This is a genomic window from uncultured Imperialibacter sp., assembly GCF_963974565.1.
GTDB classification, from domain to species: domain Bacteria; phylum Bacteroidota; class Bacteroidia; order Cytophagales; family Cyclobacteriaceae; genus Imperialibacter; species Imperialibacter roseus.
This window is the reverse complement of sequence record NZ_CAXBCJ010000031.1, coordinates 1-48,565: the sequence shown is the minus strand read 5'-3', so window position 1 is coordinate 48,565 and position 48,565 is coordinate 1. Positions and strand designations below refer to the sequence as shown.

44 protein-coding genes are annotated in these 48,565 nt (G+C 47.5%); 22 read left to right on the top strand and 22 right to left on the bottom strand.

Features of this window, described 5'->3' with window-relative positions:
• Positions 1-411: 411 nt before the first annotated feature.
• Together AAC052_RS26720 and AAC052_RS26715 are read right to left on the bottom strand one after the other, a co-directional pair.
• Positions 412-1,380 carry a kelch repeat-containing protein gene (locus tag AAC052_RS26720; RefSeq protein WP_339816195.1) on the bottom strand — a complete coding sequence of 323 codons (969 nt, stop codon included), beginning with the start codon at positions 1,378-1,380 and terminating at the stop codon, positions 412-414.
• Between the two features lie 191 nt (positions 1,381-1,571).
• Positions 1,572-2,453, bottom strand: a complete 882-nt coding sequence (locus AAC052_RS26715) for a hypothetical protein (RefSeq protein ID WP_339816194.1) — start codon at positions 2,451-2,453, stop codon at positions 1,572-1,574.
• A 111-nt stretch (positions 2,454-2,564) separates the two neighbouring features.
• Here AAC052_RS26715 and msrB point away from each other — a divergent pair, with 111 nt between their 5' ends.
• From msrB to AAC052_RS26695, 4 genes are all read left to right on the top strand, one after another.
• Positions 2,565-3,014 (top strand): peptide-methionine (R)-S-oxide reductase MsrB, encoded by a 450-nt coding sequence (msrB, locus tag AAC052_RS26710; protein ID WP_339816193.1) that lies wholly within the window; start codon positions 2,565-2,567, stop codon positions 3,012-3,014.
• 214 nt (positions 3,015-3,228) lie between these two features.
• Positions 3,229-3,624 carry an RNA-binding protein gene (locus AAC052_RS26705; RefSeq protein ID WP_317489836.1) on the top strand — a complete coding sequence of 132 codons (396 nt, stop codon included), beginning with the start codon at positions 3,229-3,231 and terminating at the stop codon, positions 3,622-3,624.
• A gap of 142 nt (positions 3,625-3,766) precedes the next feature.
• Positions 3,767-4,684 carry a methyltransferase domain-containing protein gene (locus AAC052_RS26700; protein WP_339816192.1) on the top strand — a complete coding sequence of 306 codons (918 nt, stop codon included), beginning with the start codon at positions 3,767-3,769 and terminating at the stop codon, positions 4,682-4,684.
• A 51-nt stretch (positions 4,685-4,735) separates the two neighbouring features.
• Positions 4,736-5,206, top strand: a complete 471-nt coding sequence (locus tag AAC052_RS26695; RefSeq protein WP_339816191.1) for a hypothetical protein — start codon at positions 4,736-4,738, stop codon at positions 5,204-5,206.
• Positions 5,207-5,212: 6 nt separating this feature from the next.
• Here AAC052_RS26695 and AAC052_RS26690 read toward each other — a convergent pair whose 3' ends face one another.
• The 7 genes from AAC052_RS26690 to AAC052_RS26660 form a co-directional block, all read right to left on the bottom strand.
• Positions 5,213-7,606 (bottom strand): ABC transporter permease, encoded by a 2,394-nt coding sequence (locus AAC052_RS26690; RefSeq protein ID WP_339816190.1) that lies wholly within the window; start codon positions 7,604-7,606, stop codon positions 5,213-5,215.
• Positions 7,607-7,678: 72 nt separating this feature from the next.
• On the bottom strand, positions 7,679-9,031 hold the full coding sequence (locus tag AAC052_RS26685; protein ID WP_339816189.1) for a glucoamylase family protein: 1,353 nt from the start codon (positions 9,029-9,031) through the stop codon (positions 7,679-7,681).
• Positions 9,032-9,037: 6 nt separating this feature from the next.
• A complete protein-coding gene (locus tag AAC052_RS26680; RefSeq protein ID WP_339816188.1) occupies positions 9,038-11,035 on the bottom strand; it encodes a glucoamylase family protein in 1,998 nt (665 codons plus the stop codon).
• A 71-nt stretch (positions 11,036-11,106) separates the two neighbouring features.
• Positions 11,107-12,378: an Ig-like domain-containing protein gene (locus tag AAC052_RS26675; protein WP_317489830.1), complete on the bottom strand. Its 1,272-nt coding sequence runs from the start codon at positions 12,376-12,378 to the stop codon at positions 11,107-11,109.
• A gap of 43 nt (positions 12,379-12,421) precedes the next feature.
• The gene (locus AAC052_RS26670; RefSeq protein ID WP_339816187.1) at positions 12,422-13,924 is read right to left on the bottom strand and encodes a RagB/SusD family nutrient uptake outer membrane protein; all 1,503 of its coding nucleotides are present in this window, start codon (positions 13,922-13,924) and stop codon (positions 12,422-12,424) included.
• Positions 13,925-13,935: 11 nt separating this feature from the next.
• Positions 13,936-16,974 (bottom strand): TonB-dependent receptor, encoded by a 3,039-nt coding sequence (locus AAC052_RS26665; protein ID WP_339816186.1) that lies wholly within the window; start codon positions 16,972-16,974, stop codon positions 13,936-13,938.
• Positions 16,975-17,214: 240 nt separating this feature from the next.
• Positions 17,215-19,047, bottom strand: a complete 1,833-nt coding sequence (locus tag AAC052_RS26660) for a 7TM diverse intracellular signaling domain-containing protein (protein ID WP_339816185.1) — start codon at positions 19,045-19,047, stop codon at positions 17,215-17,217.
• Between the two features lie 111 nt (positions 19,048-19,158).
• Between AAC052_RS26660 and AAC052_RS26655 the strand changes: the two genes are divergently transcribed.
• Entirely contained in the window at positions 19,159-19,446 is a 288-nt protein-coding gene (locus tag AAC052_RS26655; RefSeq protein WP_317489826.1) for a YciI family protein, read from the top strand.
• A gap of 1 nt (position 19,447) precedes the next feature.
• Here AAC052_RS26655 and AAC052_RS26650 read toward each other — a convergent pair whose 3' ends face one another.
• Positions 19,448-20,371: a trypsin-like peptidase domain-containing protein gene (locus tag AAC052_RS26650; RefSeq protein ID WP_317489825.1), complete on the bottom strand. Its 924-nt coding sequence runs from the start codon at positions 20,369-20,371 to the stop codon at positions 19,448-19,450.
• A gap of 117 nt (positions 20,372-20,488) precedes the next feature.
• Positions 20,489-20,689: a hypothetical protein gene (locus AAC052_RS26645; RefSeq protein WP_339816184.1), complete on the bottom strand. Its 201-nt coding sequence runs from the start codon at positions 20,687-20,689 to the stop codon at positions 20,489-20,491.
• Between the two features lie 167 nt (positions 20,690-20,856).
• On the opposite strand from AAC052_RS26645, the gene AAC052_RS26640 reads away from it, so the two are divergent.
• The 5 genes from AAC052_RS26640 (at position 20,857) to AAC052_RS26620 (ending at position 29,226) form a co-directional block, all read left to right on the top strand.
• Positions 20,857-21,768 carry a hypothetical protein gene (locus AAC052_RS26640; RefSeq protein ID WP_317489823.1) on the top strand — a complete coding sequence of 304 codons (912 nt, stop codon included), beginning with the start codon at positions 20,857-20,859 and terminating at the stop codon, positions 21,766-21,768.
• A 104-nt stretch (positions 21,769-21,872) separates the two neighbouring features.
• Complete coding sequence (locus AAC052_RS26635) at positions 21,873-24,911, top strand: ATP-binding cassette domain-containing protein (protein ID WP_339816183.1); 3,039 nt, start codon at positions 21,873-21,875, stop codon at positions 24,909-24,911.
• The gene (locus AAC052_RS26630; RefSeq protein ID WP_339816182.1) at positions 24,908-27,706 is read left to right on the top strand and encodes a prolyl oligopeptidase family serine peptidase; all 2,799 of its coding nucleotides are present in this window, start codon (positions 24,908-24,910) and stop codon (positions 27,704-27,706) included. Before AAC052_RS26635 ends, AAC052_RS26630 begins: the two co-directional genes overlap by 4 nt.
• Positions 27,707-27,710: 4 nt before the next feature.
• Positions 27,711-28,478, top strand: coding sequence for a YdcF family protein (locus AAC052_RS26625; protein WP_339816181.1), 768 nt, complete (start codon positions 27,711-27,713; stop codon positions 28,476-28,478).
• A gap of 349 nt (positions 28,479-28,827) precedes the next feature.
• Complete coding sequence (locus AAC052_RS26620) at positions 28,828-29,226, top strand: response regulator (RefSeq protein WP_317489819.1); 399 nt, start codon at positions 28,828-28,830, stop codon at positions 29,224-29,226.
• 29 nt (positions 29,227-29,255) lie between these two features.
• Here AAC052_RS26620 and AAC052_RS26615 read toward each other — a convergent pair whose 3' ends face one another.
• The 4 genes from AAC052_RS26615 to AAC052_RS26600 form a co-directional block, all read right to left on the bottom strand.
• Positions 29,256-29,666, bottom strand: a complete 411-nt coding sequence (locus AAC052_RS26615) for a DUF6691 family protein (RefSeq protein WP_317489818.1) — start codon at positions 29,664-29,666, stop codon at positions 29,256-29,258.
• A gap of 9 nt (positions 29,667-29,675) precedes the next feature.
• The gene (locus AAC052_RS26610; RefSeq protein WP_317489817.1) at positions 29,676-30,233 is read right to left on the bottom strand and encodes a YeeE/YedE thiosulfate transporter family protein; all 558 of its coding nucleotides are present in this window, start codon (positions 30,231-30,233) and stop codon (positions 29,676-29,678) included.
• Between the two features lie 132 nt (positions 30,234-30,365).
• The gene (locus AAC052_RS26605; RefSeq protein WP_339816180.1) at positions 30,366-31,160 is read right to left on the bottom strand and encodes a sulfite exporter TauE/SafE family protein; all 795 of its coding nucleotides are present in this window, start codon (positions 31,158-31,160) and stop codon (positions 30,366-30,368) included.
• 213 nt (positions 31,161-31,373) lie between these two features.
• Positions 31,374-31,922: a DUF255 domain-containing protein gene (locus AAC052_RS26600; RefSeq protein ID WP_339816179.1), complete on the bottom strand. Its 549-nt coding sequence runs from the start codon at positions 31,920-31,922 to the stop codon at positions 31,374-31,376.
• A 302-nt stretch (positions 31,923-32,224) separates the two neighbouring features.
• On the opposite strand from AAC052_RS26600, the gene AAC052_RS26595 reads away from it, so the two are divergent.
• The gene (locus tag AAC052_RS26595; protein ID WP_339816178.1) at positions 32,225-33,127 is read left to right on the top strand and encodes a nuclear transport factor 2 family protein; all 903 of its coding nucleotides are present in this window, start codon (positions 32,225-32,227) and stop codon (positions 33,125-33,127) included.
• A gap of 80 nt (positions 33,128-33,207) precedes the next feature.
• Here the strand turns inward: AAC052_RS26595 and AAC052_RS26590 are convergent, their stop codons facing one another.
• From AAC052_RS26590 to AAC052_RS26575, 4 genes are all read right to left on the bottom strand, one after another.
• Positions 33,208-33,711, bottom strand: coding sequence for a hypothetical protein (locus AAC052_RS26590; RefSeq protein ID WP_339816177.1), 504 nt, complete (start codon positions 33,709-33,711; stop codon positions 33,208-33,210).
• A gap of 82 nt (positions 33,712-33,793) precedes the next feature.
• Positions 33,794-35,071: an amidohydrolase family protein gene (locus AAC052_RS26585; RefSeq protein ID WP_339816196.1), complete on the bottom strand. Its 1,278-nt coding sequence runs from the start codon at positions 35,069-35,071 to the stop codon at positions 33,794-33,796.
• A gap of 218 nt (positions 35,072-35,289) precedes the next feature.
• Entirely contained in the window at positions 35,290-35,787 is a 498-nt protein-coding gene (locus AAC052_RS26580) for a hypothetical protein (protein ID WP_339816176.1), read from the bottom strand.
• A gap of 85 nt (positions 35,788-35,872) precedes the next feature.
• The gene (locus AAC052_RS26575; protein ID WP_339816175.1) at positions 35,873-36,217 is read right to left on the bottom strand and encodes a hypothetical protein; all 345 of its coding nucleotides are present in this window, start codon (positions 36,215-36,217) and stop codon (positions 35,873-35,875) included.
• Positions 36,218-36,715: 498 nt separating this feature from the next.
• On the opposite strand from AAC052_RS26575, the gene AAC052_RS26570 reads away from it, so the two are divergent.
• From AAC052_RS26570 to AAC052_RS26560, 3 genes are all read left to right on the top strand, one after another.
• Positions 36,716-37,480, top strand: a complete 765-nt coding sequence (locus AAC052_RS26570; RefSeq protein WP_339816174.1) for an SDR family oxidoreductase — start codon at positions 36,716-36,718, stop codon at positions 37,478-37,480.
• A gap of 176 nt (positions 37,481-37,656) precedes the next feature.
• Positions 37,657-38,451 carry a cupin domain-containing protein gene (locus AAC052_RS26565; RefSeq protein ID WP_339816173.1) on the top strand — a complete coding sequence of 265 codons (795 nt, stop codon included), beginning with the start codon at positions 37,657-37,659 and terminating at the stop codon, positions 38,449-38,451.
• A 51-nt stretch (positions 38,452-38,502) separates the two neighbouring features.
• Positions 38,503-38,838, top strand: a complete 336-nt coding sequence (locus AAC052_RS26560; protein WP_317489808.1) for a cupin domain-containing protein — start codon at positions 38,503-38,505, stop codon at positions 38,836-38,838.
• A gap of 143 nt (positions 38,839-38,981) precedes the next feature.
• Here AAC052_RS26560 and AAC052_RS26555 read toward each other — a convergent pair whose 3' ends face one another.
• Together AAC052_RS26555 and AAC052_RS26550 are read right to left on the bottom strand one after the other, a co-directional pair.
• The gene (locus AAC052_RS26555; RefSeq protein ID WP_339816171.1) at positions 38,982-40,679 is read right to left on the bottom strand and encodes a M56 family metallopeptidase; all 1,698 of its coding nucleotides are present in this window, start codon (positions 40,677-40,679) and stop codon (positions 38,982-38,984) included.
• On the bottom strand, positions 40,672-41,046 hold the full coding sequence (locus AAC052_RS26550) for a BlaI/MecI/CopY family transcriptional regulator (protein ID WP_317489806.1): 375 nt from the start codon (positions 41,044-41,046) through the stop codon (positions 40,672-40,674). The genes AAC052_RS26555 and AAC052_RS26550 overlap by 8 nt, the downstream gene beginning before the upstream one ends.
• Positions 41,047-41,335: 289 nt before the next feature.
• Here AAC052_RS26550 and AAC052_RS26545 point away from each other — a divergent pair, with 289 nt between their 5' ends.
• The 8 genes from AAC052_RS26545 (at position 41,336) to AAC052_RS26510 (ending at position 47,049) form a co-directional block, all read left to right on the top strand.
• Positions 41,336-42,301 (top strand): NAD(P)-dependent alcohol dehydrogenase, encoded by a 966-nt coding sequence (locus AAC052_RS26545; protein WP_339816170.1) that lies wholly within the window; start codon positions 41,336-41,338, stop codon positions 42,299-42,301.
• The gene (locus tag AAC052_RS26540) at positions 42,298-43,269 is read left to right on the top strand and encodes an NAD(P)-dependent alcohol dehydrogenase (protein WP_339816169.1); all 972 of its coding nucleotides are present in this window, start codon (positions 42,298-42,300) and stop codon (positions 43,267-43,269) included. Before AAC052_RS26545 ends, AAC052_RS26540 begins: the two co-directional genes overlap by 4 nt.
• A gap of 129 nt (positions 43,270-43,398) precedes the next feature.
• Positions 43,399-43,935: a MepB family protein gene (locus tag AAC052_RS26535; protein WP_317489803.1), complete on the top strand. Its 537-nt coding sequence runs from the start codon at positions 43,399-43,401 to the stop codon at positions 43,933-43,935.
• A 51-nt stretch (positions 43,936-43,986) separates the two neighbouring features.
• A complete protein-coding gene (locus AAC052_RS26530) occupies positions 43,987-44,466 on the top strand; it encodes a GNAT family N-acetyltransferase (RefSeq protein WP_317489802.1) in 480 nt (159 codons plus the stop codon).
• Positions 44,467-44,584: 118 nt separating this feature from the next.
• Entirely contained in the window at positions 44,585-45,157 is a 573-nt protein-coding gene (locus AAC052_RS26525) for a pentapeptide repeat-containing protein (protein WP_317489801.1), read from the top strand.
• A 56-nt stretch (positions 45,158-45,213) separates the two neighbouring features.
• Positions 45,214-46,314: a serine hydrolase gene (locus AAC052_RS26520; RefSeq protein ID WP_317489800.1), complete on the top strand. Its 1,101-nt coding sequence runs from the start codon at positions 45,214-45,216 to the stop codon at positions 46,312-46,314.
• A gap of 145 nt (positions 46,315-46,459) precedes the next feature.
• Positions 46,460-46,642, top strand: a complete 183-nt coding sequence (locus AAC052_RS26515; RefSeq protein ID WP_317489799.1) for a hypothetical protein — start codon at positions 46,460-46,462, stop codon at positions 46,640-46,642.
• A gap of 47 nt (positions 46,643-46,689) precedes the next feature.
• Positions 46,690-47,049: a DUF4180 domain-containing protein gene (locus AAC052_RS26510; protein WP_339816168.1), complete on the top strand. Its 360-nt coding sequence runs from the start codon at positions 46,690-46,692 to the stop codon at positions 47,047-47,049.
• A 16-nt stretch (positions 47,050-47,065) separates the two neighbouring features.
• Here AAC052_RS26510 and AAC052_RS26505 read toward each other — a convergent pair whose 3' ends face one another.
• A complete protein-coding gene (locus tag AAC052_RS26505) occupies positions 47,066-48,517 on the bottom strand; it encodes an amidohydrolase family protein (protein WP_339816167.1) in 1,452 nt (483 codons plus the stop codon).
• Positions 48,518-48,565: the final 48 nt, after the last annotated feature.

Below are 48,565 nucleotides of genomic sequence, written 5' to 3'. Positions count from 1 at the left end.
TGGGGCAGAGTAACCTCTTTAATTGTAACGGCTGGAACTAAAGAGGTTACTCTCTACGTCCCTGCAGTTGTAACCTCTTTAGTCAGTAACAAATCGTTCTTAAAGATTAAAGAGGTTACACTTTCTCTGGGGCAGAGTAACCTCTTTAATTGTAACGGCTGGAACTAAAGAGGTTACTCTCTCCTCCCCTGCCGATGTAACCTCTTTAGTCAGTAACAAATCGTTCTTAAAGATTAAAGAGGTTACGATTTTCTCTGGGGCAGAGTAACCTCTTTAATTGTAACGGCTGGAACTAAAGAGGTTACTCTCTACGTCCCTGCAGTTGTAACCTCTTTAGTCAGTAACCAATCGTTCTTAAAGATTAAAGAGGTTACCACTTTCTCTGAGGCTAGAGTAACCTCTTTAATCTTTCTACTCAAAAACCTCAATACTATTCAGCTCGGGCCCACCTCCACGGTTGCCGGAGCCGGCCACGGTGTAGACCTTGCCTTTTACGTTCACAGCGCCAGTGCCATGGCGACCCTTGTTGAGCATCGGCAGGATCTCCCACTGCATGGTTTGCGTGTTGAAAGCCTCCACGTTTGCATGCGACTCTTCCTGGGCATCGCTTTCGCCACCCATGATCAATACCTTTTTTCCCAACACCACCGAAGAAGCACCTGCCCTTTTTGTCGGCAGGTTCTGCGCCTCACTCAACGTCGACCACTGGCCTGTTTTAAAGTCATACACATCCACTGCTGGTTCCGTGAGGTTCAGCACCTGCTGGATTTTAGCTGTCGAACGACGGCCCCCGGCCAGGTAGAGCTTGTCGCCTACCACAGACGCACCCACATGGTCACGGATATGAGGCGCATCGGCCAGCCTCCTCCATCTGTCGGTCTTTGGGTCATACTCATCAAACCAGGCGTTGGTGCCGTCCCAGTGGCCATCTGTTTCTCCGCAAATAATGTAAATCTTGTTTTTGTACACGAAAGCCCCCGCTGCACCCCGGCGACGGTCTTCGGGGATCGACGGACCTTTGCGCCATTCATTCTTTTCGATGTTAAAAATATACACATCGGGAATGGGCACCTCGTGTGGGTAGCCGCCTGTAAACGCTCCTATTACCCACATTTCGCCTTTGTAGTTGATGGCCTGAAAATGGCTCATCTCCAGGGGCGTCTCCACATGTTTTGTCCACGTGTTGGTTTTTATATCAAAAGACTCCACGGGCTTCACGCCCCTGCCTCCTACCAGCACCAGCTTGTTGCCAATGGCGGTGAGTGAGTTCTCGTGGCGGTTGGTACACTCATTGGCGGGTGTCACTTTTTGCCAGCTTTGCGCCAGTGCGCAGGTGATTGAAAGTGCTACTATTACTACAAAGGCAAGGGTCTTTTTCATAACCAGGGAAATTTTTGTTTAGCGTTTCAGACAACGGTTCAAAAGTAAATATACAAGTTTGGGTATATGCTTTGCCAGAGAAAAAGAGAAAGAAGGGTAAGATTCTCGAGTTAGCAGCCTGGGCCTGTCTCCTGAAAGCGCTCGGAGAAGGGCTGTCAGGGGACAGCCCTTGGGATTGAAGCAAGATTTTTTTATAACTGAGATTTACTTCTGACCAAAAAAGTCTCCAAAATATCGAAATACACTTTTCTGCCTCCTGGCTGCGCAGCCAAATGGTAATGCTCGCTTGCCTGCTCCATCAGTCTGTGTCTTTCATAACCCACAGCAAGCTTCAGATGGTCTATCGGCGCAACTGCTGTGCATGGGCTACGCAGCCCTCCATGATCTTTAAATTTTATACCTAAAGGTGTGGCTGATTTTTCCTTATCGCCAAATTCCCACAACTCGATGACCAGCAATTCCGACGATCGCTTCTTGCCAGTCTCGGCCTCAGGCAACTGCGTCTCATTTCCCAGGACAACCTTTTCCAAAAGCAGGGAATCAAAGATATCCATAACCCTTAGCTTATAAGAAATTGACTTCATTTCCGGGTTTGGACTTTCCCATCGCAAACAAACAGGCTCATCGGCAGCTGAAATTGGTTGATTCTCAAAAGGAAAGGTGTATTTAATGTAACTAGAATGAAGCACCAAATATTTATAGTCAACATAATAGTCAACCTTTTTTGTTGAATCGATCAAATAACGCATGCTTACGTAGGTTGCGTCGTCCGAAGGGTTCATCGCTTCATTAAGGGCTGCAATTGAAACCACCGTATCTCCTTCAATTTCTACAAGGGCCCCAGTGTAGTGGGCGAGCAACGCATGACCGGATTCGATAAAAAGAGAATCGTCCCTGCTAAATAGTTCCCATCCTGAGATTTCCGACCCGTCTGATCCTTTGCATGATTCACAGCTTAGAGAAACAAAAGGCGTTACAATCAGATTCTGACTATCAGCAACCACTGCATTGGAATACTGCAGGGTAGTACACGACTGTAGAAAAATCAAAAAAATGGGCATCAATCTGGACATTCGAAGGCAATTTACTTTTTCGGTTTTACGGATACCATATTCCATACCTTGAATTTCGAAAACTATTCCTGTGCGATTACTGTTAACTTGCCATCAAAAAAGAACCCTCATATGCTCAAGTGGACAGACATAACAAGTTTTGCCAAAAATGGCAACCCCACACCTGACAGAAAAGTAACACTAACCGAAGCCGAATGGAAGGCAAAGCTTACCCCTGAGGAATACCAGGTAACACGGCTGAAAGGAACAGAGCGGGCATTTAGCTCCGACATGTGCAGCCTTTTTGAGCCGGGCCAATACGGCTGCGTTTGCTGCGGCAGGTTGCTGTTCGATGCGGCTGAGAAGTTTGAGTCGGGCACGGGCTGGCCGTCTTTTACTCAGCCTGTGAAAGAAAACAGCATCGCCTATATCGCCGATAAGAGCCACGGGATGTACCGCATCGAAACTGTTTGCAACACCTGCGACGCTCACCTCGGCCATGTGTTTCCTGACGGCCCTGCCCCTTCAGGCCTGAGGTATTGCATGAATGCCGTTGCTTTAAAAAAACTAAAGGAAGCCTGAAAAACCCCTGATTTCCGGTTTTTGGGAGACCTTAAAGCTAAGGTGAATCAACTCCTGCCGGTGGCAACAAGGCCGTAACATATTGTTGATTTTGTAGCCTATTTTCCTCTAAGTGAATTTTTTCAAAATACATGCACTTAGATTAAGTTTTCAAAAAACTAGTATTTCGTTTTAAATCCGCTACATTTATAAAAATTTATTTAACTAATAAGGCATGAATATTTTCGTTGGCAGTCTCCCTTACAGTATTGAAGAGGCTGAATTAAAAGGTTATTTCGAAGACTACGGTGAGGTTTCTTCTGTAAAGATTATCACAGACAAATTCACGGGTAGAAGCAAAGGGTTTGGTTTTGTTGAGATGCCGGATGATGAGGCTGCTCAGAAAGCGATCAAAGAATTAAATGGCGCCGAAGTAAAAGGAAGAGCTATAGTGGTGAATAAGTCAGAGCCGAAACCAGAAGGCGAAAGAAGAAGCGGCGGTGGCGGCGGATTCAATCGTGGTGGTGGCGGAGGCGGAGGCTACAACCGTGGTGGCGGTGGTGGCGGAGGCTTCAACCGTGGTGGTGGCGGAGGCGGCTATGGCCGTGGCAACCGTGACTCTGATTACTGAGAACTATTAATCGCCTAAAGAAATTAACAAAGTGGTTCAGACAATGAACCACTTTTTTTATTGTCTGTTGTTAAGAAAGTCTGGCAAGGTTGGTCTGCCATCTTGTTTAATAGTTATCAGTCTTTAAAGATTATCGTTGAAAATGCCTGAGTCCTCGATTAAAACTCCTCATTCAGAAAACCAATTTGCAGACTACCGGAATTTCTGGTGGAACAAGGGCTTTATCGATTTGATGGCCAAGAGAATCAAGCTGAGCAAACACACCTCCATGCTTGATGTGGGCTGTGGCCAGTGCCACTGGAGCAAGATTCTTACCCCTTACCTCGGCAAGCCTGCCTATGTGGTGGGAGTGGACAAAGACCCAACCTGGGCAAAAGGATCGGCGGAGCTCAAGCGGTTTTTTAAAGACCAGGCCGCCTGGTTCGAACTCTATCAGGGCGATGCCATGAACCTTCCGTTTGAGGATGCGTCCTTTGATATTGTCACCTGCCAAACGGTGCTGATCCACGTTGGCAACCCCACAAAAGCGGTAGAGGAAATGAAGCGGGTATTGAAGCCCGGAGGCACGATTCTGTGCGTGGAGCCTAACAACAGAATTCAAAGCCTGCTGAGAACTTCCGAGTCGGAAAACACCTCTATCGACGAGATGGTTGACCATGTGAAGTACGCCCTGATTGTGGAGCAGGGAAAGAAAAGACTGGGCTTTGGCGACAACTCCCTTGGTGACCTGCTGCCCGGCACGCTGTCGAAGCAGGGCTTTGAAAAGATAGACGTTCGCTTGTCCGACAAAGCCATTGTGATGGTGCCGCCCTACGACACGCAGGAGCAGATGGCCACTACCAAGCATTGGAAAAAAGGCAACGCCGGCGACGCCATGAACAATTCGGATCTCTTTTACTTTGAGGCGTTCGGTGATAAATACCTGTCCTTTTACGACGAGTACCATCAAAAATACGAAGGCCACTCAGAAAGGATCTTTGAAGCCCTCAAAAACAACGACTTCCATTCTGCAGGCGGAGCGCTGATGTATTTGGTTTCTGGGAAAAAGCCCAACCACTGAGTTACAACTTTCTCTGGTGTTCGGGGGTCTTCTATCCAAACAGTCAAACTTATGAGAGCCATTCTGCTTTTTGTTACAGCTGCTATTATTCTGGGAGCCTGCGGTAGTGAGGACGAAGAACTTCTTTCCGTGAAGCTAAAGTCGGAAAGTGAGTACATTAAAACAGGCATTTCGTGTGGGCTTTGTGCGGGCGTATGTTTGGACTCCCTGGCTGTAACACCCAATAAGCTCATCTACAAGAGAACCACCTGGGGAGCTGGCGATCCAAAAACAGAAATCATTGAACAGGCGTTTACCCAAAAGGGCTGGGAAAACCTGATCGGGCTCGTGCCTCTACAGGAATTCGCTGTGCTGGAGCTGGAATCCTGCGCCCGCTGCTACGATGGTTGCGACTACTGGCTGGGCATCAAATCGGGGGGCATTGAAAATTCCATCTCTTTTGTCTGGAACGAGTTCCCGCCTCAGGTAGACTCCCTCACCAAAGCGTTGAATTCCATCAAGGCGCAGTTCAACGACAACTAAGCGCTTTTATTCTTCCCGCAGCACTTCCGCCGGATTGGTAGCTGCGGCTTTGTTTACCTGCCGATATACTGATGTTGCCATAAGTGCACCGATCAATATCGTAGCTGCTGGCACATACCACCAGGAGGCGCTTACATGAAAGGCAAATGAGTTGAGCCAGTTGCCCAAAAAATAATACGAAACAGGGGCACCCACCATAAGGCCAACGGCCAATACCCCGGCAAACGGACGCCCCATTTGGGCCATGATGTGCCACAAATCTGCCCCGAGTAGCTTTCGGATACCCATTTCCTTCCTCCTTGTTTCCAAAATAAACGCTGCCAGCCCAAAAACTCCCAGCAAAGCAATAAGCACAATGACACCAGCTGAGACACGGATGAAAAAAGAGAGTCGGTCGTCTTCTCTGTAGGCCATGTCGAGGGCGTCAGTGAGCGAGGTGAATTCGATCTCCTGCGTAACACCAAGGTCACTCAACACGGCTCTTAGCTTTTTCTTTTGCTCCTCCACATCGCCATTTTCCAGCTTCACGGCAAGCAAGTTGCGGGAAGATGCAGGCACAATTTGCCAAATCATAGGCTCCAGCTCCTGGTAAAGCGACTGAAAGTGATAGTCTTCCATTACCCCTATGATGGTGCCTGTGTTCAGAGAGTCAGCAAGCACTTTGGAGAGTGTTTGGCCAACGGCAGCCTGGGGAGACTGAAAACCGAACGCCTCAACGGCTTTTTTGTTGAGCACAAACGCCCGGCCGATGTCAGAGGCGAACTCTTTGGAGAAAAACCGCCCGGCCACGAGCTTTACCTCATACACCTCGTCAAAATCCACATCAACATAGTTGGCATTCATCATAGGGGTGGCTCCGGTGCTATCTGCTCCAAGCCTGAACTGCGCCCGCACATGGTCGCCGGTAATGGGAGTGAGCGATATAGAAGCTGCGCTAACATACGACTGCTGCAGAAAAGCCTGCTTGATGGCGTCGGCCTTCGCATTTACCTGAGGATCGGTGATGCTCATCGTTACCACCTGTTCTTTGTCGAAACCAAGGTCTTTATTTTTGATGAAACGCAATTGTTCATCCATGCCAAGGGCAATCACTGCAAAAAGTACAGAAACGATCAGTTGAAGCCCCAGGAGACCATAACGAAGACTCAATTTTGAGCGACCAGCTGCTGCTCCCTTCAGGTTGGTGACAGAAATTGTGCTGGACACTAGCCAAAACGGAACAATGCTCGAAACACCTGCCACGGCGAGACCAAAAAAGAAAGTGAACAGGTAGTAGCTGACGCCTGTGAAGAGTCCGGTTCTCAAAGTGATGTTGAGCATGGCTTCAATTTCAGGCACCAGAAAGAACGTGAGGATATTGATCAAAAGGATGACCAGCGACAGCATGCAAACAGATTCTACAAGCAGCTGACCATACTGCTGACCAACAGGCTCCCCCATGATTTTGCGAATGGCCAGCTCTTTGGATCGCCTCATCAGCAAGGCTGTGGCCAGGTTCACATAGTTGGCAATGCTCACCAGCAATAGAAAGGCAGCCAGCACGCCCAGGGCCAGGTCGTTGAGCTTGCTCCCTTTTCTTCCAGAGTCGAACTGGTTCCCATTGGCATAATGAACCTCTGTGAGCGCCACAGGAAGCAGGCTCAACACATCTCTCATGCCTTCAGGAAAGTGTTCTTTGGTTATCCGGGTAAATTCTGTCTCAAGCTTCATCTGATCTGCCTTGTCTCTTAGAAGGAGATAGGTGAAATGGCCGGGCACGAGGGCTCCAAGGTTATCTCTCATGGCATTTTCGACATGCGAATATGGAGCTACTATGTCAAAACTAAATGAAACATTCTCAGGATAATCCTTAATCACAGCTTTTACCTGTCCCGAAAAACTACCTGCCGGAGCTTCCAGGGCAACTGTTTTTCCAATTGGGTCGTCGTTACCAAAAAATCTTTCGGCAGTCGTCTCACTGATGACAAGCCCATCCGGTGTTCTCATAGCATCAGCCAGGTTGCCGCTTAGCACCTCAGATGAAAACGCTTCAAAAAAACCCGGATCGGCAAAAAGCGTCAGAGTTTGGCCGAGCTCTTTGCCGTCAGCACTGACAGAAACGGTCGAATACCTGTACCTGACCACCTCTTCCACATCGGCCATTTGCTCTTTCAACAGCGGCGCCAGCGACTTGGAAGTGGCGGCATAAATCGAGGTTGATTCCGGCAGGCTCACTTTGGTGCTTACCCTGACAATCCTCTCGGCCTTGTCGTGAAACTTATCAAAGCGCATATGGTAGTACAATACCATCAGCACGGGTATCAGGGCACCCAGGCCAACTACAAAACCAAGGATTTGCAGAAAAGCAGTGGAGCGAAACCTCCAAAGGCTGCGAAGCGAGAATAAAAGATGATGACGCATAGTAAACTAATTTATTAGTCAATAAACTAATAAATTAGTTTTAATGCAAGAGACTCCTTGTTTTGTTACAGACTAATAAGTAAATCCTAGTTTGTCCAGACCACTCTGCACTTCAGGTGCTGACATGAACAAGTCCCACAAAAGGCCCGATCTGTAATTTTCGATCATTACCACTTCGGGGCCCTGGTCGATGGCCAGGTACCACTTCACATACCAGTCCTTTTGTTCGCTGAAAGCATCGTAAAAGCCATACTCCCCCCACACCTTGTCGCCCAGGTCGAAATAAAGGTGCTTCATTACTTTCATGCTTTCTTCGGGCGTGTAAGGGAATGAGGAAAGCGCCGCCGTGGGAGTAATAACCCCGAGGTCTTCATCCATGGGCCGGTGGGCCGCATAAAATCCTGTTGAGTAGCTAGCTGTAAGGCCCCAGCAGTTTTCGCCGTACCCTTTGTACCCCTTCGGATTTTCGATGCACCACTGCCGGTTGATCAGGGTATGGTTCCTGTTTTCCTGCCAGTAGTCGGCATACCTGTCTTTGAGATTGCGGGGATCCAGCCCGACAAATGAATAATGAGCCCAGAAAAGTGGGCCACCATATTGCTGCGCAAAATTATGCTTCAGGTTCAGGTGGTAACCGTATTGAGAATGGGTAGAATCGTTGAGAATAGCGCCATCTCTGGCCCAGCCATTGTGATACACCTCGGCCGGGATGCCATGCGTGGGTGACGATGCCGCCAGCACATACATGATCAGGCACTCGTTCCACCCTTCGACCGGGAAGTTCATTTTCCACCCCTTGTCGGGCGACCAGTGCCAATACAGCACATCCTGGTCACCGTTGCGGTACCAGTCCCACTCTACTTCTTTCCAAAGCGTATCGATGCGGTTGGCCAGGGCCCGCTCCTCGTCGGTGCCTTCGTTGAAGAATTGACGCACTGCCAAAAGCCCCTGCACCAGGTAGGCCGTTTCCACAAGATCGCCCCCGTTATCGTTCTCACCAAAGGGCTTTACCTTGCCCGTTTCACCGTTGATCCAGTGCGACCAAGCTCCGTGAAAGCGGTCGGCAGTTTCCAGGAAACCCACAATTCTGGTCATGCGCTCCAGGCCCTGCTCCCGGGTGATGAAGCCCCTTTTGATCCCCACCAGAATAGCCATCACCCCAAAGCCGCTGCCGCCGGAGGTAACGATGTGCTTGTCGTTGTCAGGGTAGTTGCCATCGGTATGGAACCGCTCCCTGGCCATGCCAGAGTTGGGCTCGGCCCCATCCCAGAAGTACTGGAAAGTGCGGTATTCAACCAGCGTCATGAGGGAATCGTCGCTGATGGTAGCCTCATCTGTAGCGGTATCCGCTGCAGGTTTACTTGGCGAGCAGGCGCTTAGCCCTAAGACTGCCAGCACGATAAGAATGGAAAGGTTGTTCTTCATAGTCGTTTATCTTTCGGAGGTAAAGCCAAGTTTATCAAGCCCGGGCTGCACTTCGGGCGCACTCATGAAAAGATCCCATAGCAGCCCAGTTCTATAATTTTCTATCATCACAACGATTGGCCCCTGGTCGATGGCCAGGTAGGAGTTGGCCGTCCAGCCCTGAGTGATATTGAAAGCGTCGTAAAAGCCATTTTCGCCCAGCAGTTTATCACCTAAGGTGTAGTAAAAAAACTTAAGTGCCTTCATCGACTCCACGGGGGTGTAGGGGAATGAAGACAGGGCCGCAGTGGGTGTAATCACGCCGAGGTCGTTTGTAGGAGCATGGGCCGAGTAGCCATTATGGTTGTCGCTGGCAGTGAGGCCCCAGCAAAGTTCGCTATATCCCACAAAGGCTTTGGGGTTGGCTACGCAGTAGGCCTGGTTGATACGGCTGTGGGCAACGTTCTGCTCCCAATAGTCGCCATAAGTGTCGCTCAATCCAGTCGGATCCAAACCAAGGAAGGAATAGTGCGCAAAAAAAAGCGGGCCACCGTAGTCGTAACCCAAAGGAAGTTCAATGTCGTAGAACTTGCGGCCGTTTTTGATCGAGCCATTGCCTGCCCAGCCGTTATGATAAACGTCGGCACTTACGGCATGCGTTGGTGAGGCGGCAGCAAGAAAATAGGTAATGAGCGCCTCGTTGTAGCCACGGATCTGGTGGTTCATTTCCCATCCGAAGTTGGGCGACCAGTGCCAGTAGAGCACCTTCTCTCCACCCTTGGTGTGCCAGTCCCACTCTACTTCCTCCCACATCGTGTTGATGCTGCTAATCAGGTCAGCTTCGGCAGCATTGTCGGCGTTGAGGTATTGGCGAACTGTGAGCAGCCCCTGTACGAGGAAGGAGGTTTCTACCAGATCGCCGCCGTTGTCTTTGGCGCTGAAAGGCTGCACGGCACCGGTGTCGCCATTGAGCCAGTGGGGCCAAACCCCGTGAAAGCGGTCGGCGGTTTCAAGAAAGCCGATGACTTTAGCAAAATGATCGATGCCTTGCTGCCGGGTGATAAAACCCCGTTCCATGCCCACAATAATGGCCATCAGGCCAAACCCAGTGCCGCCAGTAGTAACTGTGCTGCCAGATGAGTTTCTTTCCCGGGCCATGCCACTGGCCGGGTGGGCATCGTCGTAGAAGTACCTGAACGTCTTCTGCTGGACCAGAGTAAGCAGCGCTTCGTCGCTTATTTCCGGAAACACCGGAGTGGGGTCGTAGGTGGTGTAAAAGTCTTTTTTGAAAAAATTGAATATTTCCCCCTCCTCGCCTTTTATGGTTTCGTAGAGCCAAATCTGGGTTTTCTGAAGACCTTTCAAAGCAGTGGAGGGCACAATGGTTAAGGTAGTTTTATCTTCAGAAAGCGTGATGGCGGAGGACAATAATCCGCTGGAAGAAAAAATGCGGACGTTGGCATCTGTGATCGTGGACGCATCTACCGGAGAAGAGAAGGTAATTTCAAAAGAGGGCGTTAAGCCGATATCAACGATCCGCTCTGCTGAGAAGTAGTCCACTCCATCGATGAGTAGCTGGGTGACGTTAATTTCTTTAGGAACGGTTTGGAATGAAACGGTTAGCCCGCCAAATTTTTCATTGCTGGTTCCTCTTAGCGTGTTTTTTATCTCCAGGGTATAGTTTTCATTGCCCTCGAGGCCATTTTCGGTGGAGGCAGAAAAAGTTTTGTCGTCATCGAGGAAGGAAAAATCGAGGGTGACGACTACGCCCTCACTGTCTTTGAGCTCCACTGACGACGCCACGGTGGACTGTTCCAGGGGAGAGGTGAATGTAAAAACCAGGGGTTTATCAATTGGGGCATCGATGTTTTCGTCCGAATTGTTCAGGTTCAACGAGTACGTACCAATATTACCTTTGGAGAGCTGCAAGACAAGATCGGGAGTCGTTCCATCATCGTCCTCCCCTCCGCAGGAAGTCAGGAGTAAACTGAGTACTAAAAAGAAGGGAGTAAGTTTATTGTGCATCAAAATTTTGGGGAAAATGAGAGGGTTCCTAAACAGGAACCCTCATTTACTAAACCAATTCAATCTAACTACTAAGGCTTTTCTGAATCGTACATTTTCTTGATTTCTTCAGCAGTAACAGCTACAGAGAAGATCCTTACATCATCAAGCTTTCCTTTGAAGTGCTGCGATGTTGGTAAATTGTAGTTGCCCCAAGGCTCATTGCTCCAGAGCGTTCCGCCTCTTGATTGCACAAAGCCAAAAGCCAAAACATTTTCAACTTCAGCACTATTATCAAATTTGAGGCCCACTGCCGTCGGTTCCTTGTATTCTGAACCCCACAACTCAAATTCCTGCCTCTTCTTTAAGTCCCCATTAATATAAAGTTCCCGATACTTCTCAGTTCCGCTAAAAACAAAGGTTACATGAACCCATTTATCTTTCAAAGAAGCAGTCAAATCTCCATCAGCTTTGCTAAATACCGTTCCTTTCCAACCTTCATTATCCTTTGTTTTACCATCACCGTTCCACACAAGATCTCCACCAGTCCCTGTGGTTCCATCACCATATTCCATCGTAGAAGCGACTTTAAAGTCACGATAGCTACCAGTTATTTCTGTCTGAAACCCGTGAAATGCACCCAAGCCCATCACGAAATGTCCAGTTGGATCTCCAGTTTCATTGACGTGTCCCTCAGAGTTGGTTTTCGCCCAATAGCTTAGGGTAAAATCCGCTCTGTTCATCAGCTCCGCTGCGCCAGGTACTTCAATGATACTTACGTCGCCATCAAACGTAGCCGCCTTACCTGCCGCCGCATTCCTTGAATCAGTGTAAGTGATAGCAATTTCAGCATCAGCGTCAAAGTCACCCACCTGATCATCAGCATTGTCTTCAAATGTCCAGTGGGCAATTACATTTTGGGGGGTAAAAGACCCTACAGTGGTGAAGGTTCTTGTGATGTCTGCTCCTAAAGTTTTTCCTTTGGTCGAACTTAGGCCAGCCTTCAGTGTCAAAACATAGAGCGAGCCACCAAAAAGGGGCTCTGCTGGGGTGATTGTTAAAGCTCTTCCACTGGCCACAACATTGATATCCACTTCACTATCGTCGAAGTCATTAACCAAAGTTATATTTGACGCAGCAGATGCAGGGTCAAGGTCTGTTGAGAAAATGCCTGAAATTACTGAGGATACAGATACACCATCCGGGCTCGTGGCACCATTCAGGTCATCATCTCCAGCGTTCAGACTCACTATTGTGAGCTCAACAGCCGCTTCTTCATCGCCTCCGCAGCTTATCAGAAAAGAAACCGTAGCCACCATAGCCAGTGCCCACAGCGAGTTGAAAATTAATTTTGCCTTCTTCATAATGATGTAGTTAATAATTATTGAGGTTTAAAATTTAAATTCTTTAGTATTCGGGGTTCTGCCCCAGTGTTCCTTCCGACAGGTCTACTTCGGTTTGAGGAATAGGGAGCAGCTCGTGTTTTCCAGCCACAAAACCCAGGGGACCAAGCACTTCAGGTGCCTTGCCCGTTCTTACCAGGTCCCAAAACCGATGCCCTTCCATGGCCAGCTCATGTCTTCTTTCTTCGATAATGAGCTCCCTGAGTTGATTCTTGTCTGTAACGGTAATGTCGGGTAAAATAGAGGCATTGCCTCCCCTGGCCCGGGCTCTTACCATGTTCAGATAGGTTAATGCTTGTGCCGACTTGTTGTTTTCGTTCAGCGCTTCAGCAGCCATGAGCAGCACATCAGCATACCGCACAATGCGTCGGTTGTGCCCCCATGAGGTGATGGTGTTGCTGCCCTCGGTCCACACTTTTTGATTATAGGTTTCTATCTCAATCAGGTTTCCATTAGCATCACGGGTTTCGTCGGGTGTGGTGCCATCGCCGATCGTTACCACGCCACCCAGCACATCACCCAGGAAAATGATGGTTGCGTCCATGCGTGGGTCGTTGTTTTCGAAAGAGTTCATCAGGTCTATGGAGGGGCGATTGAATCCCCAGCCTCTGTTGGGAGATCCTCTGATGCCCTGCACGTTGGAGTATTGGTTACCGCCGTTGTTGGTTCCCTCATTGCGGCGGGCACCAATTTCGAAGACTGATTCCACGCCATGTTCTCCGGCTTCGCCAAAGGCATCGTTAAAATCAGGTTCCAGGTCATATTGGCCAGAGTTGATTACCTCAAGTGCATAGGATTCAGCCTTAACGAAATCGCCCTGAAACAAGTAAACCCTGGCCAACAGCGCCTTGGCGGCACCTTTGGTTGCCCTGCCGAGGTCTTCGGTGGCTACTTCACTTTTCTCAGGCAGAATACCCGCAGCAAAAGAAAGATCACCTTCTATCAGAGAATAAACATCCGCCTTGCTCGCCCGTGCAGCCCTTAAAGGAGGGGTTAGCGTTGTAATGAGAGGCACACCACCCCAGGCACGCACAAGGTCGAAGTAGAACAGCCCACGCAGAAAACGGGCTTCAGCCACGTATAAATCAATTTTCGCCTGCTCCATCGCTATTTCAGGTACTTTTTCAATGACGACGTTGGCTCTTTTCACTCCTTCGTAAAGCGCAGCCCACCAGCGATCCAGGCCATCGGCTGTGGTGTTAAAAGTAAAAGTATCGAAAGGGCCGAGCGTTGGGAGCTGATCGTTGGGATTGCTGCCTTTGCGGGCATCGTCCGACATGATATCCAGTATTGGATAGCCACCCGAATGATAGGACCAGTTGCGAAGGGTGCTGTAGGCGGCATTGGTAGCCAGCAGTGCATCAGCGGCCGACTGTGGAAAAGACGCCTGCGTGAGGTCACCCTGGGGACTAATATCAAGAAAGTCCTGACAAGCAAAAAGAACCAGTACAAGCAGCACCAATGCTCCTTTTTTTACTATTTGGCGTATATGTTGTGGAAAATTCATTTTGTAACTCATTAAAAGGAAATGTTTAAACCGGCTGAATAAATGGCCGACACAGGGTAAGCTCCTCTGTCGATGTTGCTGCTCAACACATCTTCACTACCGAACTCTGGCGAATAGCCTGTGAATTTGGTAGCAGTGAATAAGTTGGTGCCTCGCACATACACCCTTACCTGGTTCATGTTGATCCGCTCAAGCGCTGCTTCAGGGATAGTGTAGCCAACGGTCATGTTACGAAAGCGAAGGAAGGAGCCGTCCTGAATGAATCTGGTAGACGGTGCGAAGTTGATTCCTCCAAAGCTCGCTCGGGGTTCAGAGGTGCTTGTGCCTTCTCCCGTCCAGCGGTTAATCACATGCCTTTCAAAATTGTAAGGATCAGGCCTTACCACTTCTTTACCATTGAAGATTTTGTTGCCCATTTGCCCCTGAAAATCGACATTGATATCAAACCCCTTGTAGGAAGCCTCCAGGCTAAACCCGTAAATGAATGTGGGGATGGGTGAGCCCATGTAGGTGCGGTCGCCGAGGCTAATTTTACCGTCTCCGTTCACGTCCCTTATGATGAGGTCTCCCGGCCGGGCCTGAGAATCGTGCGGGTAGGCATCCAACTCAGCCTGGTTTTGGAAAACACCGTCAATCTGATAGCCATAGAAAGCGCCGATAGGTAGCCCCTCCCTGCTCAATGTCACCGGACGGCCGTCGCCAAGGTAACCACCTACCAGCGTAGAGTCGACACCGCTATTACCGCCTACGCTTAGCACTTCGTTGTGCACAGTAGACCCCAGGGCACCAATACGGTACTTTACTCCCTGAATTTCGTCGGACCAGCCTAAGTTAAACTCGAAGCCGCTGTTCAAAACGGAACCTGCATTGTAAGTGACTCTTTGCCCCTGCCCGTTGCCCAAGTGCCCGGGAGTAAGCAGGTCCACCAAAATATCCTGTGTCTCCCTCCGGTAGTAGTCAAGTTCACCCGTTAACCGCTGGTTAAGCAGGCCAAATTCAAGGCCCAGGTCAGTTTGATACGTAGTTTCCCATTTCAGGTCGGGGTTGCCGGTTACGCCGTAGCTTGCACCCGGGTTCAGGGCCTCTTCCACACCAAACACTGGATTCAGTTCATTCTGCACCAAAGAAAACTGGCGGTTGTACCGTATTTTTTCGTTTCCGATAGCGCCCCAGCTGGCCCTCACCTTCAGGTTGGTTAAAGCGGTGATGTTTTGCATGAAGCTTTCATTGATCACATTCCAGCCTAGTGCCAGCGACGGGAAGCTAGCATACTTGTTGCTATCAGTAAACTTCGAAGAACCATCTCGTCTGAACGTGCCGGTAAACAGGAAGCGCTCGTCGTAGGTGTAGTTGACACGGAAAAGAACAGAAGCCATTGAGTAGTACTGCCCGGCGTCTACGCCATTGGCAATGCTGTTCAGTGTGTTGATGTTATTGCTTTCGTCCACAATATAGCTGGGCCTGAGGTACCAGAAGTCCTGTCCGTCTCTGAGGATGTTTTCACCCCTGATGCTCAGGTATTCGGAAGTAGTTTTCTGGCTGGTGAAACCAGCAAGTCCCTCTACCCGGTGTTTGCCGAACTCTTTGTTGTAGGTCAGGGTATTTTCCCACAACCAGGTAAAGTTCTCTCTATTCTCTTTGCTCAGGTCGCTGTACAAATTCTGCTGCTGCGAGGCAGTGCCGTCAGCATTGTAAACCGTGTAGGCAGGCGTAAAGCTCTTGTTTTTGTTGTAGGCCATGTCTACCCCAAAGCTCGACCGGAAGGTAAAATCCTTGAACAGCTTGATGTCGGTAAACACATTGCCCACAGTTCGCAAGCCTTTGTTGAAGTTGTTGGAATTCTCCAGATCGGCGAGCGGGTTGCCCACATTGGGCACCACGCCAAAGCTGCCGTCGTCATATCGTGGAACGGCGACAGGCTGCGCCCGGTACACCTGGTACACAACGCCTGGCGCTACCTGCTGCGAGTAGGGAGCGATAGTAATATTGTTACCCAGCCGCACATTGTCGGAAAACTTATACGTATTATTCAGCTTCAACGTAAGTCGCTCATACTTCGACTTGTCGATAATGCCCTGCTGGTTGAAGTAGCCGAGGCCCACGTAGTATTGCGTCTTCTTCGTGGCTCCGGTAGCCGACACCTGGTGGTTCTGTATAGGTGCCACATCAAAAATAAGATCCTGCCAATCGGTGTTGGGCACGGCATCCACATTGTTGTAGGAGCCCGGGTTAATGTCATTCACCACGGTGGCAAACTCTTTGCCATTCAGAAGGTCTATCTTCCTGGAAAGCTTCTGAACGCTGTATTCAGTATTGACGCTAAATGTAGTCTGCTCGTCGCCTATCTTACCTTGCTTAGTGGTGATAATCACAACACCATTAGCACCTCTGGAACCATAAATAGCAGTTGCCGAGGCATCCTTCAGCACTTCCATTGATTGAATATCAGAAGAGTTGAGGAATGAGATGTCGCTGAGAATGACACCATCTACTACATATATAGGCGAGGAGTCGTTGAACGTGCCAACGCCCCTTATTCGAACAACCGGTGCCGCACCAGGCTGGCCCGAGCCGCTGCTTACCTGCACACCGGCCACTTTGCCCTGAAGCGCTTGCATAGGATTCGCAGCAGGGATCTTAGTAAGGTCGCCGCCACGAACAGAAGCTACGGCTCCCGTAACATCGCTTTTGCGCTGCACACCATAGCCCACCACCACAATCTCCTCCAGTTGCTCTATGTCAGGCTCCATCACCAGATCAATTACCGACCGGCTGCCAACATCCACCGTCACGGTTTTGTATCCGATAAAAGAATAGATCAATCTATTATCTCCACTCTGGAGTTCTAGCGAATAGGTACCTTCAAAATCTGTTACAGTCCCCCGGCTGGTTCCTTCCACCTGTATGCTCACTCCTGGCAGCCCCTCCCCATCATCCTGTGAAGTGACTTTGCCTTTGACAACGCTGCCCTGGGCCACAGCAGTTGCCTGGTTACCCATCGACATAACGATGAAAAGCACTACAGATGCTAATCGTAAGGTGTGTTTCATTTGCAGTTTATAAGTAGATATTTAATGTTGCTTTTGAACGATAGTGAAAAGATACTAGCATCCGCAATCACTTTTTAATTTGTGAGGGGAAAAGAAGTTGGAAGACTGCTCTATAATAAGGTATTATCACCTTATTTGTATCGCTTCAATATCATTAAAAAATGACGTATAGCGCATTTACTGACACCGAAAACGATTCCGTATCACGTTTCGGTAACAAACTTCATCAATTCGCTTGTTTTAATTGGAATGCACCATAAAAAAGTTTCTCAAATAGTCTTTCTCTGGCTTGTCGACAGTACTCAATAGTTCCTCAATTTTCTTCTTAAAACTCCATATAGTATTGCGCCGCAGGTCCAGCATTTCTGAAAGCTGATCCAGGGTGAATCGCTCGCTTTGGTTATTGGTTACGTACAGAATGTAAAAGGCCTTCTCGATAGGAAAACGGATGCCATGAAAAATGGTGTTACTGGTGACAGACTCAATATAGCCACATCTGCTGCAGCGTCTGGAAAAATGATCCTTGCCGGTGATGTACTTGTCATTATTGCACTTGTTGCATTTGAACGACTCCTCCCACTTGATCCTTTCCAGGAACCTGTAGCAACTCAATTTGTCGGGGAATATACCATTAAACTCTTCCAGGGTAAGGTTTTTGTTGACAAGCCTGTTCTGCAATATCTCCTTGATGTTGTTTTTCAGTTTCCAGTTATCAAGATCCAGAATAGAGTTGATTTGCGAAATTTCCTTGGTTTGAGCAGTCAGCTTCTCATTCACCTCCCTCAACAGGTTGTTTTTGTCTTCCATCTCAATGGTCCTCAACCTTATCCGCTGCTCCAACTCCTTGTTGACCTTGTCTTTCAGGCTCATATTTTCCTCATGCTGCTTAATGATCCTGAACAATGCCCTGTCTCTCATGCTTTTCAAAATCCTCACCCTATCGCTGAGTGCAAAAGACAAAAAAAGCATTTCTACAACGAACGAAACATGCAGGCTGTAGTACGACGGAATGCTGATGGGGATAACAGACAGCATCACCATGGCTTTGACAAGGAAGCCTAAGAAAAGAAACCCGTAAGCCACCACGAAGAACCTGGCCGGCTTGTAGCCCCTGGCCCACACGTATATGCTTGCGTAGAAAATAATAGACAGCGGTATGATCTCAATATTTCGAAGCTGAAAAAGCTCGTGATCAAACACCAGCGCAAACAAGAACCACAAGCTTCTCAGGATAAGGACAGCATCAATAATTTTGGTCAGCTTAGGTGCCCTGGCCGTAACGTTGAGAAACTTCCTTGAAAACAGAATAGACCAGAAAATAACTGAGAAAAGGGCCACCCCATGGGCCACCTGGTTCCATTCGGGCCAGTTAGGCCACAGGTACTGGTAGGCAATGCCATCCACACACATGGCAAACACCCCAACACTCAGGATGTAGAAGGTATAATAGAGGTTCTTGATTTCACGAATGGCAATGTAAATGAGGATGTTGTACAGAATGATCATCAGGATCATTCCATAGAAAATTCCATACAGGAAGTACTCATTGAGGGCGTAGTGCACAAACTGGTTGATGGTGCTAAGCACTATGCGTATATCAACATAAGCGTGTGACTCTATCCTGAAGTAAAAGGTTTGCACTCCTTCAAGCCGGTCATTAATAAGCACTTCAAAGTTTTTGTGCTCAAACGTTTTCTGCTCAAAAGGAAACTGATCGCCGAACTGCAGCAAGCGATAATCACCTTCCACTGTGGGGACATAAGCCCTCAGGTTATCAATGGTTTGGTCATAAAACTCAATGAGCCATTGTTCCTGATTATCTTTTGGGATGTACAAACGCACCTTGACCCAGTAGGCCGATGAGGGATTGTAGTCTCTGGGTTGGAAGGAGGCGTTGGTATGAAAGCGTTGCTCTTTTACTTCTTCAAAGGTCAGCGATCGTGTGCTGTCCTCAATATATTCCAACTCCTGAATAAACAGGATTCTCTCCCCGTCAATGGTGCTTATATCATAAACCGGTGGATAGGAAATCCAGTTGGTGAAAAATGCAAACAGGAATGAGAAAACAACCATGAGCTGGAATTTGGTGGCTTTGCAGGCTTTAAAGTTAACATTTTTCAAGCCACTTGATAAGAAAACGTGCAACCAGTTGCTCAATTACATGCTTCGGGCTTACCTTTCGAAATGGACTTTCAAATCAACGCTTACGATTTCACCGATGCTGCCGCCATCGACAGGCGCATGGCCGCACGTCAGGCACACCTCGACAATGCCAAAAAGATGAAGGCAGCCGGCCACCTGATTGCGGGCGGCGCTATGCTGGATGCTTCAGGCAAAATGATAGGCTCCACGCTCTACCTCCGGTTCGATACCCGAGCGGAGGTAGATGCTTATATCGCCTCCGACCCCTACACCACCGGAAAAGTGTGGGACAGGATAGAGGTCAAGACGATACGCTTAGTGGATTTATAGGCTATCGCTTCAGAGGCACTACTTCCACCTCTTTCAGCGTCCGGTAATTTCGCACAATGGTGAGTTTCACTTGCTTGTCTACCTTCTCGTGCGAAAGCTTTCTGAAAAGATCTGTCGATGAGGTGATGTCTTCGCCGTCGAGCTGGAGAATAATATCGCCTTCGAGCAAGTCGGCACGGAAAGCCGGTGAATCCCTTTCAATTTTTGTCACCATCAGGCCTCTGGTGGATTCCAGCCTGTAGAAATTGATCAATCGTGGGTGCAAATCAATTTCCTGAATCAACACTCCCAGGAATGCCTTTTCCACCTTGCCATGACGGATGAGCTGGCCGGCAATGTCTTTGGCCAGGTTAATATCTATTGAAAAGCTCAGCCCCTGCGCCCGGGCGATGATGGCAGTATTTACCCCAACCACCTCGCCGCTGGTGTCAATCATAGGCCCGCCGGAGTTACCGGGGTTGAGGGCTGCATCGCTTTGTATCACGCTATCAATCAGCCTTCCGCTTTGAGTGCGTAGCGACCGTCCTAAGGCGCTCACTACCCCAGCTGTTACAGAATGCTGGTAACCCAATGGGTTGCCAATGGCAATAACCCACTGCCCGATATTGAGCTTCGAAGAGTCGCCAAGACTGGCAGGCGTAAAGTTGCCCCCGTAAATCTTCCCTACAGCCAGGTCGGCATCCGGATCTTCCCCCACCACAAAGCCTTCTTCCTTTGTTCCGTCCAGCAATGTCACTGTGAGTTTATCGGCGCCATGGATCACATGGCTGTTGGTGAGAAACAGGCCATCGGATGAGAAGATGAATCCAGAACCTGAGCCGCCGGACTGTAGCTTCCCGTCTTTCTTTTTTTGAACGTCGATTTTTACTACAGCATTTTTCGCCTTGTTCACGGCGTTGTATATGAGTTTTGAAAAATTATCCATGCAAGTTTCCTTTCGTTTGGCTTAGCTATCACAAAAAAATACCCATTTAGGTTCTGGCTGCCAGAACGGCCATATCTCAGACATCAAGCGACACTAAACAGGAAAAAATGGCAGCCACTACCTTTCGATAATGGAAAAGTCGTTGCCCCGTCCGAATCGCAGAAGATCCGACATAAAATATTCTTCCAGCGTGTGGATATCTTTTAACCTGAACTCGTGCCTGTCCACTATCTCCATTAGTTCAAAGTCAAAAACCTCCCGGTAATTCACCAGTCTGTATTTTTTACCAACCCTTAAGCTGTTGAACGCAATGCCCATGGAATAAGAAAAGAAGTTTTACGAGAAATCACAAGATTAGGACTGCAATTAGATTTAGCCAAACGATGGCAGACATTAAGTAATGTGATATTTTAATAAGAGGTCAAAAAGTGTTAAAATTGGATAACCAATTCTACCTATCGAGCGAACCGTTCACTATGCAAACCATGAAAAATAACCTTACCAAACTAGCAGCACTATCAGTTCTAGTATCATTTTTTCTTTTTTCAACGTCATGTGGTTCTTCCGACAAATCGAAGGACAAAGCTGAAGACCTGGCTGCCGCAGAGTTTGATGCAGCAGAGCAGGAACTCGAAAATGAAATCGACAAAGTGATACACGACCTGCCTGCTCCATCAGAAGTACCCTTTCTTCTGGAAGCTACCGGCGCTGATTTCAGGGCAGAATTTGTTAACGACCTGAGCAAAGTAGAGAGCTACCTTACCTCCAACGATAAGTCCGCTCTTAACCTTGGCGTCTACGCCGCCGATATAGGCTATCTTTCATCATACAACCAGGCCCAGGAAGCACTGGACTACATGGAAGGCTGCCAAAAAATGGCCGACAAAATTGGCATTGCTTCGGCGTTTGACATGTCGCTGCTAGCCCGGTTTGAAAAGAGCATTGGAAACAATGACTCATTGGCCCTCATTATCAATGAGGCCATAAAGGTGGCTGAAGAAAAGCTGGAAGCCGGCGACAGGCTCACCATGGCAGCCCTCGTTTTGGCAGGCTCCTTTGTGGAAGGCCTGTATATTTCTACACAGGTTATTGAGCAGTACCCAGCCGACCAGCTAAGTGAAAGCAACCGGGACGTGATTCTTGAGCCGCTCATGAGAATAGTGCTGAATCAAAAAATGGCGCTGCTGGATCTTATTTCCGTTCTGAAGCACGTAGAGCAAGATGAAACCATTGCCAACGTAATCTCCGAAATGAACATCTTGAGGTTTCAGTATGAAGAGTTGGCTGAACTTGAGCAAAAAATAAACAATAATGAAGGAGGCGTGGTTCTGCATCAGCATGATCTTCAAAAACTTGCCACTGAAATACAAAGGGTGAGAAAAGACATTACCGGTTAATTGAAAAAAGTATTAAAGTTTTGACCCTTCATCAAAGCATTGAACATTCCATTCAATGCTTTTTTTATATTTAGAGGCTCCCGACCACAACCGACAACTTTGCCATGAGCGAACAACTACTTAAAGCGATTATACACCTGCTGGCAATTGTAGCCAAGGAAGACGACGTGACGGACGACGAACGGCTATCCATCCTGCAGTTTCTTGAGGAAAATATCAGCAGGCAGGATCAGGACAAGTACATGAACTTTTTTGATAGTCTGACCGCCGAAATGCTTCAAAAAGAAAATTTTGACGACAAGGCTGAAATCATATCGCTTACTGAGAGCATTAACAAAGAGCTTACCCAGTCGCAAAAAATAGTAGTAATGATTGATCTCCTGGAGGTGATTGTGGCCGACGGGGAGATAAGCGAGCGGGAGAAGGAGCTGGTTTATTTTATCGGAGACAGGTTCAATATTAAAGAACAAGCGATCGATCTGATGAAAACGTTTGTGATGTACACGGATCGCACCAGGCTTGATAACACCAACATACTGATTGCAGATGATGGTATGGAAATTAGTCCTGCTAAATCTCATCACATCACATTGGACGGCCTGCCCGGATTTATTGCCATACTTCGAATTCCTGTTATTGAAAACTACTTTATTAAATACGTCGGAAGAGCATCTTTACATCTCAATGGCATCCATCTGAAGAGCAACAGGATTCAGGCGTTTTCTTCAGGAAGCAGTGTTCGCAGTAGTATTTCAAAATCGCTTTACTATAGCGATGTCGTTTCAAAATTCAGAAACGAAACGGCCTCTACCAAAATCAGCTTTCAGGCAGACAACGTGTCCTTTAAGTTCAGAAATGGCAAGCTGGGCCTTCAAAATATCAATATTGCAGAAGATGGCGGAAAACTCATTGGCTTAATGGGCGGCAGCGGCGCTGGCAAATCCACGCTGCTGAACGTGCTGAACAGTACAGAAAAACCTTCTGAGGGATCAGTGCTGATCAATGGTATCGATGTACACAAGGATGGAAAAAAGATAGAAGGTGTTATTGGCTATGTGCCACAGGACGACCTGCTGATAGAAGAGTTGTCAGTTTATCAAAACCTCTTTTATGCAGGCAAGCTTTGCTTTACCGACAAAACCGATGAACAAATTGACGAGCTAGTCATAAAAACGCTCCAATCGCTGGGCCTTATCGAAACCAGGGATTTAAAAGTGGGTTCTCCTCTTCAAAAAACAATCAGCGGCGGACAACGTAAGCGGCTGAATATTGGCTTGGAGCTTCTCCGGGAGCCGTCTGTGCTCTTTGTGGATGAACCAACCAGTGGGCTGTCTTCAAGAGACTCCGAGAACATCATGGACCTGCTGAAGGAGCTCTCGCTAAAAGGGAAAATGGTATTTGTGGTCATCCACCAGCCATCGTCGGAGATTTTCAAAATGTTTGACAAGCTGGTGATCCTCGACGTGGGTGGCTACCAGATTTACTATGGCAACCCTGTGGATGCAGTGATCTACTTCAAAAACATTGTGAACCTGGTAGATGCGGAGCGAGGCGAATGCGTTGAATGCGGCAACGTTAATCCCGAGCAAATTTTCAACATCATCGAAACCAAGGTGGTGAATGAGTACGGGCACGTTACTGACAAACGAAAGTTCCAACCCCTGGACTGGTACAGCTTTTTCAAAAAGCACATTACACTGCCCAAAGTTAAATCAGAACCATCGCTGCCCGAAAAAACGCTCAGTATACCCAACCGGCTTAAGCAGGTAAGAATCTTCGCTACACGAGACCTCTTATCCAAGTTTTCCAACCAGCAATACCTGGCCATTAATTTGCTTGAGGCACCTCTGCTGGCTGCCCTCCTGGCCTACATCGTGAGGTACTACGACCCCGCCAAATCATACAGCTTCTATGAGAACCTCAACATAGTGGCTTTTTTCTTCATGAGTGTGATTGTGGCGCTATTCATGGGGCTCACGGTAAGCGCCGAAGAGATCATTAAAGACAGTAAAATCCTGAAAAGGGAGGCCTTCCTTCATCTGAGCAGAATGAGCTACCTGGTTTCCAAGCTCCTGATACTTTTTTCGTTCTCTGCCATCCAAACACTGTTCTATGTGCTCATAGGCGACTGGATCCTCGAGATTGACAGTATGACCTGGTCGTACTGGTTGGTGCTTTTTTCAGTATCGTGCTTTGCCAACGTGTTGGGACTGAACATATCATCCGCCTTCAATTCGGCTATCACTATCTACATTATCATTCCCATCCTGCTCATTCCACAGCTGATTTTAAGCGGTGTGGTGGTGAACTTCGACAAGCTCAACCCAACGTTTGCCAATAACACTAAAGTGCCGGTCATTGGTGAAATAATGGCCTCCCGGTGGGCTTTTGAGGCCCTGGCGGTTACCCAGTACAAAGACAACCCCTTCACCAGCCAATTCTACCAGTTTGATAGAGACATGGCCCAGTCGGAATATAAAACAGTGTATTGGGCTCCCAAGCTGGAAGCAGCACTGGAGTATTGTCATAATGTAACTGATAAAGAGAAATATGCAGCTTCCCTCGAGGAGAGATTTGCCCTGCTCCGCAACGAGCTGGGCAAGGAACTCGGTATGGTGGGCTACGACAAACTGCCATCCTACGAAAAGCTGAACATAAAGGACTTCGATGAAGTCACTTTTGAGGAGAGTATGGACTTCATGAAAGCCATGAGAAAGTTCTACAACAATCGGTACAATAAGGCTTTCAAAGAAAAGGATGAAACAGTTCAGTCACTTACGAAAACCGATGAGGAGAGACAGGAGTATATTGCACTGAAAAATGAGTACGAAAATGAAAGCATTGGTCAGATGGTGAAAAACACCGCCGTGCAAGAAAGAATCATTGAAAAAAGAGGCCACCTTATCCAAAAAATATACCCTATTTATAGCAGGCCGCAGCCGTTGCACCCATTTGACTTCAGGGCTGGGTTCTTTGTGCCGGAAAAGCACTTTCTGGGAACATACTACCCCACGCTGTACTTCAACGCTGCCATTATCTGGGCGATGAGCATCATCCTTATCATCACCCTTTATTTTGATATACCCAAAAAAGTAATGAAGGGATTCAGCAGAGTCCCCTCTATGCGAAAACCAAGAAAATGATGTACCGTAGTTTTAAAATTTGTCTGTGCCTGGCAGTAGCTTTTGGCACTTCTGATCTATTGGCTCAAAAGAGAGCGCTGACACACGAAGATGTGGCCGGTTGGAAAAAAATTAAAACCGAAGACCTTTCGCCCGATGGCAAATGGGCCGAATACATTTTCGGCCCCGATGAAGGTGACAATACCCTCGTTATTAAAAATCTCAGCGCCAAAGCTGACTTTATCATTCCCCGAGGCAGCAGGCCAAAATTCACTTTCGACTCAAAGCACCTCATCGCCCTGGTGGAGCCACAGCTGGACTCGGTTAGGGCCTTGAAACGGCTCAAGAAAAAGAAAGACGAGCTACCAAAAGACTCCCTGGCCATCTACAAACTCTCCGATGGTTCCCTTGAAAAAATAGCAGAAGTAAAATCCTTTAAACTTCCAGAAAAGAACGGCGAGTGGCTGGCCTATTTGTCGGTAGCGAAACCAGACAAGAAAGACTCGACGTCAAAAAAAGCGAAAAAAGTAAGCGACGATAACGGCTACACACTGCATGTGCTTAAGCTGGCAGATGGCACCCACCAGACTTACCCATTTGTAACCAGCTACGAGTTCAGCGAAAACGGCAGCAGACTGGCCTTTCAGTCAACTGGTGACGACAAAGGCTTTTCGCCAGGCATTTATACAGTGAGCAAGAACGACCTGGCCATGAAACCGGTGTTTCGCAGCAAGGGTAAATACGATGGCCTCAGGCTGTCAAACGATGGTAGCAGACTGGCATTCCTTTTTGATAGCGACACGTTGAAAAAACCCTTTCAAACGTATGGCCTTTTCCAATGGACGCCGGGCCAGGACAGCGGCAGGGTGATCGTAAAAGCCGACGATCCTTTTCTGATGAAAGAGTGGCAAATGGCCCCTCAGGACTTGAAGTTCAGCGATGACAATAAGCGGCTGTTTTTTGGCACCCAACCCAAGCCTCTTGTGGGAGACACTACGCTGCTGGATGAAGAAAAAGCCAAAGTGGACGTGTGGCATTACAAAGATGATTATCTGCAGCCAAGGCAGAAAGTGCTGTCGGACGACCAACTCAAAAGAGGCTATCTGGCCGTATACCATTTTGACACCAAAAAACCCGTGCAACTGGGAAACCTCCAGCTGCAGGAGGTGAAAATAACGAAGGAAGGTGTTGGCAACTTTGCACTTGGAGGCTACGAATCAGCTGAATACCGGGTGGTTTCTCAGTGGGAAGGATCACCCATCAATCAGGACATTTACATTATCAATATCAACACTGGTGCTGCTAAGCTGGCAAAGAAAAAGGCCCGGTTGATGGAGAATATTTCACCCGCCGGCAAGTTCGGGTACTGGTACGATGTAGCCGATAGCGCCTGGTATAGTTTGGAAATGACATCCGGCACCATTCGTAAGCTAACCGATAACTCAAAAGTTCTTTTTTCGGATGAGGAAAACGACTCGCCCAATTTCCCTTCTCCTTATGGCATCGCTGGCTGGTTGGAGAACGACAGCCACATCCTCGTTTACGACAGGTTTGATATATGGAAAATTGATCCCTTGAACCCTGCCACCAAAGAGCGGATTACCCGCAACGGACGGGAAACTTCCGTTACTTATCGCTATGTGAAAACTGACCCCGAGGAAACGTCGATCAAAGCCAATGCTGAGATCATTCTAAAAGGCTTTCAGAATGAGAAAAAACAACACGGCTTTTTTGCGCTTAAGCTCAAAGGAAGCGCCGCTCCTTCACAGTTGATAATGGAAGATGCCCAACTTCAATTTGAAAAGAAAGCTTTAAATGCTGACACGTGGCTCTTTACCCGGGAAACCTACCGTGAGTTTCCCAACCTGCAGCTCACCAACAACAAATTCTCGAACGTAGAACAAATAAGCGACGTAAATCCGCAGCAGCAGAATTTCCTTTGGGGAACGGAAGAATTGTTCAACTGGGTGTCACTCGACGGCATTCCGCTGGAAGGGATGCTCTTTAAACCAGACAACTTTGACCCAAAGAAAAAGTACCCGATGATGGTCTATTTCTACGAGCAAAATGCTGATAACTTTCACAATCATATCACTCCTGAGTTTGGGAGGTCAATCATCAACTTCACCTTCTACACATCAAGGGGCTATGTGGTGTTTGTGCCAGACATTGTTTACAAAATTGGCTACCCTGGCGAAAGCGCAATCAATTGCGTCATGCCTGGCGTTACATCGCTCATATCGCAGGGCTTTGTCGACAAGGATAGAATAGGCGTACAGGGCCATAGTTGGGGTGGATATCAGATAGCCTATATGGTTACCAAAACACAGCTATTCAAAGCAGCCGAAGCAGGCGCCCCTGTGCCAAACATGACAAGTGCCTATGGCGGCATTCGCTGGCAAACCGGCCTGAGTAGGATGTTCCAATACGAACACACCCAAAGCCGGATAGGTGGGTCGCTATGGGAGTACCCGTTAAGGTTCCTGGAAAACTCTCCATTATTCTGGCTCGACAAGGTCAACACACCGCTGCTGATCATGCACAACGACGCCGACGGCCATGTTCCCTGGTACCAGGGTATAGAATTGTTTTCAGCCCTCAAAAGGCTTGGAAAGCCCACCTGGATGATCTCCTACAACGACCAGCCACACTGGCCGTTGAGGTATCCTAACAGAAAAGACTGGACTACACGTATGCAACAGTATTTCGACTATTACCTGATGGACGCCCCTGCCCCTCTTTGGATGACAGAAGGCGTTCCAGCAGTTGAAAAAGGCATTAATTATGGACTTGAACTAAGCGAAGACCACAAGTAAACCCATGTTTTTCATCCTCTCCAAAATACTTAGCTGGTTGCTTACGCCCGTCAGTTGGATAATGCTCTGCATGTTGCTGCCTTATTTCATTAAAAAAAAAGGATGGAAAAAAAGGTTGAGGCTCGTTGGGCTTTCTCTACTAATCTTTTTCACCAATCCTGCCATTTCTAATTTGGCCATGAAGCTGTGGGAAGTGAGGCCTGTTTTGATCAGCAGTCTTCCAGAGCCCGTTGCCGTAGGAGTTGTTCTCACAGGTGTAACCAACCCTATGCAAGAGCCAAAAGACAGGGTACACTTCGACAAGGGGGCAGATAGGATCATTCACGCTATTCAGCTCTACCATGAAGGCAAAATAGATAACATCCTGATCACAGGTGGTTCTGGTTCTCTGCTTTATCAGGAAGTATCCGAGTCGGAGGGACTGAAACAAACCGCTCTAGTGGCTGGTGTTTCCCCCGACCACCTCTTCGTTGAGGGTGATTCCCGCAACACCAGAGAGAATGCGCTTTACAGTGCTGAGCTTATTAGAAAATATTGGCCAGAAAAGCCGTTTCTGTTAATCACCTCTGCTTTTCACATGCGGCGATCACTGGCATGTTTCAACAAGGTTGGGCTCCAGCCTATGGCATTCAGCACCGATCTTTACTCACGCCCATGGGAATGGAGTCCTTTGGATTTAATAATTCCGTCCAGCAACAGCCTCCGCATTTGGGAAGTGCTGATTCGAGAGTGGGTCGGTATCATTAGTTACAAAGTGGCTGGCTATATCTAAATACGTCTAAAACAAACTACAGCCACCAGGCAACTTTCGTCCGAACAAATTGGTATATTTAATGTTATTATCAGCGATAATTTTGCTAATAATAACGTATTTCAGCTTAGCTTTTTCGGCACATAATTAACCAAAAGAGCAAGTGAAAATCTTCTTCTCCATCAAAATCTACTCCCTATAAGCGTTCGTTAAAATTTAAAGTAGATACATACAAATAATTCAGCCTTTCAGTTAGATTAGTGAACAGTCATTGAACACCGATTGTTATAAGAAGGTGTCAATTTGCTGTCCATCATTTCTTAAAAAATCAATAGTACAAACTAATTGAATACACATTTTCTGGTTCTCTATGAAGCGAGTGGTAATAATTGATGATGATGAAATTTTCCAGTTTCTCTGCAGCAAAGCGCTGGAAAACATCGGATGTACTGACGAGATTAAACAGTTCACAAACAGCCAGAGAGGGCTTGACTACCTAACCAAACAACTGACCGAGGAAAGTTATCCGACCATGTTAATGGTTGATATCAACATGCCTTTGCTTGATGGATGGGAAATAATTGAGGGGATAGAAAAAGCAGGATCCAGTTTCATCAAAAACTGCAAGGTTTTTATCCTTTCTTCCTCAGTAGATGTAAAGGACAAAGAGAAAGCACTGTCTTATAAATCAGTAACCGGGTTCATCATTAAACCATTGTCTGAGTCAAACCTCAGAAGTATTGCTAAAGAACACTTTGGATTCGGCTGAGGGTGAGATTCTGTATTAATCCATTCCTTTTAATGTGGGAGCTTCTTTTGGAGAGCTCCATACGTCCATGTGCCTAGCAGGGCACTGGCAAGCCCTACTATCATCACCGTGGCTCCACTTCCGACCAGAGCATACAGCGGACCCGGGCAAGCACCAGTCAATGCCCAGCCGAGGCCGAAAATTGTGCCACCAATCACTACCCCCTTGTCCATTCTCTTGGCCGGAAGGGTGACGGTTTCTCCATCTATTGTTTTCAAGGAAAGTCTCCGGATGATAAACACCAGTACTGCGCCTACCACTACTGCTGATCCAATAATTCCATACATATGTATGGATTGAAACCGAAACATCTCCTGAATCCTGAACCAGGAAATAACCTCAGCCTTGGTTAGAATAACACCAAACACGATCCCTAAAAACAAATACCTGATATTTTTCATGGTGTGGTTTTAAAAAAGAAAGTCAAACAGGAAATGAGTCATAATGAGGCCCCCGGCAAAGAAGCTAATAGAAGCCACAAGGGAAGCCATCTGAAAATAAGAAAGGCCAAACATGGTGTGGCCTGAGGTGCATCCTCCGGCGTATCTGGTACCAAAGCCCACCAGAAACCCACCAAGAATAATAAAAACAAATCCTTTGGTTGTCAATAGGTTGGACCACGAAAAAAGTTCTATCGGTACCAGGCCCTGGAAGTCGGAAATGCCGAGGGCCATTAGCTCACTCTTTGTAGAATCAGAAATAGCAACAGGTGATCCGTCAGAAAGAAAATGACTGGAAAGAAATGCGCCAATCACAATCCCGGCAACAAAAACCAGGTTCCAGGTGCGTTCCCTCCAGTTGTATTTAAAAAGCTCAATCCCGGAAGGGAAGCACGCAGCGCAGATATCCCGCAGGGACGACGATATGCCAAAGGTCTTGTTTCCCAGCAAAAGGAAAGCAGGGGTAATCAGCCCAATCAATGGGCCCGCCACGTACCACGGCCATGGCGACTTTAACCATTCCATCATAAGTTACTCTTTCAGGTGTTGAAGTTGCTGCAAGAAGGTGTTATTGTCCGGAATTCCATTCTTCTCGCAGATTCGAAAATAACGGTTCTTCCTCAAAATAGTTCGTGTAGGTACATCTTTAGTTTGAAACCCTCAGGAAAGAAAGAGCTCCTTAGCAAAAATCAGAACAGCCATAGTGAGTACAAACCAGCCAAAACCCTTTTTCAAGTGTTTGCCATCTATTTTCTTACCGAGGAAAGTTCCAAATAGCATCCCGGCAATTGAAATACCACAAAAACCCGCAAGAAACTGCCAGTCAATTGCCTGATTGGCCACATCGCCGAGAAAACCCAGTAGCGTATTAATACTTACAATGAAAAGTGATGTGCCAATGGCATGCTTCATCGGCAGCTTCATCACAATTACCAGAGCGGGCACGATGAGAAAGCCCCCGCCTGCTCCCACCAATCCAAAGAGCACACCTATGGCTGCATTTCTTAGAACGAGTACAAAATAATTGGTAATCACTGTTGGGCCTGCTTCCTCTTCGGGTTGTTCATTGCGAATCATGGAAAACGCACTGAAAAACATCACGATGGCAAAAACAGACAGCAACATAACCCCTTTGGTAAGCTGAAATCCACCGACTTCAAAAATCACGGGAGGGATGGCCGGAATCACATACATGCGGGTGAGGAAGATGGTGGTGAGCGAGGGCACAGCAAACAGCATCGCAATGCGGAGGTGCATGATAATGAGCTTGTACCGAATTGCCGCCCCAATAGAGGATGTAACGCCGACAATAAATAACGAGTAGGCAGTTGCCAGCATTGGGTCGATACCAAAAAGATAGACCAAAACTGGCACAGCAAGCACAGCACCTCCTGCCCCTATTAAGCCCAACACCAGTCCAATAAAAACAGCCGCAACATAGCCTGCTACAATCATCTTCTCGCTCCCTTAGTGAGGCATAAAACTAGAGGAATTTGACCACAAAGCGCACCAGATATTGGATTAATGAATACCATAAACTCCGGGAGCCGTGTATGTGAATTTAGCGTAGATGGGTTCGTGAAGAAGGTTATCCGGGTATTTCATGGTGACGAACCATTGATGAACCAAGCCGTTCAGGTACAAAAAGGTCGAAAAATCCGAAAGTTCTTACAAATTGGACTGGTAAGACTTTTGCCACTCTTCCCAGGAAACTTTTTTATGGCCGTTTTCACCAAAATACTTAATAACTGTGTCGAAAAATTTGGCTTCCTGAAAGCCTGGCAATAGGGTGAGTATTCTCATTTCCTCATCCATAAAAACGCCCATTGGATAACTCAGCTTGCCTTGAGTAAGTGTGGCGGCGAGCTCGTGATAGCCATTGCGACCGCTGGCAACAAACTTAAAGGTGTGTCCATCGAAAATCACATCTTCCTTTTGCTCCGCATTGAATTTCACTGCGTAATAGTTGGCATTGACATAGGACGAAATAGCCTCAACAGAAAAGGTTTTCTTGTCCATTACCTTGCACCACCCACACCAGTCAGTGTATAAATCAATGAATATCTTTTTAGGCGCCACTTTGTTCGCAGCAACCGCTTCTTCGAAGGTCATCCACTTAATGCCTCCTTCTTCGGTTTTTCTTTCGGGCATATTGAATGAGGCAAATGCCACGAAAAGCGCCAATAGAACTACAGATGTCTTTATCCTAAAACTCATATTCAAGTAAATTACTTTGCCAATTTATAAACTTCCGGCCAAAAAAGTAACCGTTCAGCGATAACGTTGCAGCTTGCGGTTAGGTTCTTTACAACCCGTCAACTGCCACTTAATTTAGGTTTACAAACTAATTATCAACGAATAAATTAGCTATATTCATACATGAAGCGCCCAGGGAAACATGTAACCCTGGCGAATCAAATAGTTAGTGTGCCTGATAAAATACGGGAAATAGCAGTTTGCGATAAATAGGGTTAAGGGTAATTGGCGGATAGATGTTTATTGATTTCAAACTCAATTATATGCACGTGAAAGTAGCGTCAGTATCGAACGTGATATTTTTTGTTGCCTTGCTTGCGTTGCCACAAAAAACAGCGGCACAGGATTCCGTCGAGGGGCTTATTCAAGTGGAAAGGGACTTTGCAGCTTTTTGTGGTGACAATGGCCTGCCTGAGGCATGGGTCAAGTTTTTCGCACCTGATGGCCTGGTGTTCCAACCACACCCAAAAAACGCTCAGGAAGTTAACTCGGCAAAAATCCCTTCTCCCAAACCCGCCGCCAGCACACTTTACTGGGAGCCTTACCATGGGGCGACGTCCATTGGAGGCGACCTCGGCTTCAACACCGGCCCGTGGAGAATTACTTCAAACACTTCAAATGGCCAGCCTCCACAATACGGTTATTTCTTTTCAGTGTGGAAAAAGCAGCCTTCGGGGGAGTGGAAAGTACTGCTTGACCTGGGCACGACGGCTCCTGCAGCGGGCCCTGAGCATGTGTTCGGCGCTGAATATGATATAAGAAAAAGGGAAGCTGACAATGGCAAAAGCAAAGCAGAGAGTCTGGAGGAAGCAGACTACCTGTTCAACGTGATGGCCACTAATGGCATCAAAGCGGCCTACCAAAAAATGGCCTCGACTAATCTCCTGTCAACCATCAATGGGTTTCACCCCTTCTATAACAAACGTTCATTTTTATCCTGGATATCTTCAGAAGCGTCGCCCTATATGAAAGGCGCTGCCATTTTTTCCACCATCGATTCTGGCACGTCAGTTTCGCAGGATTTGGGGTATAGCTACGGCAGCTATGAAATAAATGCGTTGATGAAAGAAAAAGGCTATTTCGTCAGAATTTGGAGGCGAAACCCGCAAGGATACTGGTACCTGGCAGCGGAAATCCTGTCCGACAATGTGAAAAGCAGATCCTAAATTAAAGAGGTTACTCCGTGCGTCAGCTGACGCACAGAGTAACCTCTTTAATTATCCAACCCAAAAAACATCCGCCGAGTCTACCAGCTGGCACAATTGGCTACATTAGCCGCATTGGCAGTAGCAGGGTTGCTGCCGATGTTTCCATAGGCAAGAATCACGCTTTTGTTGTCGCCGTCACCCAAATGCACTTTGATGTGCCCATCAAAATTGATAAGCTCGTCATATGAAATCTCGTCGCCGTTGGCTAGCTGAGTAAGTAATGTTTCACTTTTTCCTGTAGCTGCATCCACAGGGGTGAGCATAGCTGCCATGTCTGCCTCCAGGCTGTAAGCACCGTAGTGCAAATGAGCTGGAAATTGGGTCGTGCCTGAGGGCCCTGTAAGCTCAATTGTCAATAAGGTGTTACCGTCGTTTCTTTCAGCTAATGTTGCGTCACCCTGGTAGCCCCAGTCCTGAGCTCCTGTAAATAACGAATATGTGACACTTTTTCCTGTAAGAGCTGCGGGGTCAATCTCCTCGTCTTTGCAAGCGACCATCGCAAGCAATCCAATGACCAAAACCAAAATATGATACTTTTTCATAAAAGTGGGGCGCAAGCGTTTATCAAAAATAACATCCAATCAACGCTTCTCCCCATCTTTTAATTTCCTTTGAAGCTAAAATTTACTCGCTTTTGTAAACAGCACCAGCTTTCATCACGAACTTCACATCCTGTAGCACTTTGATGTCTTTCAAAGGATCGCCTTTCACCGCAACGATGTCAGCGAAGCCTCCTGCTTTCACTGTTCCGAGTTTTTCGTTTTCCAGAATACCCGCATTGATTGAGGTCGCTGCCATAATCGCTTCCATGGGCTTCATGCCACCACCTACCATAAGTTCAAACTCACGGGCGTTTTTTCCATGAGGGTATACCCCGGCATCAGTACCGAAACCAATTTTCACGCCCGCCTTGTAGGCTTCAGCGAAGGTTCCCTGAATCAGCGGGCCAATGGTTTTGGCTTTTTCGGCAACTATGGCTGGATAGAAGCCTGGAATCTCCGCATTCTCAGCGGCAGAAACACCCGCAATGATGGTCGGAATGTACCAGGTGCCGTACTGTTTCATCAGATCCATTGTTTCTTTATCCATATAGGTGCCATGCTCAATGGTGGTCACACCTCCCTTGATAGCTCTTTGCATACCCTCTATGCCATGGGCATGCGCAGCTACATGCATTTGCATATCGGTGGCAGTTTCCACGATCGTTGTTATTTCGTCCAGTGTAAAGGATGGGCCCGAGCCGTCCTTGGCCACTGAAAGTACACCACCAGTAGCAGTAATTTTAATAAAATCGGAGCCATCCTTATAGCGCTGACGCACTGCCTTGCGGCCATCTTCGGGACTGTTAGCCACGCCTTCCTTTGGTCCCGGATCACCCATTTTATCAAAGGGAAGTCCATTGGTTGGGTCGCCATGGCCACCGGTAATCGAGATGGTTTTCCCCGCCGTATAAATTCTTGGGCCGTCTACAGTGCCCGCATTGATGGCATTACGCAGAGAAATATTCACTCCGGAGCCCCCGCAGTCACGCACGGTGGTGAAACCTGCCATCAGCGTTTTCTTTGCATATACAGTGCTTTCGAAAGCTTTATCAGCTTCATTCTGCGTGAACCGCTTCACATAACCGGCCCGGCTGGCCTCGCTTTCCATGTGCACATGCATATCGATGAAGCCTGGCAGCACCGTGTAAGCCTTCAGGTCAATCACCTTGTCATTTTTGCTTCCTGCTTTGTAGCCGTTCTCCACTGCCACAATCATGTCGTTTTCAATCGTCACTGTCACTTGCGACCTGGGAGAGTCACTCACACCGTCGATGAGCGTGCCACACTGGATCAATGTCTTTTGCGCCTGGGAATGCAAAGCCATCCCGGCCGCCAACGTGAATAATAGTATCCTCTTCAACATATTAGTGAAATTAAGTTCGACTGGAAAAGTAGTCGATTCAAGAAGAATTGCCTGCTAAAAAGTAGCCAGTGGGAATACCTTTGGGTGGGTGGCATATTTTGGATGCCCGGTGCGGCGAAGGCTATGCTCAAAAGAAAAACCACATAACAACCAAGGCACAAATTTCCTGGTCATCATGTGGTCTATTGGCTTTCAATACCTTTATTTACTCTGCACTAAGCATGGTTTAGCACAGGACGTTCCAAAATGGTTTTCTTCCATTTGCGAGCCAGCTGATAGTGAATGTTGGCGTGAAAAGGCCCGTCTGAGCTTACATCAAAAAAGGTGAGCAATATCTCCCCATTGTCTTTGGAGGAGCAAATAAGCTGGAGCACAATAGTGTTCACATTCGCTGGATCAATGGTCTTTTTGCTGTCTGCTGCCTTTTTTCCATTGACCAGCACATGCGCATCAATAATCTCGTCGGACTGAATGACCTGAGTAATGACCTCAGGCTGGCTGTTGTTGACAAACACCAGTCGGTGGTTGGCCGCATCAAAAGCCATCCCTCTGTCTGTCCATACATCATACTGGGCGGGAAGCTTTCCAGTTACAACTTTGATGCTTTTTAAAATGAGCCTGCCTTTACTTGAGGCTGTTCTTGCAAACCACACCACTGGTGCAACGCACGCAATGATGATCACCACATACATGATTATTTCTTGAGATTCCATGATTTATTTTCAATAAAGGGTAGAACAATGCTTTTTTCGAAAGACCAGCTCCCGAAAGATTACCTGAGGGTAACTAATTGTACTTTTATGAAAACTCGTGGGCGGGGTACAAAAGAGCGGTCACTTCGGTGATCCACTTTTTGTCATGATCGGAAGTATGGGAGAGGCTAACAAAGCGGAATCCTGTAAGCGCTGCTTCGTCAGCGACAATGACCCCCTGAAGACCAGGGAACTTGGAGACGGGAAGCTTTACGAAACCAGCACCTGTGCCTGCATCGAAAACCGCAACATAAGGCTGAAGGTAGTCGGTATGACCACTGGCAAGAAGTGCGTGCTTCGACGCTATGCTCGACTCATAAACGTTGGCACTGGCCCCTTGAGAAAAGGCCATGACAATGAGCAAAAACAAGGCTGCAACGCTTCTGTACATACTGTCAAATGACAACACCAGCAAAATTGATAATTAGTTAACGATTATTTTCAAGCGATGGTCATAAATATTTTGGTTTTCTTTGAACAGGGGAGGCGCAAATTTAAGCAGCATTGTTCCCTTTGTTTTGAACCGGCAAAGACAAAAAAAACAGATTGAAAGCGTTCTCTTGAATACCAAATATCGAAAGAAGGGGCGCCCAATATGGAGGGGAGGAGAAAAATGGCGGCAGGTTGCGGGTAGTTGGCTTGTGCGTTAATTTTTCTATGATTTTTGGTTACTTTTCATCCCATCCGGGAACGGCAAGGAAAAGTAACAGCCTGTCCGGCTAGAGGACTAACAAGAAATTAGAAAACAAAGTCTGGATTAGAAACGAACCGCCTACATACAGGCAGTTGGCTCTAATCTGCCACAGCGTAAAGGTGATTTACTGCCTTGATTTGAGTCTTTTATTAGAGCCTGAGTTTTCTCTACAATATCTAATCCCAAGAATAGATTATGCAACTCAAAGGAAAAACAGCCATCGTCACCGGAGCCACCAGCGGCATGGGCAGGGCCATAGCACTGGCTTATGCAAAAGAAGGAGCCAACGTGGTAGCCAGTGGCAGAAAAGAAACGGCTGGCAGGGCGCTGGTAGATGAAATTAAGGGCCAGGCGGGCAAAGCGATTTTCGTAAAAGGAGATGTGGCCGACCCTGCCGTTAATGAGGCGCTGGTGAAAAGAGCCTTGTCTGAATTTGGGCAACTAGATATTGTATGCACCAACGCCGGCGACCTGGGACTCGGCAAGGTGACAGAGCTGCCCATCGAATTCTGGCAACGAACGCTGGATGTGAACCTAAGCTCGGCCTTCTACCTTCTGAAATATGCGCTTCCCGAAATGATAAAGCAGCCGGGCGCTTCCGTGGTGGTGAATGCTTCCATTGCTGCATTCAAATTCTTCCCCAACCACCCAGCCTACTGTGCATCAAAAGCCGGCCTGGTGGCACTTGCCCGGCAGGTGGCCGTTGACTACAGTCCCAACGTGCGGGTAAATATCATGTGCCCTGGCCCGGTAGACACTCCGCTGATCCACGACTCTGCCAAAGCATTCCCCGACCCAGCAACCGCAGTTGAGAATGCGGGCAAGTCGACACTCTTACAGCGGCTAGGCCAGCCCGGCGACATAGCCAGCCTTGCTTTGTTTCTTGCGTCCGACGCTTCTTCATGGATGACCGGAGCGGTGATTCCTATCGATGGCGGTGCGCTCACGGGAGCCAAATAGAAAGAAGAGAAGAAAAGATCCATCGCTGAACACGGAATCTCTGCCATATCGGAACGGAGATATCTTCTACTTGAACCTATGCCTCACCGTTTACAAAAAGACACCGAGGATGGTTTATTGAAGGCCTACAGTATTCAAAACGCTTATTTCTCAATTCTTATCCCTATCTTTTTAGGATGAAACCCCTAACAAGAAAACTAATCCATTCAGCGGCAGCGTGTATCTTCATTGCCGCACTGGCTACACCTGCCTTCTCACAGGAAACCAAACTCAGCTCCAAAGTCTACACCTGGGACGAGCTGCCAGTAGAAACCAGCAAAAACGGCGAACGTCGGCAGATAGCAGAAGGATCGACTGACCACCTAAAGTACCTGGAGCTTCACACCACGTCCGTGGGCGCTGGGCTGGCTTTTCATGCTCCTCATTCTCATGACGACGAGGAGTTGGTGATCATCAAAGAAGGTCAGGTAAAAGTAACCGTGGGCGACCAAAGCAAGGTGATGGGCCCTGGCAGTATCGCCCTGATCCAGGCCGGAGAGCAGCATGGCATGACCAACGCAGGCACCACTCCCGCTACCTACTACATCATGCGCTATCACGACAAGGAGCCGCATGACGCTGCCCGTGGAAAAGCCAACGGTGGGTCACTACTAATCAGCTACAGCGACACCGAAGCCAAACCTACAGGAAAAGGCACCCGCCGTGATTATTTTGACCGGGCTACCAGCGCTACCGAGAATTTCGAGATGCACGTGACCTCGCTGAACAAAGGCGAGGACAGCCATGCGCCACACACCCACTTTGTGGAAGAGATCATTGTGATCATGAAAGGCAATACACAAATGCATATCGACGGGCAGCTAATCGATGCACCACAAGGGTCGCTTGTTTATCTGGGTTCAAATGTTCCTCATGCACTCAAGAACCTGACCAACGGAAGCTGCGAGTACTTCGCCTTTCAGTGGAAGTAACGGCGTGAACCTGTTGCCTTGCAGTATTAGTTTTTATCATCAAAAAGCATAATGGAAGTAGTAAAAAACGATTCCGGATTTGAACAGATCGGTTCGAATTCCTCTTTACACAGAAAGGTCATCCACCTCGACAAACTAATGATGACGGTCATAGAATTCACCAATGGCCCGATGACTGTGCCAGACCCGCCCCACAAGCACCCACATGAGCAAATCTCGTATGTGGCTGCGGGCTCTTTGAAGCTATTCATTGAGGATAGGGAATACTTGCTGAATCAAGGAGACGTTTTCAAAGTGGCCTCCAACCTCAATCACTGCATACAGACCTTGACCGAAAAAGTGACATTGGTGGATGGATTTGCACCGATAAGAGAGGATTTTCTTTGAACAGCTAAGCTAGTATGAGGTGGTCATTTCGATCTACCAGTTGGCGGAGAGAAATCCCCCAGACCCTGGCAGCAGGTCTGAGGGACTTCTAAATGGCCTTTAATGAAATTGCTTACAGGCCCCTAAATGCTGTCTTTTTGTATTTATCTGTCAGCTATTGATATCGCTTTTGGGATATCCTGGCGAACAGCATTGTATTCGCTTTTACCGAATTCAAGAGTATAAAAATCTTTTCCAAACATTTCTTGTGCCCTTTCCTGATAGATTTGGTCGAAAGCTTGTTGGATATGACAAAGGGTTACCAAATAATCATTATAGGTATCGTCATCATCAAAACCAGCGCTTACCACATAGTTGGTTGAGCCCCTTGTTACGTGGCTTTGTACGAAGTCGTAAACAATTCCCTTAATCGCTTCGCCGCTATTTTTCCCCATATCAATTTTTAAGATGTCGAACTTGCCTTCAGCCGCCAATTCTTCAATAGTTGGCTGCCTTGGATTGTTGTCGTTAACATAGTCAGACGTTGGAGGCAAAAGAAAAGGCATTTCAAATCTCGCCTTGTCCGTCGTTTCTGCTACATACAGAACTTTTCTTTGATTAGCTTTTCTCATTGCAGTTTGTAGCTTCCTAACCAACCCCATCGATTGATCTTTGTCTATTCTCATAACCACCATACCATTTTCAGAAAGCTTAAATGTCCCAACCAGTGCTACGAACTCATCAATATCATAATGCTTGCCTTTCCACGTTATTTGGTCATCGGCAATGTTGTAAGTTAAAGAATCCGTTCTGCTTTTGGCTTTGTAGCCGTTTGCTTTTACCGTTGGCAAATCAACGCTCTCAGCCAAATCTGCTTCCGCCAGGCTCTTCTCAAGTGAAACAGCGTCATCCATTTTGGAATTGCACTGCACAATAATGGCACTAAAAAGCACTGTGCCTGCTATGGCCATGGCTACTTTCACTTTGCCTGACCATCCTGATTGTTTGTTAGTCATCATGGTTATTCTTTTTTTGATAAATGATAAGTTGAAATTGTGTACCAACCCGAATGAGTTGTTGCTGATCAACTGCTTCAGAAGCAAAGTCTGGTACTCAACCAGGGAATAACCCGAAGTAATTATTTTCTTATCTGCTATGTATTCATGTGTAGTTTTTAGGGATTTAATTAGCTGCCAGATCACCGGATTGAACCAGAGAAAGGCCGCCAAAAGTTGAACAATAAGTAAGTCGACGGAATGCCGCTGCTCAATATGCGTTTTTTCATGTGCCAGGATCTGCTGGAACTCCGATGAGTCCACCAGCGAATCGGGGACAAACACATAGTTGAGAAACGAAAATGGGGAGATCGGCTGCGGAAGCTTCACGACCTTTATGCCATCCATTTCTTCGTATGAATGGCTTGAGATCACTTTCCTTATCCAGCGCAGTGACCAGAATGTTCTCGACAAACAGACCACCACCCCTATAGCGTACAACAACAGTATTCCGTTAATTGCCAGGCGCAGCCAGTCTACGCCAGTGCTTACCATCACACCAGGCTCGGCTGCAGTTTGCGTTGAGCCCGCAGCGCTGCGTGCTTCAAACTCCCAGGCAGCCATGGCCTCGTAGTACGACATCCTGGCCTTGCTGATTTCAGCAATGGGCCGCTCAAGTACCGACACTTCAGTTGGGCTGATATCAAAACTCACCAACGGGAAAAGCAGGGAAAACGCTAAAATTCCTAACAGAAAGAAGCGGTTGAGACTGAAAAAAGTCTCTTTGCGCAACACCAAAACATACAGCAGGTAGAAGAATGCCAACAAAGCACTCGACTCCAATAGATACATGATGAGCTCAGCCATTTTTCTTCTTTTTTAAGTCTTCCAGCATTTTCATTGCTTCATCCAGCTCCTTTTCGTCCAGCTTTTTGCTTTCGGAAAAAAAGTTGACCACCTGGCTCAGGGAATTGTCGTAATAATCCTTCACCAGCCTCGACAGCTGCCCCTTACTGTAGGCTTCCTTCGAAATCAGAGGATGGTACTGATGCGAATTGCCGTAAGCCGTAAAGCCTACAATTTCTTTTTGCACCAGCACCCTCACAATCGTCGAAACGGAATTGTAAGGAGGCTTAGGGTCGGGATACTGATCAAGGATATCCTTGATAAAACCTTTGTCAATATCCCAGAGGATCATCATGATCTTCTCTTCTGCCTTAGTTAAAGTGACCATTGCTTTGAGTTTTGTTAATCAGCAAGACAAGCTTACAACTTAATTTTAAGTTTGTCAACTTATTTTTAAGTTATTCTATTTAGTATTAAGTTAATGGTGTTGAATTTGTAATTTTTCGCCTGCATCTGGTACTCATTGAGGCAAATACTCAAGATTATGTATCATGCAGCATCTGGCAGCTAGCCAGGTAGAATCGTCAGCATCTGTGGAGAAAATCAGAATTGGCGGCACATATCAACTTTATGTCGGTATATTCTGAGCAGACGCCAATGAAGCAAACCATCACAAAATGAAAGCAGCCAACTGGATCAACTATGGCCCTCCTGAAATACTGAAGTTGACGGAACGTGAGAAGCCCGCTGCCAAAGACAATGAAGTGCTGATAAAAGTGATGGCGACAACGGTCAACCGGACTGATTGCGCCATGCTCAGGGCCAAACCGTTTTTTATGCGCTTAGTCACAGGTTTAAGCAAACCACGCAAGCAGAGCACAGGCACAGATTTAGCTGGCGAAGTGGTGGCAGTAGGTAAGGCTGTTGAATCATTCCAACCTGGCGACAGAGTGTTTGCCTTTGAAGACCTTGGGCTCAGCTCACATGCTGAATACACAACATTCCAGGCAGACAAGGCCATTTGCACCATCCCCGACAACTTCAGTTTCGCCGATGCCGCTGCGTGTATTGAAGGCCCACACTACGCTTACTATTTTCTTGACAAAGTCAATTTGCAGGCTGGACAAAAGGTACTGGTGAACGGGGCCACCGGAGCTATAGGCTCGGCCACTGTACAATTATGCAAATACCACGGTGCCACAGTGACGGCAGTGTGCCAGGGCAAAGACTTTGACCTGGTCAGGAGCCTTGGTGCCGACGAGCTGATCGACTACACCAGGGAAGACTTTACAAAAACTGATCAGCAGTTTGACTACATTTTTGACGCTGTAGGCAAGAGCTCTTTTGGAAAATGCAAGCGCCTATTGAAAACAGAGGGCGTCTATATGTCTTCGGAACTTGGACGCAACGGTGAAAATATTTTCTATTCGATCCTCACGTCGCTCTTTGGCAAAAAGAAAGTGAAGTTTCCCATTCCTTCAGATAAAAAGGAGAGTCTGCTATTTATCAGGCAAATGATGGAGGAAGGGAAATTGAAACCTGTCATTGACAGACAATACAAGCTGGAGCAACTGGTTGAAGCTTTTACCTATGTGGAGACGGGGCAGAAAACAGGCAATGTTATTCTAATTCCCTCAGAATGAAAGCGATGATTTATACCCAATACGGCGCTTCCGATGTGCTTAGGCTGGAGGACGTCGGGAAGCCCATTCCAAAGGATGATGAGGTGCTTGTGAAAGTACATGCTGCCTCCCTCAATTCATGGGACTGGGACAGGCTCACTGGCAAGCCACGTATCTACCGGTTGCTAAGTGGCATGGGCAAGCCAACACTCCCCATCCTTGGTGCCGATGTGGCGGGTGTGGTAGTGGAAACCGGCACCCAAATCACAAAGTTCAAGCCTGGCGACGAGGTCTTTGGCGACTTGTCTGCCGGTAAATGGGGCGGCTTTGCTGAATACACCTGCGCAAAAGAAGAGGAGCTGACTATCAAACCAGCTTCCATGACATTTGAAGAAGCCGCTGCCATTCCTCAGGCCGGCGGCATGGCGCTCCAGGCTCTGACGGAAAAAAGAACCATAAAAGCTGGTGATAGTGTCCTCATCAATGGCGCCGGTGGTGGAGTGGGCACTTTTGCCATCCAAATTGCTAAAAGCCTGGGCGCCCACATAACGGCGGTGGATTTGACAGAAAAACACGCTATGCTGCAATCGCTGGGTGCGAGCCGTGTGATCGATCACACCAAAGAAGACTTTACTAAACAAGACAGGCAATATGATTTGATCGTCGATGTGATAGCCACCCGGTCGATATCGGACTACAAAAGGGTCTTGAAACCCGGCGGGTTATATACCATGATCGGAGGCCACCTGGGTACCATTTTCCAGGTGGGCTTATTGGGAGGCCTTGTATCAACAAAGGAAAAGCGACTAAGTATTCTTATACAGCAACCAAATAAGCCCCTGGGCGCTTTCATCAAATTATTTGAGGAAGGCAAAGTCAAACCGATCATCGACAAAGTGTATCCATTGGAGGAACTGCCGGAAGCGTTTCAAAGAATTGGTAATGGAAGTGTAAAAGGCAAAGTAGTCATCACTCCTCACGCCGGGTAAGTCATTGGGCGTAAACAAATTGGAGGGGTCCTTTCGGTCAGGACGCTTCATCTTGTCCCTGATACTTTAACTTTGAGAAATGATGAAAACTTCATCCCTTTGAAAAATTAACAGTGAACACCTGGCTAAATGACACTGCAAGAAACAATATCAAAGCACGACAACAACTCTTTTTCAGACATTAAGAAACGAGTGTATGATGAGTGCTTACTTCATCTCTCGAACCTGCAAATGGAAGACGAGAGTAAGGAGTATGGTGCTTGCACTTTTACGGTCAACTCCTTAGTGGTGATCGGCAGGGACGCCAAGCAAACGCCGAAAAAAACGGGTCAGTTCGTCACTATCTGGAAAAGAGTGGACAACGGCCCTACCCAGCCATTTAGCGCTTCGGACACATTTGATTTTTTTGTGATCAACACCAGAAAAGGAGATCACTCTGGGCAATTTGTTTTCCCGAAAGCAGCACTGATAAAGCATCGGATTGTCTCTCAACCCCCGGTAAGGGGAAAACTCGGGATGCGTGTCTATCCTCCGTGGGAGTTGGCGGAGAGCAAGCAGGCAATGAAAACGCAGGACTGGCAACTGAAGTTTTTTCTTCATATCCCAGAGCGAGGCGACGTCGACCTTCAACGGGCAAAGTTGCTCTATGCTAAAACGGCTCTTTAAAGTCACAGCAATAGCTTACAGAAAACAGTTTTAAGGTTAAATTGGGATGACATGCCACGCATTCAACTTTCTCCCCTAGACACAACCCATGCTTTGTTCATTATTGAACTCGTCAACTCCCCTGGCTGGCTGGAGTTCATAGGCGAGAGAAATGTAAAAAGCCGGGAAGACGCTGACGCCTACATCCGTAAGATTGAAAGCAACCCAGCTGTTGACTACTGGGTTATTGAACTGGTCACCTCCGGAGAGCCGGTCGGTATAGTAACGCTCATCCAACGAGACTACCTGCAGTCGCCCGATATCGGGTTTGCGTTGCTTCCTGCGTTTGAAAAACAAGGCTATGCCTTTGAAGCCGTTTCGCTATTTCTGAACGACTTCTTCAGCGTTTCAACAAACAAAGAAATTCACGCTATTATCCTGGATCACAATCGGCCATCAATTCAACTCGTCCAAAAGCTCGGGCTTGTGTTTAGCGATCGCATTGAGGTAAATGGCGAGCAGCTTTCGCTTTATTCAAAAAAAATCACCTGACAAGGCTCAAAAAGTTGGCTGCTTCCGGGCAAAATCCTGCTGCTCTTTTTAAGTTCGTGAGGTGAAAGTGGGAAGCGGCACACGGAGTAGCCTGCGGGTAATTAAAGAACAAAAGATAATGGCGAAAGGGTTTGTCGAAGACAAGCATTTTAAAGGAGTCAATTTTTCGGAAGCGCCGTTAGTGGGCAGCGATTATGAAGCCTGCCACTTCTCCAACTGCCTTTTTGCTGGCGTCAATCTCTCGCATATCAATTTTATGGAATGTGTATTTGAGCATTGCGACCTGAGCATGGCGAAGCTAGGTAATACGGCCTTCAAAGACACCACCTTCAAGGGCTGTAAGCTTCTGGGCCTTCATTTCGAAGACGTCAATCCTTTTTTGTTGGCGCTGAGTTTTACCGATTGTCAGCTTAACCTTTCTTCGTTCTTTAATCTGAATTTAAAGAAAACAAGGTTTGTCAATTGTGGTCTGAAAGAAGTTGATTTTAGTGGCGCAGATTTATCGCTGGCCGTGTTCGACAACTGCGACCTGCTTGGAGCTGTATTTGGTAACACCATGCTTGAAAAGGCAGACTTCCGAACTGCCTTCAATTATTCGCTGGATCCTGAAGTTAACAAGATAAAAAAGGCGAAGTTTTCCGTATCGGGATTGCCTGGCCTGCTCGGCAAGTACAATATCGAGATAGGGTAATTTGCAACGATAATCCTTGGCCGGGAGTCCTTGCTTCGTCAACAGGCTGTCAACCTATGAGAAAGAACCTACTACCTGCCCTTGGACTGCTACTCGTCACTCATTTTGCAGTGGGACAAAAGGTGTATCAATATGCAGTGCCTCCTCAGCAAACGGACCGATGGGAGACGGAAAACCTTTTGCAGGCGATAGCAGATACCACGCTGCTATTTAGTTTCTTCAACAAGATGATCAACGAGGATCATCAGGTCCACAGCATCCTGCTGGTGAAAGATGGAAAGCTGGTGCTTGAAGAATACTTTGGAGAACACAAAGCTGACCAAACCCACGACCTGCGCTCTGCCACAAAAAGCATCCGCTCACTTTTGGTTGGTATTGCCATCGACAAGGGCTTCATCGAAAGCGTTGACGATCCTATTTTCAAGTACTTGAAAAGCCCTGAGCCACAGAAAAACATCGACGCCAGGAAAGAACAAATCACCATCCGCCACCTGCTCACCATGAGCACTGGGCTCGATTGTAACGATTGGGATAAATCCTCGAAAGGCCAGGAGGACAAAGTGTATAAGAAAAAAGACTGGTTACAATACACCCTTGATTTGCCCATGGTGCGAGACCCTGGTGATTCAGCTCTTTACTGTAGCATGGGTGTCGTATTGGCGGCGGAGGTAGTGAGTCAGGCCTCTGGCATGTCTATCGACGCATTCGCTGAAAAGTATTTGTTTGCTCCTCTGGGCATCGAAAACGTACAGTGGGGGCACACAACCACCGGTCGGGATATAATTCCGTCCGGCAAGCGGCTGTACATGACTTCCCGTGATTTTGCTAAAATCGGGCAGCTGGTCATGAACCATGGTGCCTGGAGCGATCAGCAAATAGTATCTGCCGGCTGGATACAACAAGCGACAGAAAGGCAAACCAACCTTGCCGGTCTGGACTACGGTTTTCTGTGGTGGAGCATCCCGTTCCAAATAGGCGATGAACTGAAAAAAGAAACCGTCGCCACAGGAAATGGAGGGCAATACCTCATGCTGTTCCCTGAACTGAAACTGGTAGCTGCTTTTACCGGCGGCGCATATAACTCTGACGACGACAAGTTCCCTTTTGCGATTATGAACAGGGTTTTGCTGCCGCAGTTTGTTGAAGCCAATAGATGAATTTCCCGGAGCCGTTATTTACCTGATTCGGGATGGTGACAGTGTGATGTCATTTATCATATTGCCCAAAGACTGTTGCTGACAAGTATCATTGGTTAATAATAGCACTTTCATGAAATTAACTGTGGTTTAAACAACTAATGTCATGAAAGAATCTATGCAAAGAAATGGGCCCAATGGAGCTGTTTACGGCCTCGGATTTATCGGTGCTGTCATTTACTACATCTCCAACGCCACAGGCTTCTGGATGGGCGTAGTCGGATTTCTGAAAGCGATGGTGTGGCCAGGATTTTTGGTGTACGAAGCACTGAAGGCATTGGGTGCCTGAAAAAATAGAGCACATTGCTATATTGCACCTTCACATTTAATGAAGGAATGGATGTTGTCATTAGCCAACATAATGGAGTCGACATAGCGGAAGTGATTTCCAATGAACTGACCATAAAGGATGCACAAGACGCTCTTGATGTGTTGGCGAACTGTTCTTACCAGGGAGCCGATAATATCATTTGGCATGAGAAGAATATTGCAGCCGCCTTTTTTGACCTGAGAACCGGCCTGGCCGGTGAGGTGCTGCAAAAGTTTTCCAACTACCGGGCAAGGCTGGCAATCGTGGGCGACTTTTCGAAATACGAAAGCAAGGCGCTGCGAGACTTCATTTTTGAAAGCAACAGGCAGGGAAGAATTAGTTTCGTTGGTTCAGTGGTCGAGGCAAAAGAACAGCTGAGCAAATAGTTTAGGCAGGCAAAGCCTATTCTGTTTTTCTCTGTTTGTCGAGCTTGTCTTTGATTACCTGCGCCTGCCGAAGTAGCTCGTCCAGCTTTTCCCTGCTCAGGTATTCTCCATCATTCACAACCGCAAAAATATCCTGCGTGGCGCTGATGTCTTCCAACGGATTACTGTTAAGGATCACCAGGTCGGCCTGCATGCCGGGAGCGATGCTGCCCAGGTTGTCCTGCTCATTAAAAAACTTCGCTCCATTAACAGTTGCAGTTTGTAAAATCGCCAGTGGCTCAAGTCCCGCCTCCTGAAACAGCACCAGCTCTTCGTGAAGCGACTGCGCCGGGTACACGAAAGTGTTGAGTGCGGCAGCATCGCTACCTGCAAGAATCGTAACCCCCGCTTTGTGCAGGTAAGGCAACTGCTCCGCAATAAGCTGGTAGCGGTCTTTTCTTGCCTGTTTCTGTTCAGAAGTTTCGCCGGCCATTCTGTCGATTCTCCATTGGTATTTGGAAGTAAATCTGGTGGTCAGGTACTTCAGGTAATCGTCGTTTTGATGGTCATTTTCGTCGAGGTAGGCAAGCTGCTTCCCGCCAATAAGCGTCGGCGTAACTGCCACACCCTGCATGGCAAGCATTTTATACCCGGCAAAAGCGCTGTCTTGATTAAAAGAGCTATTGTACACATGCCCAGCCTCACTCCTCTCCAGCTTCCCTGACTTGATACTGTCCACAATCGCTCTATCATCGCTACCAAGCCTCAGCATATAGCTGACGTGCTCTATGGCGGAAAATCCTGCCGCCGCCAGCTCCTCTACCGACAGGTCATAAGGAACATGTCCGGTGACTTTGTAGCCTCGCTTTTTTGCTTCCTTCACACTTGTCAAAAACAGATCACCGGGCAACGTATTTTCCGTGATTTTCACAAAGTCGACATTGTATGCATCGAGCTTATCGAGCATTTGCTGCAGCTCCTCTTTATTGGCTATTTCGAGGTCGCCTTTCCAAATGGAATTAATCCCTTCCAATTTCCTTCCGGCTGTGAAAATCTGTGGCCCAAATAGCTGGTCATTGTTGATAGAATCTCTCCAGGCAAGCACCAGCTCTCCCAAATCGCTGGCGCAATCCCTCACTGTCGTAATTCCATAAGCAACGTACAGTGGCAGCAGTGCCCTGTTATCCTCCACAAGGTCTTCGCCTTCAATGTGCACATGCATGTCCCAAAGGCCGGGAATGACATACCTGCCCCCGGCATCAAAAACATCTTTCCTTCCTACCAAAGCCGACAACTCACTGCCGTCTCCAATACTTACAATTCTTCCACTGTCGATCAAAATGGCTTTCTCCCTTTCCACATTGCCCGACATGACATCAACCACATGGGCATTCAGAATCACTATGGCCTCGTCGGATACACCTGGCCCAGTCGGTTGGCACGCCCCAAGTGCAACGACTGCCAGTAGAAAAAAGAAAGAGTTTTTCATGTGTATATAATTTTGTTTCGATCAAGTAGTAAAGTATCCATAACAAGG

What these genes read in the sequence shown, in the direction of transcription:
- AAC052_RS26530 (WP_317489802.1), top strand. Translation starts at nt 43,987, where the DNA reads ATGCCACGCATTCAACTTTCTCCCCTAGACACAACCCATGCTTTGTTC.
- AAC052_RS26590 (WP_339816177.1), bottom strand. Translation starts at nt 33,711, where the DNA reads ATGAAAAAGTATCATATTTTGGTTTTGGTCATTGGATTGCTTGCGATG.
- AAC052_RS26600 (WP_339816179.1), bottom strand. Translation starts at nt 31,922, where the DNA reads ATGAGTTTTAGGATAAAGACATCTGTAGTTCTATTGGCGCTTTTCGTG.
- AAC052_RS26565 (WP_339816173.1), top strand. Translation starts at nt 37,657, where the DNA reads ATGAAACCCCTAACAAGAAAACTAATCCATTCAGCGGCAGCGTGTATC.
- AAC052_RS26520 (WP_317489800.1), top strand. Translation starts at nt 45,214, where the DNA reads ATGAGAAAGAACCTACTACCTGCCCTTGGACTGCTACTCGTCACTCAT.
- AAC052_RS26570 (WP_339816174.1), top strand. Translation starts at nt 36,716, where the DNA reads ATGCAACTCAAAGGAAAAACAGCCATCGTCACCGGAGCCACCAGCGGC.
- AAC052_RS26695 (WP_339816191.1), top strand. Translation starts at nt 4,736, where the DNA reads ATGAGAGCCATTCTGCTTTTTGTTACAGCTGCTATTATTCTGGGAGCC.
- AAC052_RS26515 (WP_317489799.1), top strand. Translation starts at nt 46,460, where the DNA reads ATGAAAGAATCTATGCAAAGAAATGGGCCCAATGGAGCTGTTTACGGC.
- AAC052_RS26715 (WP_339816194.1), bottom strand. Translation starts at nt 2,453, where the DNA reads ATGTCCAGATTGATGCCCATTTTTTTGATTTTTCTACAGTCGTGTACT.
- AAC052_RS26645 (WP_339816184.1), bottom strand. Translation starts at nt 20,689, where the DNA reads ATGGGCATTGCGTTCAACAGCTTAAGGGTTGGTAAAAAATACAGACTG.
- AAC052_RS26525 (WP_317489801.1), top strand. Translation starts at nt 44,585, where the DNA reads ATGGCGAAAGGGTTTGTCGAAGACAAGCATTTTAAAGGAGTCAATTTT.
- AAC052_RS26550 (WP_317489806.1), bottom strand. Translation starts at nt 41,046, where the DNA reads ATGGTCACTTTAACTAAGGCAGAAGAGAAGATCATGATGATCCTCTGG.
- AAC052_RS26575 (WP_339816175.1), bottom strand. Translation starts at nt 36,217, where the DNA reads ATGTACAGAAGCGTTGCAGCCTTGTTTTTGCTCATTGTCATGGCCTTT.
- AAC052_RS26580 (WP_339816176.1), bottom strand. Translation starts at nt 35,787, where the DNA reads ATGGAATCTCAAGAAATAATCATGTATGTGGTGATCATCATTGCGTGC.
- AAC052_RS26595 (WP_339816178.1), top strand. Translation starts at nt 32,225, where the DNA reads ATGCACGTGAAAGTAGCGTCAGTATCGAACGTGATATTTTTTGTTGCC.
- AAC052_RS26610 (WP_317489817.1), bottom strand. Translation starts at nt 30,233, where the DNA reads ATGATGGAATGGTTAAAGTCGCCATGGCCGTGGTACGTGGCGGGCCCA.
- AAC052_RS26655 (WP_317489826.1), top strand. Translation starts at nt 19,159, where the DNA reads ATGGACTTTCAAATCAACGCTTACGATTTCACCGATGCTGCCGCCATC.
- AAC052_RS26685 (WP_339816189.1), bottom strand. Translation starts at nt 9,031, where the DNA reads ATGAAGAACAACCTTTCCATTCTTATCGTGCTGGCAGTCTTAGGGCTA.
- AAC052_RS26675 (WP_317489830.1), bottom strand. Translation starts at nt 12,378, where the DNA reads ATGAAGAAGGCAAAATTAATTTTCAACTCGCTGTGGGCACTGGCTATG.
- AAC052_RS26665 (WP_339816186.1), bottom strand. Translation starts at nt 16,974, where the DNA reads ATGAAACACACCTTACGATTAGCATCTGTAGTGCTTTTCATCGTTATG.
- AAC052_RS26560 (WP_317489808.1), top strand. Translation starts at nt 38,503, where the DNA reads ATGGAAGTAGTAAAAAACGATTCCGGATTTGAACAGATCGGTTCGAAT.
- AAC052_RS26660 (WP_339816185.1), bottom strand. Translation starts at nt 19,047, where the DNA reads ATGGTTGTTTTCTCATTCCTGTTTGCATTTTTCACCAACTGGATTTCC.
- AAC052_RS26700 (WP_339816192.1), top strand. Translation starts at nt 3,767, where the DNA reads ATGCCTGAGTCCTCGATTAAAACTCCTCATTCAGAAAACCAATTTGCA.
- AAC052_RS26505 (WP_339816167.1), bottom strand. Translation starts at nt 48,517, where the DNA reads ATGAAAAACTCTTTCTTTTTTCTACTGGCAGTCGTTGCACTTGGGGCG.
- AAC052_RS26625 (WP_339816181.1), top strand. Translation starts at nt 27,711, where the DNA reads ATGTTTTTCATCCTCTCCAAAATACTTAGCTGGTTGCTTACGCCCGTC.
- AAC052_RS26630 (WP_339816182.1), top strand. Translation starts at nt 24,908, where the DNA reads ATGATGTACCGTAGTTTTAAAATTTGTCTGTGCCTGGCAGTAGCTTTT.
- msrB (WP_339816193.1), top strand. Translation starts at nt 2,565, where the DNA reads ATGCTCAAGTGGACAGACATAACAAGTTTTGCCAAAAATGGCAACCCC.
- AAC052_RS26670 (WP_339816187.1), bottom strand. Translation starts at nt 13,924, where the DNA reads ATGAATTTTCCACAACATATACGCCAAATAGTAAAAAAAGGAGCATTG.
- AAC052_RS26705 (WP_317489836.1), top strand. Translation starts at nt 3,229, where the DNA reads ATGAATATTTTCGTTGGCAGTCTCCCTTACAGTATTGAAGAGGCTGAA.
- AAC052_RS26545 (WP_339816170.1), top strand. Translation starts at nt 41,336, where the DNA reads ATGAAAGCAGCCAACTGGATCAACTATGGCCCTCCTGAAATACTGAAG.
- AAC052_RS26555 (WP_339816171.1), bottom strand. Translation starts at nt 40,679, where the DNA reads ATGGCTGAGCTCATCATGTATCTATTGGAGTCGAGTGCTTTGTTGGCA.
- AAC052_RS26620 (WP_317489819.1), top strand. Translation starts at nt 28,828, where the DNA reads ATGAAGCGAGTGGTAATAATTGATGATGATGAAATTTTCCAGTTTCTC.
- AAC052_RS26690 (WP_339816190.1), bottom strand. Translation starts at nt 7,606, where the DNA reads ATGCGTCATCATCTTTTATTCTCGCTTCGCAGCCTTTGGAGGTTTCGC.
- AAC052_RS26535 (WP_317489803.1), top strand. Translation starts at nt 43,399, where the DNA reads ATGACACTGCAAGAAACAATATCAAAGCACGACAACAACTCTTTTTCA.
- AAC052_RS26720 (WP_339816195.1), bottom strand. Translation starts at nt 1,380, where the DNA reads ATGAAAAAGACCCTTGCCTTTGTAGTAATAGTAGCACTTTCAATCACC.
- AAC052_RS26540 (WP_339816169.1), top strand. Translation starts at nt 42,298, where the DNA reads ATGAAAGCGATGATTTATACCCAATACGGCGCTTCCGATGTGCTTAGG.
- AAC052_RS26605 (WP_339816180.1), bottom strand. Translation starts at nt 31,160, where the DNA reads ATGATTGTAGCAGGCTATGTTGCGGCTGTTTTTATTGGACTGGTGTTG.
- AAC052_RS26650 (WP_317489825.1), bottom strand. Translation starts at nt 20,371, where the DNA reads ATGGATAATTTTTCAAAACTCATATACAACGCCGTGAACAAGGCGAAA.
- AAC052_RS26615 (WP_317489818.1), bottom strand. Translation starts at nt 29,666, where the DNA reads ATGAAAAATATCAGGTATTTGTTTTTAGGGATCGTGTTTGGTGTTATT.
- AAC052_RS26635 (WP_339816183.1), top strand. Translation starts at nt 21,873, where the DNA reads ATGAGCGAACAACTACTTAAAGCGATTATACACCTGCTGGCAATTGTA.
- AAC052_RS26680 (WP_339816188.1), bottom strand. Translation starts at nt 11,035, where the DNA reads ATGCACAATAAACTTACTCCCTTCTTTTTAGTACTCAGTTTACTCCTG.
- AAC052_RS26510 (WP_339816168.1), top strand. Translation starts at nt 46,690, where the DNA reads ATGGATGTTGTCATTAGCCAACATAATGGAGTCGACATAGCGGAAGTG.
- AAC052_RS26640 (WP_317489823.1), top strand. Translation starts at nt 20,857, where the DNA reads ATGAAAAATAACCTTACCAAACTAGCAGCACTATCAGTTCTAGTATCA.